Genomic DNA, 57671 nt, shown 5'->3' with positions numbered 1-57671 from the left:
CATAGGTGTTGGGCGCGCCGGGCGGCTTGCGGACCCGAGGCGATCATGCCAGTGACCCTCATGGGAGCGAGGGTCGGAACCCCCAGACGACCGCATCCAAGTCACTACCACCAACGGTTCCAGAAGCCGCGTCCTCGGGAACCGCTAATGTCCTGCGGCGGCAAGCCCACTTGGTTCGCCGATCGCGGGCTCGGCGACCCCAATGGCTGCGCGGGCGATGTCATCGTGTTGAGTCCAATAGCCGACGCGTAGACGAGGCACCCGTTCAATAGGGCGACGAAGTATGCACTGACATCCGTCGCACCCGCGAAAAAGGCGACCGCGACGATGATAAGCTCCGCGATCACAAGTGAGAGCCACTTGGCGCCGTAGTTGGCGACTGATTGTATCGTATTACCGACAATCACAGTTGCTCCGGTTGCTCCAGCCAAGGTTCCCAGCGTGGCTAGGGTGAAAAGCTCTTGCGGCATTTTGTTGCCTCCAATTTTGGATTCAAACACTTCTGCTGTAACTGCTGATGATCAACTGCAGTCATTATTACTGCGTAGACTGCCGATGCGACTAGACCCCTGAAACGATCCGGCAACGTTTGACGATAGCCGAGCCGCTCAAATGTTCCTGTAGTCGGCCACGCTGGATATCACCACACCACCTTGGGCGAAATCGGAAGCAGATCGGATACCCGCCTCGGCGGGATCGATAAAGTCGGGTGGCGCAGCTCCAGGTTCGCTGAGTTCCCAGTCGGCGTCGAAGAGCTTCGCAAAATAGCTGGCGATGCCAGAATGCTCCACGAGCAGGCTGGCTTCGCGGTTGGAAAGCAACCCGGTTGTCGACCAGTTTTGCGAGCCAAGCAACACCTTCTCATCGTCAACCACGATGAGCTTGTTGTGACAATGGACGAAATGACGGGTCGAGAGATATCGATAGTTTGTATCGAACGCTAAGTCGAAATCGTCCATCGCCTTCACGAATTTCTGTTTCTGGCCCGTATTCAAATATTTTTTCGAGACGATGATCCGCACGTCAAGATCAGGGTGATCCGCGCGTGCATCTGCGATCTCTTGCAGGAGTGCCTCGACCGCGGGCTGCCTGCCGCGGAGGTATTGCTGCTCAATGCGAACGCTGCGCCTGGCGGACCTGAGCAAGAGGCTGAGCGTCGGATGAAAATTTTCCGGTGTGATGACCGGAGTGACGCTGATCGGTGACTCCGGCGTGACGGTGATGCTGGAAAACAGTCTCGTCGGAATCGCTGGCGGCGCTGCTTCGAAGAAGATATCGCTGGCTGGCGAAGCAGCCGCAAGCACACCGGGCGGAACTGCGTCCGGCGGCTGCCCTTGCGACAGCCGCATGTCGCGGGCGACCAGATCGGAGAAGAAGGCTGCCAGTTCGCGCGATTCAACTGCCATCCCCATATCGCGATTGCCGGGTTCGAAACTCCCTATTACCACCCCGTCGCCCTCGTTGAAGGGGATGCTATTTTCCGACCAATTGCCGCTTTGAATCATCGCGATCTCGCCGTCGACCACGATTATCTTCTCGTGTGCGTTGCCAAAGTAGGCCACGGGATTCCCGGCCGAGCTGGATGGCGCCTTGACGCAGTTCGCACCGAGCGCCGCCAATTCATCCAGCACGCTCCGCTCCTCGATGGAATTTGTGTCTAGCATCAGAGATAGAGAGACGCCGCGCCGCATCGCGCGCTTCAGATGTTCTTTCATGTATTCCGCGCTAAAGTCATAGATGCCGATCACGAGTGAGCGGGTCGAGCTATCGATCAGCTTCTTCGTGACGGCGTAGGTTGAATCCGGCGAGGCATAGGCCATGATCCTGCCGGCAACAGAACGGGGAACAAAGTTCGAATCCGGCAGCCGGGGATAGGGCAGCAATGCTGGCGGCGCGGCAGCGTCGTCGGCCGCGTCGGCTTGGTCGAGGCTCTGGCGAAGCACCTGCGGCAGTGCTTCGAAGACGGTGCGTTCGGCGACCGTCTGGTCAGAAAGCGCTTCGTATGCTGCGCTTCGGCCGGGACGCCGGGTCGGCAAAGCAAGCGCATCCGCCGCTTCAGAGGCGACGACCGCAGGCGGCGCACCAGCCTCTCCCCAGCATCCCTCGAAAGAGGCAACCGTACTCTGCCCGATGCGAGTAGCCATGCCCTCCAGCTTGATGGTGATGAAGTCCGCGATCTGTGCGCCGAACTGGATAGGCCGGCCGTCGATCTTGATGTCGCCCACGACATAGCCGCGCCCAGGTGGAACTTCGTAGGTCGCGCGCACGAAATGATCGTTGCTGCCGCGCGTGAAGCGCCAGAAGTTCATTGCATTCTCGCCGTCGGGCGTCACCCAACCCACTGGGTTAAACTGATGAAGATAAAGCCCCACAGGGTTGTTCAGCGTGATATCCGCCAGCCTCCTGGCGAGGGCGTTGACCTGATCGCCGATGAACGGGTCGCTGTTGCGGTTCGGCTCGCCATAACGCGAGCACTGTATCAACGCCTGGGCGTCGGTGATGTCCTGTCCGGCCCGCCTGCGGCGAATGGTTGCGGCAGCGCCCAGCCAGATCTCCGCCCTAAGCGTATTGGAGTCCTGGATCAGATGCACGATGCCGTTGCTGGTCGAGTTGTTGAAGCGGTTCCTGGGCTCGTAGACACCGCCGACAAAGAGGTCTTCGCGCTGGACCGAGGGCGAAACAAGTTCCCGATAGAGCGACACGGCCTTTTCCGGGTCTTGGCCAGCCAAGAACTGCCAGTATTCGGGGCCTTCGCAAGTGAAATCGACACGCATGATCTTGCCGCTGGCCGGATCGCGCGCCGCGCTCCATTCGCAATATTCGTCCTGGACACTGCGCGCCGCGTCGGCCCGACGCCAGCGTTGCATATCACTCAGGGAATTGAGGCGCACCTGGCGAGGAAACGCGTTCCACGAGATCACGGCAACCTGCGCGTCCGCGGCTGGCGGATTGGTCAGCGGATTGAAGAACTGATCGCGCGGCCCGTCATTGCGGGCAGGATCTCCTTCGCGGGCGTTGTCGAGCCAGGCAGAGACCTGCTGGCTCCAGGCCTGCTTGCCGGCTGCATCGAGGTCATCGAGAAATCCAGGCGGATCGAAGCGGGGCATTAAGTCTCTCCCTGAGGTGGTTGGGGCTCGTCTGTTTCGGCAGTCCGGACAGGCTCGACACGGCCAAACTCGGTCATCCGCAAGGGAGCGGCCGTCAGCGGTATGTTGGTCCGCGGGGTGGTCAGCGCGAATTCGGCGAGTGGCCTACGGCGAAACCGCCGTCGTCGATACTCCGCTAGACGGAACCAGCCGTCGACGGTCTCGGGATCGGTCATGCCCGCCCTCAACAACGCGAAGTACCGCGCGATGCGCTCCCTGGAGGCGGCTTCGAAATCCACCGTCTCGAAGTTCGAGAGGAACTCCCGCTCCGGACTGTTGGCGCCATTGCCTTGCTGACCTGTAGTGGCACGGATCTCCTCCAGAAATTCCCGTTCCATTGCTTCTCCGGCGTTTGGGCCTTTGGCGACCGTCGGCACATGGCGAAGCAGGGCCGCCCGGCGCGCCGAAAAGACTGGATTTGGGAAATCAGTCATCGTTAGCGCCGCGACGAAGCGCCTGGTCAACAGGCTGGCCAGCACGAGGGCATCGATCAGCTGCGTATCCTCGAAAGCCGGCTCGGGCGTCAGAAAGGCAAAATGCGAGTCGCCCTCGATGCGCAGCAAGCCGTCGGACAGATGAACGTCGTAATCGGCCTGACACCGCCGATAGACCAGTCCCGGGATCACGATGTCGGCATCTGCCGGGTCGTCGGGCTCGAGGCCCAAGGTTGTGAACAGCGTATCGCGGTTGAGAAAGAACGACAGCGGTAGCTTAAGTGGAGTCTGCTCCCCAATCAGGCGGCTCGCCGTTTCCGACGTGGCTAGGTTCACCGTGGTGTCCGTCACAGCCTGGCGCAGGAAGTGGCGAACGTCGTTCCAGCTGCCGTCGGCGTCGACCGCCCGGGCGATACGCGCCGCATTCCAGCGCCGAATGCCAGGTCGCGCAACCTCGGTCTCCATGCGTTCAGCGGTTACGCGGCCAATGAATAGAGGATCGTTCCGCAGTGGATCGTCAGGCGCCAGCGCGTTTTCGTTGATGCCTGCCTGCGGCGCGTGCCAATGAATCCAGGGCGATCGCAGCTCCTTCATGACCGTCGCACCGTTCACATGGCTGTCGAAAGGGCCTTTGCCGCGTGTGGCGGCCTGTAATGCGTGGGACGACATCCCAGCCCAGAAGTAGGCACCAGCCAGCCGCTCGTAGAAATGAAACACCTTGTGCGTATCGTCCCAGCCGATGATCTGCAGAAACGCATCGTCCGCGGCGGAATCGGGTAATGTGCTTGAGGAAACGAGCAACGTGAAGTCGGCTTTTCCACGAACGATCACGAAACGGAATGCGCGCTGGAGCCGATCGGTTTGCGGTGTCCACGGAATATGTCCGCCATCTGCGACCAAAAAGACCAGCTGTCGCGGCAGCGCATCCGGTGTCCCGCCGAGTACGTCGAAGGCTGCAATCAGGCTCCGCGCCGTCAGCGGAAACGGATTGCCGGAGCGCAGCAGTCGGCCAAGAGGGTCATCTAGCTTGGCGAGTTCCTCGGCATCCATCGGCCGTGGGTCGGTATCGATCCCGCCGACTCGACGATAGAGCACATTCGCTTCGGGCGGCACTGCGTCGGCAGGCGCGGCCAGGCACGCACCACCCTTCCGGTAGGGATAGTTGCGCGTCGGGAAACGCTGTTGCTCCCGAGAGATTGTCAAGCCCAACTCCTCTCCATTCGTCAGGCGGCGTCAGCGCCGCATCGAGAATTGACCCTGCTGTCCGAGTCGGATGACCGCCGCCTCCTCTACGCCACGTTCCCGCGATGGACCGCGACAGCCACAAGATCGTTCGGCTTGATGAATCCGGCCAGGTTGATGTTCGACCCGGCTTTCATGGGCAGCGTCAGCGTGGCCTTGCCCGCGGTGTCCGGATTGAGACTGACGTTTCCCTCCGGCTTGCCCTCGACGTAGAAATCCAGCCTCGTCAGTCCGACCGTATTGATGCTCACAAGGCGAAAGCCCGGCTTGGCCGGATCGGAGGCGCCTATTGTGACGCTGATCTCTCGACGAGGTTCCTTCGAGAGGAGTTCTGCGGCACGAGCAAGCAACTCTCGATCACCTTCCATCACATCGGCGCGGGTGGGTCTGTGTATCTCGTCAGGGACGACGCCGAAGTCTTCAAGCAATGCTCCGGCGCGCGGTCCAACTCTCAGGCACTGGCGTATGGCCACGCGCATGCTGGCGTTGTTCGGTAACGGCTTCAGCCCCCATCCCGTCGGAAGGACAAGGTTCAGGAGCCAGTGCTCCCAGACATTCGCTCCGCCGGCGCCAGTGTTACTGGCGACGCCAAGGATCTTGCCTATCCGGTGGTCCTGGAAACCTGCGGCAAACATGTCGGTTGCAGAGTAGCAGTTGCCGTCAACCACCAGCACAACAGGGCCATAATAGCGCTGCCCGATCGAGTTGCAACTGACCGGGTCGGTCAGCGGGAAGGCATGAGAATACAGAGAGCCCGTCTCGACTGCCTCCTCAAGCGATGGGCGCCATTGATCAAGGGGAATCTGGGAACCGACCGGGTTGTTACGTGATAGATCGAGTGTACCCGGCGTGACGACGAACTGCATACGTTCAGGTTCGATTCTCGTCGCGGTAAGTGTCTGGAGCAGTCGCTCGGCAGCCAGGATGCTGCCGCCTCCATTGCCACGCACGTCTAGGATCAGACCATTTGGTGGAGTGCTCCCGAGCAGCCGGACGAATTCCGCAACGAAGCCGTCAGCGTCTTCAACATGAAATGTTCGGATCTGGATGTGGCCATAGGTTACGCCGCCAATGTCGATGGTCCTGGCCCGGAACGCAGCGTTCCAGGGCACCATGACGCTGATCTCCGTGCCGGTCGGATTTTCCTCCAGCGAGTCAGGCGATGCGCTAGCGAAAAAGCCCGAGACTTGCTCACCGAAATTAGCGCTTTGCAGGTTCCGCAAGGCGCCGGAATCGAAGATGAGCTGGCGCGCCTCCCGCACCGCATCCGCCGCGTTATCGAGGCCGAGCACCGCGGCCTGCCCGAGATTTCGTGACAGCAACGCCGCGGGAACGGCAGCTGCCGGCTGCGCCGCCTCCGCCGGAGGCACGATCTTGGCCGGTTGATCGAAGATGACACTCGCCGACCGCGCCATGCTGTGTCGGCTAAAATCCACCGACACATTCGCCGCGAAGGAGATATCCGCCGGAGGCGCCTGCGGAGGTTGCGGCTGAATTTGCGCAAGGGGCGCCGACACGGCCGTCTTGTCGGAGCCGCCCGACGTGGTCGGCGCATAGCGGACGAACCATTGCTGCCGCATCTGTCGCCGCTGAGACAGATTCTTCGGATCGCCGTGTCGCGGCAGAAATTCCAGGTCGACGAAATCGGCATCCGGCGGCAGAGCTGTATTCATGGGCCGGATTGTCAGAGAACTGACGCCTCGCGCGTGGCGCGCCGCGTCGTTACTTCCGGCGGTCTGCTCGGCATTCGCACGCACGGCGCGCTCGATCGCCATCCCGTTCCAGTAGAACAGTTCGCTGCCCGACCCAAATTCGGGAGCGGGGAATTGATGGCCGGTCAACACACGCGTTACAACGTACCTCCGAACTCCGTTCTCATAGAACGGAGCCACCTCGAAAGGCAGGTAGGCGATGTAATCGCGATAAGGCTGCGGAAGCTGATAATTCGTATGAAGGTCGCGTACCGAGTTGAAAACTTGAGTTAGCGTATTGTGAAACGCCAGTTCGTCCCGTTCACCGGCAGGAATATTGCTCTCCTGCATCAGCCGGCGCTGGAGCACGCGAAGTCGCTGGATCGGGCGCACCGCATGGATCGCTTCCTTTAACGGGCGATGGACATAGAAATTGTCGAGCATCTGGATTGCCTGGCCCACGATTAGAATACGATCCTGTTGCGTAAGAGTACCCTCGACGCTTTCGCGAAAGCTCCGAAGCGTCTTGTCGCCAGCCGGAAGCTGTTCGCCGGAGGCCGCGTCGGCAACAATCGGCGTTTCGGCCACCGTCTCCCAGCTGATCGGCCCGCCGGTATTCCTGGGCAGCACCAATTGGCTCTGGCGACGATTGATGCCATGGACCGACTTCGTTTTCGGCGGCTCGGCCACCTCCATCCCGGCCGGCGTGCGCAGTGCCTCTGTAGGCTGGCTTAAGCTGCGGCGACGCAGGGCCTCGGCCACCGCGGCCTCGGCGTTCAGGAACGTGCCGATCGGCTTGCCGGGATCTTCAACCAGCGTGGAGCCCGTTCCGGAAAGGATGTCCCGGACGTCGCCATGTGTCAGGTCCGGGTTCACCGACAGCATCAACGCGACGGTGCCAGCGACCTTAGGGGTCGCACCGGACGTGCCGCCGAAGCCGTTGCGGTAAGAGGAGTCCGACGCATGACCGCAGGTCAGGTCGTGGTTCAGGTCGCCTGGTGCCGAAACCACGACACGGCCGCCGTAGTTGCTGAAAAAGGCGCGTTTGTTCAAGTTGGCGTCGTATGCGGTCGCTCCGACGAGAATCGAGCCGGTTGGATCGAACGGCTCATCGGAATCGGTCCTGTCGGCCGGTCGATTGCCGTTGCCTGAAGCCACACAGACGACGCAGCCGTCGGCAATCGCAGCACGGATCGCACGATGCACGGATGGGATTTGCTCGAAATTGCCGCCGAGCGTAGTCTGAACCTCTACGATCACGACCTTGCGTCGGTTCGCTGAATTGGTGCGACGAACGAAGTCGACCGCCTCGGCCCACGGCTCTTCGAAGACGGGTGCGTTCGGGCCACTGTCCCCTTGGACCGCCCAAAGCGAAGCCTCCGGCGCATATCCGGCCATGCCAACGCCGTCTGCGCGCGCTCCGGCGATGCCGAGCACCGCAGTCCCATGCGCCGCGTGCGATCCTTGCGTCACATCGGCACCGCCATCGACCGCATTGTAGCAGCGATCGATGGAAGCCCGAAATTCCTGGTGAGATGTGCGGCAACCCCAGTCGATATCTGCGACCACAACGTTCGCGCCACGCGAATACTGCCAAGCCTGCGGCACGCGGGTGCGATGAAGATACCACTGCGATTCCAGTCCAGTTGCGGGGTCTGACGTGAGCGGTCCGTCGCCGATCTGCGGATCGGTAGGATCGGGCTCCGACAAGGCGAGCATTGGCGGCGCCGCCTTGGGCACGATAACCGCTTTGGTGACCTCCGGCAGTTGCTTGAGCGCTGTCGTCACCTCGGACGGAGGCGTACCCCCCGGAAAGCGCAGCCGCATGAAGCTGGACAGCGGCGGAAGGCGCTCCAGTGCACTTGCCTGTTCAACCGATGCAGATCCGATTGCGGTCGCGGCCCGAAGCGCATCGAGCCGCGCCTGTTCCGCCTGAACCTGCCCCTCTGTGAACACCGATCGCGCCTCAAGCAACCCATAGCGGCGCAAGACGCCGCGCAATGCCACGTCCGGCGGCGCGGCGCCGGCGCCTTCTGCGAGATAGCCCGCAATGTTGCTCGAGAGCGCAGAGCCAATTGCACTTGCGCTCGGTGCCAATTCAACTTCGACGACGAGGTCTTCTTCCGGTGTGGGCGGCTGACTTGCGGCTACACCCGACGATCCTTCGCCTGTTCCAACCGGTATGAACGGCGACCCCGTGTCCGTAGGGTCCAGCATCATAGCATCTTGCGCCTTGATCGGCTTGGGCGCCGTTTCCGAGGAATTGCGTTTTCTGGCCATCGGTTTGCGGCACCCAACCTCTAAGACATTGCTAATACTTCCGTTTTCACTTTTATCCTGACGCCAGCTTTTGGATACAATACTATCGATCAAATAAATTCAACTAGGAATTGATTTAGAGCGACACGCCGGCGTTCTGAATGGTTGGTAGTACGGAAGTTACTACGACCGCGCCCCTTGACCGGGCGATCGGAGACAACCGCCCGATGGCTAATCACAGGCTACCACCTAAAGCCCACGTCGTGCCGGCTCCTGTGTCATCTCAACTTCAACGAGCTCCGAAAGCTTGCGCCCAACGGCTTCAGTGTCGGCGCCTTCCGTCAATTCGACGCAACCCATTCGAGCTGTTTCAGCGCGCTTCGCCGTAGGATTCAGATATTGCGCAGCTTTTACTTCGGCCCACCCTTCGATCGTCGCCAGCAACTCATCCCGACGGAGTCTGGGGACATCCGGCTTAAAGTTGAACAGCAGTACATCCGGCTGGGGCAAACACACAGTCTCCTGCCGTTGCTAACTAAGCAATTTTGCCAAGTTCAGCCGGCCGGCGCCATAGTCGGGATGGAATGCAGCACCACCCATACCAGGCACAAGATCAGCCGAGTTCATCAACGCAGTTCTCACGTCATGCCCAGGCATCTTACCCTTGTTCGCGAGCACTAGCGCCGCCGCTGCCGCAACGTGCGGGCTGGCCATGGACGTTCCCTGCCAGGAGGCGTAGTTCGTGTCCCGCGACTTCGGCGCCCCCGGGATCGATGTTCCATCTGGTCTTGTCGCCGCTACGAAGCCCGTCTGACCAGGATAGGTCGGTAGCGTTGACCAGATGCCAACGCCAGGAGCGGCGATTGAGATGTGCCCCCCTCTGTTCGAAAAATCGGCGACCCTGTCATTAATTGTCGTCGCACCAACGCCGATCACACCTGGTATTGCTGCAGGGTAGGAAATTGGACTACCCAAACTGCGTTCATTTCCCATGGCTGCAACAACCGTCACACCGTCGGCCACCAACAGGTCGAACAACTGCCTTTCCTGCGGGTCAGGTTCACCCGGCCCACCGATGCTTAGATTGACGACATCAACTTTCGCGTCCAGGCACTCGCTTAGCGCACGACGATACATCACAGGATCCACATAATAGACGTACTCGTCTGGTCCTAGCAGCACCCGAAGGAGATCCGGCTCGTCATCAAAGATCTTCCAAGCCAGCAGTGCACAAGAGGCAATACCGCGTACTCCGAAAACGTTATCGAAATTTGCACAGATCGTTCCAGCGACATGAGTACCGTGTCCAATCACATCTTCGGGACCGGATGGCGCGGATACGCCTGCATAGCTATGCACATAACCAGCTATCCGACCAACCAAATCCGGATGCTGTTCGTCAATTCCAGTATCAAGAACGGCCACCTTTATTTTCATTGCATCCTGGAAACCAGGCAATCCCCGCGCTTCGCTCCAACCAATCCGCGCCAGGTTCCACATATCGCCGGCGGGAGGAATTGCCGCCGGCGTCGCACCTGTAACCTTGCTCCGGCGAGGGCGACGAACTGAGGCGTAGCGGACGGGGACGCGCGCGGCAAATGTGACATCCGGGTCGTTAGCAAGCTCGTCACGTAAGCGATTTTCGTCGCCCTCCGAGTCCAGCTCAACAATGCAAACACCCGCGTTTGCATCCTTGCTGCGTTTCTGGCTCGCGGTGGCGCCAAGCGTTGCAGCAACACGGCCCCCGCCCCCGCCGTATCTTGCTTGGGAACCGGCTATGGTTGCAGCCGAGCTAGCTAGAACCGGAACCAACCCGTCCCCTGGGCTCGCCGACGACAACGGGATAACCCGCTTGATCATGCCTCGCCGCGAAAGCCCCACCATCGCCGAAATGGCCGGGGAATCAAGCGACGCGGCAACGACACCCGGGGTCGCTCCCGGCCAGAACCGACCCATTGACGGTTGAAGACCCACGACGAGCATACCTTTGTGATACTCCGGCAATCCACGAACCGAAAACGACATGATGGTCACGTCCTCCGAACTGTTGTCGCGTGGGATAGCTGGTTTCAATCGGCGATGCTTCACCGCCCCGGATTCCAGCGCTACTTGCGGGAATTTGCGCGCCGTAGGGCGAAAACGAAATCCTGCTGAAAGAACTGCAGATCTCCATTGGCATCGACGAACATATTTGTCTGGTCGGCGACCGGCAGCGACGTGTCATGTCCAGGAGGCCCTATAGGGGTGAGCCCCTGGCCTGCTCCGTCTACACCAAAGAAGAACGGCATTTCATCTCGTACGTCATCAACTTTGGTTCGAATGGCCGCGTGGGCATGACAGCTAATGCAGGAAGAATGCTCAAAACCGCCCTCTATTATCGGATCAGAAAGGATATTTGGGCGTCCCATTGAATCGACGAAATCCGATTCGACACCGCTGAGTTCATAGTTCTGCCAAACCGTTCCATTGAGAGCAGCCGGTCGACCAACAGGATCAGGTTGTGGAAATGCTGGCGTTGGCCCGTCAACTTGTCGGAACGAGGTCCAGAACCAGTTCGGAACCTCTTTAGTAAGAATATGCAACGCGGCGAGACCCCAGAGCACACCGTTCTCGTCGCGGTGCGTGTAATAACGACCAGAGATCTCAGGCTTCTCCTCGGCCACAGCAAATTTCCTCCACGAGGCTTTCACCTCAATCGACTCAAGTGGAAATGACATCTTCTGCGCCGCGGCCAACATGGCCTGCATGAATTCTTCTTGTCCCTCGACGGAATAGAGTCCGTTGTCACGGATAAAATCGAATGTTGGCTTGTTCATTCGTGTTTCGTTGGTCGGCTCGCCGGGATCGAGCTGAATGCCGATGCCGTTCTTGCCTTTCAACAGCTCCGCGACCAAGACCGACGATTTTGGCGGATCAACAATCTTCGCAGTATTGCTGGGCGGCGTCTCCCATGTCTCAGGTTTCGTGGCTGGGTCCAAGAACACTTCGGTCCGGGCTAATTTCCACGTCTCCCAGACCACCTGCCCGGCATCGCCGATCTTCTTCGAAGGATCAGCAATTCCACGCCCTTGGGAAAGGTCGGCGGGATGATTGACTGCCAAGAAAAGATCCCAGGCGTGCTTGTGAGGCTGATTGATTGCATCTGCAGGATTGGGCCGCAGTACAGGGGCTCCACTCTGCCCTTGTAAGGACGCTGGAAAGATTGTGCTGAGGACTAAAAGTGCAGCGGCACAGCCGCTCATGCGTGCAATCAAGTTCATTTTCGTTTTCCTCCTGGATCAGGCTGGCGCTCCAGCCTCAAGCCATGCACGAACACGATCGATCTGATCCTGAGAAACAACGGGGCGCCCCGCTGGCATTCTCCTGAACGTTGCTCCGGCAACTCCAACGTCGCGCCCGAAAGGCTGGCGCGCTTCGAGCGCCTTGACAAGGTTTGACTCTACCGGGTCAAACCCATTGCCCACCTTGGACGGCGCAATCAGTGCCACGCTGCCAAATACCTTGTATGCGACAAATTCATCGCGCGTCAGCGTACGCCAGAAATTCTTATGTGCGCCAATGTCATCTGATGACACAGCGCCCTCGAGGATGCCTACTATATCCGCATATCTATCAATCATCACATAGATCCGAGAGCGCACAGCGAATAACACTTTTTCAGCGAAAACCTGCTTACGCTGCTGTGTTTTTCTAACCTAAATTCATCATGGGTAAATACGCATACTCTGATAAACTTTGTCTAGATTATTTCTTGTTGGGACAGCCTTTCTCGGGGTCAGGTTTTTAATTAGGCGGCCTTCAGAAGATTCCCTGCTGGCACGTATCTACATCATCCGGTTATGTTGCGGCAAGTTACTGCCACCGGCTCCGGGCTGGCTTGCGTGATGTTGTAGAGTTTGTCGCCTGCTTTCATCATGACGCAGCCCGCCTCAACACTGGCTTGCGCATCCGGAGGCTGTGACCTGCAGGCCTGTGTGCCGGATGCAAGCCCAACGACGATAGTTGCAGCGATGAAGATGGCCTCCGTTCTCATGCTTCCTCCTGATGCCGATTGTTACTATGCAGGCACGCGCAGCAGGTTCTTGCTGCTTTCGAGGAATGGCCGTTGAATGCCGCGACGAACCAGCAGCGAATGGCCTATGCCCAGGATCTTCCGAACACTTGCCAGTGCCGCCTCATTCACTTCTATATAGGCGACAATGTACCACTCACCGCTTTCTTCCCTCGCCATGCCCATCGGCTCGGCCCGCCATTTGAGCGCGCCGTGGTGGGGCATGAAGTAGGTTTCCTGGATGCCGCCAACGGCGCTGAGACCCTCATCGAGTGCGTATTCCATCACCGCGCAGCACAGCTGAGTCAGCGTGCCCCGCAGACCGGTCGAGCGTTTGTCGGGCACGACGAAAGTGCGTGTCCATTCGGCCCAATCGGGACGCCTGGGCACGCCCGATTTTTCGCACATGTGAGAAAAGACCTCCGAGACCATGTGCGGCTCGCTCGTTGGAATCAATCGAGCCGAGGTCACCACGCGACCGTCTTCGATACCCAGCAGATAGGTTGCCGCTTCCGTATCGAACTGGTCCAACTCGCGACCATCCGGGCTCGCAGGTCGCCAATGTTTCTGGTGCACGAAAAAGTCGTGCCGCCGGCGCAAAAACTCTTCGAATTCGTTTTCGTAAAGATGTTTGTTATGCGCGTTGACGACATGCGCAGCTATCATTGCGCGATCCCCCGATCGTTCTTCGGGGGAATAGTTGCAGTCTCGCTAAAGTACGTCACCTGTCCGATCGGACAGTTGACACGTTCAGGGATGGATTAGACGCCTGCGAACTGCTTCGACGACGGCTTGCGTGGTCGAAGCGACGCCAAAAGCCTCACGGGCCCGCGTAGCGTGCCATTTGACAGTGCGCTCCGTCACGCCAAGGATCTGGGATGTTTCCGACGAAGTCTTGCCTGCCGCAGCCCACAAAAGCACCTCCTTTTCGCGATCCGACAGCATACCTTCATCGCCGTCGTCGTCATTTGACAGAGCCTGGATCGACATGCCGGCGTATACCGCCATCGTCACCAGTTGCACCTGCTGTCGCGGAGAGAGCGTGCAGGACTTGGCAGAGGAGGCGAATGACAAGACAGACTGCCAATGATGGACGCTGAGCATTGGCACGGCAAAACCGCTCAGGATGCCGAACTCTGTCGCTTCGCTTGCAACGCGTCGCGAACCTTCCGTATCGGACCATTTGGCGGGGACGTCGGCCCAAAGGAACGGCTTCAGGGTTTTCGCCGAGTATATGCAGACGCCATCAACGGCGGCATGCTCGGCCTCGACATAACGTTGGAACCAGCCTGCGGGCCAGCCATTCAGTTCAACCATCGGCGCCAGCTTTTGCCCTCCAAGTGGCACACCACTCAGGATGAGATGCTCGAAGCCGAGATTTCTGACCGTTTCAAGAAGATCATTTAGCAACGGCCCGGTTGCCGTGTGCTTCCTGCAGCGTTCGACAAAATCAAACACGTCTGAATCAATCATGTCAGCGACCCCGCCCACACTCGCTGAAACAAGTATATCGGAAAATTAGAGGCTTGGAATGTATTCTGACAAGCCAGCGCTGGCTCGACAGCGGGCTGAGTGCGGGCCTTGCTTCGATATGGGGAGTTCCCTGCCGGCCTCAAAAATCTAGAGGTGGACGGCGGCCATAAATTCCTCGGTTGAGCGGGTTAGGACGCTTGCTGAAACTGCAACCGACTCCGCAGTTCTTGGCGCACCTCTGTGCGATGCAAGGCCAAGGCTCTCGCCGCGCCGTGGAGGACGAGGCCACAAAGGCCAAGGCCTTCCCGTATTATCTCGTATGGTTCCGCCTCCACTCACATCAATGCGTGCTTTGCACCAGAAACCGACATTTCCGGCGAGGCTCCTGAACTGACAACATTGCCCTTCGCCCACAATGCGTGGATGCCAGAGTTGGCCGACTGTCGACCGTCGGGGCTCCTAGCTGATCTTCAATCCATTGCTCGGCGCGCCTGTTCAAGGCTTCGCGGACCTCGGCGCCGAAGCCACCTTCGGCCACGGCGACAGGCTCGCGAGCGATCGCCTGGCGGTCGAGCCAGGTCGCACCCAATGCGCCAACTTGTTCATTCACACCAAGATCGGAGCGCACTGCCAGCACTGCCCGGCGTTGACCGCGAGCATCATCGAATTTGCGCAACTCGACAATCGATCCCGGTGCGCTGTCGCCAGTGGCTTCCAGATCGGGAAGCTTGATGTGATGGGTGCGCCCGTCGCTGCCATCGACCACGGCATAGGTGTTTAGTCCCGGCATCTGCTGGATAGGATCGAGCGTGAATCGTTTTGGCTCTTTTGTCCAGATTTTGCAGATGAACTCTTATGGCGTGAGGCCCTTCAGGATCTTTAGCCTGCGTCCGAAATTGTAGGCGCTGATGAAGTCGGCGAGATGGGCTTCGAGCTGCTGGTGGCTGTCGTAGTGGAAGCGTCGGACGGTGGCTTCCTTGATGGTACGGTTCATCCTTTCGACCTGTCCGTTGGTCCAGGATGCTTCACCTTGGTCGTGCGATGCTCGATGCCGTCTTCCCGGCAGGTGCGCCCGAAGATGTGCTCCATGGCCGTGCGGTCCTGCTCGCGGTTTGTGAACTGGATGTCGGTGAGGGACGTGTGGATTTTGTAGGGAACCGCCGGGATGAGGTGGCGCAAGAGCTCGGCTGCGATCATCTTGGTGGCCCACTTTTGCAGTTCGACATAGGCGAACTTGCTCGTCTGATCGATGGCCACGAAGAGCTACAGCTTGCCTTCAGCCGTCTGCACCTCGGCGATGTCGATGTGGAAGTAGCCGATCGGATAGGTCTTGAACTTCTTCTTGGCTGGTTTGTCGCCTTCGACTTCAGGCAGGCGGGAAATGCCGTGGCGCTGCAGGCAACGATGCAATGAAGAGCGGGGCAGGGTCGGAATCGTTGGCTGCAGCGCGTAGAGGCAATCGTCGAGAGGCAGCAGCGTGTGCCGCCGGAAGGCGACGATCACCGCCTGCTCCTCGATCTGGGGACCGTCGAGGATGGGTTTGTCGGCCCCGTTGGTACATCGGCGACCGACGTCCGCCCTTCCACTGATGACCGTCTTCTGGTTGATCCCGTAGCGCTTCGCCAGCGCTCTCAGGCTCTCTTGACTATTTTGTATTGCTCGACGGACTGCCTCTGTCGTCGTGGTGCTGTCGTGTAGAACCTGGCCCATAGTGCCTCCTTCCATTCGAAAGAAAACAATGCACCATCAAAGCTCGGGATCAAACACATAGGCTGCGCCACTCAACTCGTCGTCAAGCCCGCGTTCGATCAGACGGCCGATGATGGGCGCGTTAAGACTTTCCGCCGCCAGAACGCAACTCGTTGATCCGCGCTCGACGCTTGAGCACCCAGCGCACGGTTCATGCGCTTGATGATGTCGCCACGCTCGCCGAGTTCGCGCAGTGTGACCTCGGCTTTGTCCTCAATCACCCATTGGCCAGGCCCGATCTGATCGGCCAGACCAAAGGTTTCGAGCTTGCGCAGACGGCCGATCTTCAGCGCGTGATAGTCGTCCGGTCGGCTATGAGGACGGGGGGCTAGATCGATGACACCGGTCTCGCGGCTGTCGCGAAGCAGTTGGCGATCGAGTTGCGTCCAACGTTCGGACTGGATCTGTCTTTCGAGCGAGCGGCGGATGTCGAGATCGCTGCGCGGCCCCAGTTCCTGGGTGATCCGGTCGCGAGCCCGGTCGCGCATTCCTTCCTTGATGTAGTCGCGCGAGATGATGACCAGGTACTGGCCGTCGTCGCGCACACCGCGTACGATCAGATGGACATGCGGATGCTCGGTGTTCCAGTGATCGACGGCGACCCAGTCGAGCCGTGTTGCGAGATCCTTCTCCATCTGCCCGGCCAGATCTCGGGTGAAGGATTTCAGGTCCGGCATTTCAAGGGCGTCGTCTGGCGAGACGATAAAGCGGAAGTGATGCCGGTCGTACTGGGTCGTGAGGCGAAGGCCTCTCCATCGGTATTCTCGGTCCCCGACCCGAACAGCCGCGCCCTATCCCCGTCCCGGGTCACGCCGTTGCGCCGCAGATACATGAGATGTGCACCAAGCGGGGTAGCGCGCACGGAATGACGAACGACGCGGGCCTTGATAACGGCGCCGCGCGAACGCGAGGTAATGAAGCGATTGGCCTGGATGCTGGCGCGCTGACCGTGACCAAACCGAGAGCGATTGCCGTGAAAATCCGGCCCGAGCGCGAATGCCGCCCCCTGCTTTTTTCGCCGCCGCCAATGCCTGTGCGATAAACGGCCGGACCTGCTGGGCACGGGTCGAGCGAATGCGACCGGGCCGAATGCGAAACTCGCGCTCATCGTCCATGGCGCGATCTTGCAATGTGGGAAAGAGAACGCAGATACAACGGCTTGGGCGTTCCGCACACATTGCGCTGCTGTCTTGCAATGTGCCAACGCACCAGAAAATCCAGCAATAACAACCACAAAACCGAGGCGCAATGTGCGCCCTTTTATCTTGCCATCTCAATCGGTTGTGTTTTGCGATACTTTGTAACCATCGTCGTCCATCCTTACATCTACGATAATATGCGAATCTATTCTCTGCGCTACGATTCCGCTTTTGACCGTTGAGTTCCGATACGCCGTGCAATCTTCCGCGCTCTGCGACGGTGTGGTTCGGCTGCATGGTTGCAGCGCTCGAACCGTCGTGGCGCATTTTTCCATCGGAGTGACGGAGCAGCGTCACAGGCAATCCGGCGCGGTTCGGCCGACTGTTCGTCAGCGCGGCCGCAGGCAAGATAACGTGCGTTTCGTCGCTCCTGGTCTGCATCGGTTCTCATCCGCCGGGGCGGATCTCGTTGTGTCAGATGGCGTCTGTTAGCGTGAGGGCGCCATGCGTTTCAACCGCCGTCGCGCCGCTCATCGATGCGCTCCGAGCAGGCGCCGATCCTTGATGTGGGCGCGTTGCGCGGCGTCGGCCTCGCCCGCAGCCGGATCGCCGACATAGAACGTGCCGTCGCTCAGATCGCATGCATGATCACCGCCAGCTTGCGCGCCACCGCGACACAAGCCTTGCGGTGGCAGGAGCGTTTGGCGACCTCCTGGCCCCAAGTCTTGACCTTGTCCCTACCCTTGAAGCGCGTCATCAAACCTGACGCCGCCTCGTAGAGCGCGTGCCGCACGTCCGCGTCACAGGCCTTGGAGATCCATCCCTGAATGTCGATCGTTGAGCTGGACTGCCAGCGCCGCGACGTCAGCCCGAAGTAGGCCGCGACGTCGCGCGAGCGGCGAAAGCGCGACGGATCGTCGATAGCCGTCATGAAGGAAAGTGCCGTCACCGGGCCGCCGCCGAGGATCGCCATGAAGCGTCGACACAGCTCGCTGCGCGCCACCATTTCACAACGAGATCGTGCAGCCGGCATCGCCGCGCGTGCCGACAGCATGGCGTCCATCAGTTTGGCCGACAGCGGATCGTCGGCCACAGCTTGGCGAACCGTCTGCTCGAAAGCGCGCGTCCGACCTTGCCAAGGGGATGCCGAATGCCTTCAGCGAGTGCCCGATGGCGTTCTCCAGGTCGAAAAACTTGGCCTTCAGATTGCGCCGGCTCATCAGCAGAAGCTTCGTCCGGTAGCAGCTCTCTGACTTGATGTAGGCTTGGCGGAACTAGCCGGTGCACATGATGTGGGCGATGCCGAGTCCATCAGCCCTGTCAGTCTTGTTGCGCTGCGCCGACATCGCACCGCGCACGTGCTGCGTCTCCAGGCAGATCGCCGGCAGGCCGAGTTTCTTCAGTTCCGGATGCAGACCGGCGACAGTGATCCTGCCTCGTGGCCAACGCGGCGCAGGCTCGGCAGAAACGGCTTCAGCACCGCAAACAGCGCATCGAGATCCGTGACCGCCGTCGTCACAGTTGCACCACGCCATGATCGTCGACGACGCATAGCGCTCTCTCATCCATCGCCACGTCCAGTCCACAAAAGAGCTCCATCGTTCGCCTCCCGCGTTGCTTCACAGGAGCAGATTTGCCGCCAAGTCGCCGGCGACAGGCGGGAAGGCCGCTAGGCGTTGCGGTCTATTTAGGGTCGGTTTGATATTCACGACTGGGATCATGCCAGAGAATCGGTTGAGGGTGTCTCGTCCTGGCATGACGTCGTCGGCTCTCGAGAGACGCGACCACAATGTCGCGCAGCACAAAGAATAATGGATCAAATCCGCCATAACCGCCGCGCTTCTCCCCGGTGGAGTGCGAGCGCTGCCGCAGGCGCGATGACGATCTTGAGCGGGAGCGGCGCTTCGTCTCCTACGTCACCGTGACCGGCAAGGACAGCGACACTTCGTAGCTACCCCCGCTGTTGCCATCGAAATCAAACTCATAAAGCGTGAGTGGTCCGATAGCGGTCGCGCGCTGGCCCAGGAAGAATGAAAAGGCCCCCGGTACAGCCATGAACAAATGAATCCTTTGCCCCGGCGCAGTGTCACGGAGAGCCTTAATCTTGGCGACCAGAGACTCGGCCAGCTCGAATGCGTGACGGCCGCAGCTGACGGCGCGGGCCCCAGGCGTCGTCGCGATCCGCGCGTCAAGCGTCGCGCGCGCTGCGGGCAGCGACACGGCCGCGTATCTGGACACCGCGGCGGCTACGTCATGAGTGAGACTCACGGTGACGATTATCCCGCCTCCCTCCGGCTTGCCGTCGTGCTCACTGAAGGCCCATCCCGGCCAGGCGTTATCGAGAGGCTGGTCATCAGGAGCCCAGATCGCGCGGCCCGTCGTGCGTTGCTCCAGCTCGATGAGGCGCCCCGATTTGATGTTGAGGACCGAACCTGCCGCGAATGAAAGCGTCAGATGGGCGTCGAGGACAAGCCTGATCCGTTCGCTCTCGCGCGCAGCTTCAAGAAGAAAGGTCTTCAGCGCCGGATACAGCGTCCCCTGCCAGTCCGAGTCCGGCCGTATCTGGCGATCGGCAAAACCCGGCACAAGGTTGAGCACTTTGGAGCAGCGGTCTTCCAGACGGTCGGTTGCATGCTCGAATGACTTGACGCCGTAAACCCGCGGACGCCCCTCGCCGGGCTCGCCGATCAGGCTTTCTTTCTCGCAGTGGCCACGGAAATTCGCGCGCGTGAATTCCAGGCGGCCCTGCGCAGCCCACTGATAGACCACTTCATCATAGATGAAGGCGCTCTCGTTCAGGGGGCTACGTTTCAGCCCCACTGCCCGGAAATGCAAGTCGAGAAGCTCGCGCAGCCCGTCCAGCGATTCCGACGTTTCCGAAAAAGCGAGAGTCCGCGCGAGGATGCGCAGTTCGTCGTCCGTGACACCGAGGTGTTCTCGCCAAAGCTTGCGCACCCGACCCATGCCGCTGTTGTCGGTGGCGGTTCCGAAAAGCATGCCGACACGAAGGGTGTGCGACCGCTCGTTGACGAGCGCGCGCAGCGGGTCGGCGCGATCAATACGCCAGTTGCTAGCGAGCCGGAAGCGCGTGCCCATGCCATCAGGCGCGTGGTCGCGCTGCGCCTTGATGGCGCGCTGCAAATGAGACCGCGCCGTCGCACCGAGAAATGCCGGATCAACCAAGCTGGCATGGCCGTAGCTGTCGGGGCTGACGTGCCATTTGCATTGTACATGTTCCCGGCGTAGCGGGTGCCCTTCCTGATCGAGAAGAGCCGGGTCGTACTCGACCCACATGTCATCAAACCCGTTCGCGCCGCTTTCGAAGCCGACCTTTACGACGGGGCCGTGGGGATCGAGAAGCAGCGCCGCCTTCTGCCAGAAAAGGCGGGCTTGATAGGCCGCTCCATCGCGGGCGACGATAACAGCTTGGGTCAAGACTGGTCCTCCGTAAAAGCTGCGGTCACGTCGTCTTGCCGTCGCGGAAGCGCGGCGTGGCCTTCATGGCCTGCATGATCTCAAGGGCTCGCTCGAACCGGACAGGCCGGTCGGGATAGGCATCGAGTATGAGTGTGGGCAGCAGGCGCTGCGTCAGGTCGGAGAATGTGTAACCAACGGTGTCTTTTTCGCCGCCGGTCAGCTTCACGATCTGATCGATCTGCGCCTTGTTGAAACCCAGCTCTGTCAACGGGTCTTCGATGACGGCGCGGCGCTGCTTGTCGCCGGGCCTGTCGAAATCGAAAATCTCCGCAGCGCGCCGCTGCACGGCCGGGTCAATGGCCGACAAACGGTTGGTGCAAAGAACGACGGCCACCGGCAACTGCTTCTCGGCAAGCCGGTCCACGCCGCGGATAAACGCGTTAACGCCCGCCCGGTCCTCGTGGTGCATCTGGGCGCTTTCACGGCTCTGCGTAACGGCATCGGCCTCATCGACCAGAAAGATGATCCCGCCCGATGCCTTCCCGGACGAACGCTTGAGTTTTTCCGCCGCAAGGAGCGTGGCATCGAAAGCCGCCGACAGCAGCTTCGTCATTTCGCCCACTTTGCCGCTGCCCCTCGTTGCAAGGGACAAGGGGTAGAGCGTGACGCCGATCTTCTCCTGTCGTGCGACCGCGTCGCCGACGGTTTCAGAGAGCGCTGTTTTTCCCGTTCCCACGTCGCCGGCCAGAATGACAAGTGGCGGGCGCCGCTCCAGATAGTCGAGCGCGACGGACGCGCCCTTATGGTGCTTTTCGGCCCACTCGCGCGGCCCGGCAGGATTGACGAGAACGCCGAGAACCTTGGCGAGGCGCGTCTTCGCTTCATCTATGCCGACAAGCCGGGCAAGCCGCCGCGCGGCCCCCATGTCGGGGAAATCGAGACGGCGGTCGAAAAGGTCGTCAATTGAAATGGCGTCGCTCATATCTTCCTCACTGTGCTGCGGCCGAGGCCACGACCGCCGGCAATGTAGTTGAGATCGTCGGTCCAATAACCCGATTCGAGCGGCGGCTCAGTGCCCGACGACCGCTGAAAGGGGCAGGCGTTCTCGATCGCCTGACGTTCGGCGGCGGTCTTGTTCGACCAGTTGCTGTTGTGGACGAGGAAGGACGTGAAGGTGCCGCCGGCGACGTCAAGACGCGGTCTGATCTTGCCCGGATCATCGTCGGAGACAAGGATGCCGCCAGCCAGTGCGCGATAGCGCACGGCGGCCTCGGTCCACTTGCCGTCACGCTTGAAGCCGTATGTCACGGACTCGACGACGTCGTGCCGGAGATACTCGACGATCTCCTTCTCGTAGTTGTCGATCAAGGCCGTCGACGGCACGCCGTTATACAGCGACTGGAACCGCAGCAGGTCGGTGGCAACCTTCGATGCGATCCGCCGGGCATGGGCGATCGTGAAGGCTTCGGTATCGGTGATGGAATAGGAGCTCATACTGCCTCACACATTGAACGTCGGGCCAAAAATCTTCTGCCAGTAGCGCACGGTCTCGCCCTTGGTGATCGCGCGCAGCGCCGAGTCGATCGCGTCACCCGCATCAAGAGCGGCTTCGACGATCTTCTCCTTGTTCTGCTGAGTGTAGAGGGCGCTGACGTTGTTCTTGTTGTTGACAGGGTCCCAGATTCGGACGGGCGCGCCCGTCGCCGCGCAAATTGCCGGGTTGTAGTAATCGGAGAAGGCGATGGCCGTTTCGAAGTCGCCGTTGGCTATGAAGGCGAAGACCTTCCCCAGCGCCGACGGATAGTCGTTCAACGCAAGGCCGCGGTCGGCGAGATAGGCGACGATCAGCTCGATCATGAAGGACTTGAACCGGAAATTTTCGTCCTGCTGCTTGATAAGCTGGCTCCAAAACTTCACGAACCGCACGACCTGCGCGAAATGCTTGTCGTTGGCGGATTTGCGTTTGCGGATGAATTCGAGGTGCATCGGCACGCTCGTCATCAGCTTTTCGCCCGTGTCCTGCGAAACAAGGTCGCCGCGCCACTGCGGATCGCCCGCATAGAGAATGGGGACGATGTCAACTTCGTTGCCGGTGGTGATGAAATGGACCCCGACGGAATAGGTCTTGCGCTTGATCTGCTCGGGTCTGAAGTTCGGGAACGCCGTTTCAAGCTTCTTTGCCAGCCAGTCGATCAGGTCTGAGATTTTGTCCGGGGCCGAGTCGGAAGAAACGTAGCAGCCCACGTCGATATCGCTGATCGACTTCAGCGCCGTGCCCTTGGCGAGGCTTCCGGACAGCATCATCTTGCGCAGTGCAAAGTCAGGGTGGTCTGCCAGATAAGTCTCCAGGCGGTCCCGCAACCGGTTCGCCTGAGCGCGCAAATCCGCCGCATCATCGCGCTTAAGGTTCACCCGTTCGTCGGCAAAACGAACCAGGTCCGCGTGACTTACGTGGTCGCGGCTCATGCTACGCACTCCTCTTAATTGACGATTCTTTATGCTTGGGTTAAGTTACTATACGGATCGTGTTTGGCTGTCAATATAGTTTCTATCCCCATCGGCGAGGCTTGCAATGAATAATGAAGTGACCGGCATCCGGTGGGGCGTCGAACAAAGGCTGGAATTCATAGAATTCCGCCTGTTCTGGGAGGGCGGCGTCCGCCGGAAGGACATCATCGATATGTTCGGCGTGTCGGTGCCGCAGGCGTCCAAGGACTTGACGCTCTATCAAGAACGGGCGCCGGGAAATGTGGACTACGACAAGAGCGCCAAGCGCTATGTCGCGTCGCTCAATTTCAAGCCGAAGTTTTTGCAACCCGATTCGGATGCTTATCTGTCGCGCCTGCGCTCGCTTGCGGAGGGATTGGCGAAGCCAGCGGAATCATGGATCGGCTACCGCCCAGATACGGACATAGCCCTCACTCCGCACCGGGAGGTCGAGCCCATTGGGTTGCGCGCTGTGCTCGATGCCATGCGCGGGGGAAAATCGATAGAGGTACTTTACCAATCCATGAGCGACATCCGGACCGATCCGGTATGGCGGCGGATGTCTCCCCATGCCTTCGGTTATGACGGGTTTCGTTGGCACGCGCGTGCCTACTGCCATATCGATGAAAAATTCAAAGACTTCCTGCTGCCGCGCATTCTTGACGTGCGGTCCCCCGGACCAAGCGGAGCGAGTGGGCAAGACGACGTTCTGTGGCAAGAGCACGTTACAGTGGAGATCACGCCGCATCCGCAGCTGACCGAAAGCCAGAAGGCTGTGGTCGCGAAAGACTACGGCATGCAAGGTGGCAAAGCCGGCCTGTCGGTTCGCTTAGCGATGTTGTTTTACGTCTTAAAAAGACTTGGCTTGCTTCGTGATCCGGAGAATGAGAAGCCACGCGCCCAGCATATTGTTTTGCTCAACAAGGATTATGTGATGGCGGCCCAAAAGCGTGCGGAGTTTTACGATGTCGGTATCACCAGCGCTCCTCTCTCATAGTCAGGGCGGCCCTCGACCTCGGCCCGGATCACGCTCGGATCACTTGTTTCTCAGAGGCTCCCAACTCGGCCCTCCGCCACGAGGCCCGAAGGACCGAGCTACCAAAAAAGCAATTTTAGATCCCACACGTCCTGTGCCGGTGTTCCTGTACGCGGAAGCACCTCACGTTTCGCGATAGTCCCCATCTGACCTGCGAATAGCGCAAAGGTTCCAGGGTACGCCTGCCCGTTCGATCATAACCTGGAATGCTCCACTGGGTCTGCCGTTGATCGACCCTACTCTCGAGCGACATGGCCGTCGAAAGTGCGTCAATCGAGCTGCAAGTCTTGACCAGGAAGGCGGCGGACGACCTCGGCAAATACCAGCTCTGGGCGTCGCTGGCCCTCGAGCCACTCAGCAAGGCGTTCTTGGCTGGCAAGCAACCCAGCCTGGCTATCGATCCAACCCATTGGCAGTCGAGCTCTTCGCCACTGCTGGCATCCGCGTCTGGACGGATTTAGCGCGTCTGGACAGAATTAGGTTCGTCGATCGAGAACGGTCACATTCGGCAGGCCATCACCCGCCAGGATGTCACCAAGTTCTCCGAGCAGGAGGTTGGTGTGGCCCTCGATGAGGCCTTTCTTTTCCAGACGCCAACCGCCATCGCGCAGCTTCTCCGCAATCGGGCGATCGATGAGCACGTAGTCGACGGCGATGTCGGCCGGGACCAAGGTGGCGTTGAGTAGACGGTCGTTGCGTCTGAGGTTGGTGGCGTCGATCACCACGCTGTTCCCTGCGGCGAGTGCAAGTCTTGCACGTTGCCGCACCGTGTTGAACACGGACTCCTGGCCTCCGGTCATATTGTGGCTGCCATAGAGCTCTTCGCGGATCGCATCGGCGGATATCACCAGCTCGGTCGAGTAGTTGGCCGCGGCATAGGAGCTCTTGCCCGCCCCGGACGGACCGACCAGCAGGACGAGGCGTTGACCGCAGCGCGGCCAATCCCAACCGACGCCGCCGGCGAAGCCCTCGGTATCCCCAAGCATCATCTGCCAGCTCCTGGATGCCCTGACGATGAGCGAAGCGTCGCCGGGCTCCATATGTGCCATCGATGTCCTCAGCGTCTTGAGGTCTCGGAGAAGGTTCGCTTCGAGCGGCGGGATCTCATCCTTCAGATGATAGAAGACGTCATTGATCTCAAGCTCGAGGGGATGGTGGTACGTTCGCTCCGTGTTGTTCTGGAAGGTCTTGGTGACGGGCAGGATCGAGGTGAGCTTGCCGAAGTACCTTTCCACGAACGCCTGGCGGATCTGTTCAATCGCGGGGAAGATGGTCGCGACGTGTGCCCGCCATACCCGTCGTGCCAAGAGCTCCCTGGAGCCCAGGAGCGCCAGAGTGTGCATGTGCGGGGCTCCGTCCATCAGGTCGACGAGCCCGTTCGACCAAGAGGGCGTTCCAAGCTTGAGTTCCAGTGCGCTGAGGAGCTGACGCGGGTCGATCTGGTCCCCTATAGGGTGTTCAGTGAGTTGAAGCGCAATCCCAGGGTCCCAGCATGCGACTTCCGCGACAGTCGCTACGGCTGCCCGCTCCGCGAGACGACCGGACCGTCCGAGCCGCGACTCGACGAAGAGGTGCATATCCGCTCGGGAGACAACGTCTCGCCATTTCACCTCGGATGAACCAAAAACCGCTTCGACCTCATCGAGAGGGAGAGCCAGCGGTGTAAGCACCCCCAGGCTGGGGGCCGAGATCCTTCCGGACCGGGTTCGCTCATTGCGGAAGGTGCGGAAGAAGAGGCTCCACTGGTTCCACTGCTCGACACCCAGCTCGTCGATGAGGAACACGGCGTTAGCAAGGGCGGCCGACTCGATGAAGTCATTGGTGGATCGGATGCTTCCGGGTGGCGCCCCAGCAGCTGCGGCCAAGGCGTGAGCAGGCGATCGGGCGCCGCTCGCGTTCCGGGCGTCTACCAGGATTGCACGAAGCCCTCGCCCCTGCTCCAAAGCGGATACGAGGGCTAGGATCAGGCCGGTTGGCCGTCGTGTTGGGAAGGAGAGCCCGATCAAGCCGCCGTCGTCGGAAGCCAGCCGGTCGACGGCACGTCCTAGAAACGCTGATGGTCCTGGTAGATCCCACCAGTCCACGCTGCCCCAGTCGATGGTCACTACGAACCTCCGGCCCCGAGCAACGATCTGGCGAGCGCGTTCAAACGGTACGGCCGGCTGTCCTCGTCGCGAGCCGACCCTGCTCCCTGTGCCTCGAGCAGACCCATCATCACTCCGAAATCGACGACCTGCTGCCCCGCGAGGTTGGCACCAAGCTCCGCAACCGGTCCCTCACCTATCTCATAGGCGGTGATATCGCCCTCCGTGTATACCGCTACGGCCTTGAATATGTCGTACATCGCCCCTGCCAGGCCCAGTTCGCCCGGCAACGCTGGATCGCGGCGACGTCGAACTGCCGTATTCTCGAGCCTCGTCGCTAGGGATTTGGCGTTCACAGTTCCTCCCGTGGTGAACAATTGCTGCATCAGCCGGTTGAATCCGCCGGTTGCGGCCTGCAACGAAGCCCTGAAGTGCATCGGATCGAGATGCTCCTGATGCAGGAAATGGTCCGCTAGAGTTGTGGACCAGGTCTGCAAGGGCACGATCTTCACCTCCTTGGACAGTGCTTTGCTGCTCGGGTCGCGGACCCAATCCAGGGCGTGTTCCGGTTGCCCCACGAAGATCAATCGAACCTTCCCCTCGCGGACCGATCTGGCGCGGAGTGCCCCCTCGACCCACGCGGCGTTCCATGGACTGGCGTCATGAACGACGAGAAGCGCAGCGGGCTCTCCGGGCAACGGCCCCTTGAGGTCCTTGAGCATGGCATCCATCGACTGGAACGACCGGGCCGTGACGTGCCCGGTACCGCGCTTGTCCTCCCGGGAGCTCGAGGCGGAGGAGAGGGCGCCTGTGACCATCCCGATGTCGGAGAGCGCATTGCCGAAGATCAGTGTGGCAGGAGCCCTGTCCCGCAGCATGTCGTGCTCCTGACCCAAGGTGAGCGGACTGATCCCGCCCTCCTGTATGCGCATGGCCGCATTTGCTTTAAGCTTTCGGCGCATCGACCGCGGGTCGAAGACCGGTGGGGCATTGCGATCCATGAATTCGCCGAGCTTGGCCGCGATCTTGTCGTCGTTGCCAAGGAGCCGGAGGATCGTCGGCGAACGAAGCGCCCAGCGATCGGGCTGCACGCGACGCAGCACTCCCAATCCCTCCATCTCGTCAAGCAGATCCTCTGCCACCGAGAGGCGATTGGCCTCCCCGAAGGCCGCTGGCCACCAGGACGCGGCGGCGTCGCGGACCTCCACTGCGGTCATGCCTTCACCCACTCGGCCGTCCGCGGCATCGCGCAGGGCTCGCTCGGCGACGATGTTCGCGATGAGGGAGTACCGGTCCTCGATCTTGCTGATCGTGAAATCGAAGGTCTCGCCGATCTCCTTCGCTATCGTCTCGTTTTCCAGCGCCAGGCGAACGTGGTCCGACGTGATCCCGGTTATGGGCCGTCGCTTCTTCAACGTTTCCTTGACCAGTTCCCGAACCAGGCCCTCGCAGAATTTCTGCACCAGGACCGGGTAGTAGTTGCAGTAGCTGAGGATGCGCCAGACGTCCTCACGGTTCTCGAACTCATAACCCATGCCCGCGAGTGGGCGCTTGACCAATGCCTCGGCATCCCCGAGCTCGTCGTCCATGAGCGGCCCGATACGCTGGGGATCGGATGCGATATGCTTGAGGGGCGGGTTCTCGGTGTGCACGAGCCGCGTCACGTTGTGCAGACCCGCGAGCACGAACTTGAACCGTCGGTTCGTATCGTCCATTAGCCTTTGCAGACGAATGAACTGGACAAAATCCTTGGTTGCATCGGCCTGGATAAACCTATCGGACTCGTCCAGGAGCACCAGCACCCGCCGCTTGCTGTCCCCCGCCAGCCAGCGCCGTATCGTCTCGCTGAACCGATCGCTCTGCTCGACCGGTTTCGAGAAGATCGGCTTCAGCTCGCGGGACATCGATTCCCATATCTGCTCTTCGCCAGCATTGGTCCCGATGTCGTTGATGTTCACGTACGCCACCGCTGTGCCGGCTCCGGGGTCATCCTCCTGGGATTGCAGATGACGTAGGAGCGCGGTCTTGCCCAGGCGTCGCCCGCCGTAGACGATGCAACTGCCATGGGGCTCAAGAAGCTTTCTGCGCTCCTCGGCGCGCCCGAAGAACATCTCTCTCGGCACGGCCTGATTGCCATAGTCGCGGTAAGGATCCGCGAAGGAGAAGGGCTGAGCCAATTCGAACAAGGTCAGTCCGCGCGATTCGGGCTCGGAGAGCGTGAAATAGACGATGGACTCGTCGATCGCGAGCAACCGCCTTGATTTCTCGAGACTGGACAGGTGCTGCTGCCGCCGGCGCTCGGACGGAACCACATCGATCACGACGAAGACTAGCCGGAGGGCTCCTGCATCGGCCTCGATGCCGGCAACCTCGCTATCGGTGGGCATCTTGGGGCCGATGCAGAAGCGATACTCTCCCCCCGTAAGACTGCCGAAGTCTGGAAGAAGTACCGAGGCGCTGTCCGGCAACAGGTCCACGTGCATGTCCATGGTGTAGAACTTGCGATTGCCGCGCGGATTCGGTGACCGCAGCACGACATTCAGTCCAAAGCCTTCGAGCAACCGCACGAGGCGGCCTGCGACGTCTGCTTCTTGTCGCAACGAGGCGACCGCTCGCTTGAGCTCGTTCCACTCCTCCAGCACGTTCACCACATCAGCGCGACGATCCGCAGCGATCCGTCCGAAGTTCAGACCGGCGAACTCGCCGCCCCCTTCGATCACTGAAAGTATGCGATCCTGCTCGGTGCGAGACATCTCCGCCAACGCATCGGGCACCTTCGGGAAGTACGCTCTGTATCGAGGGTTGGGCGAGGTGGTCTCAGGCAGCCCGCGACCGTTCTCGAGGAACTCTACGTATTCGGTCGCCGTCAAGAGATCGTCGCGTTGCACCAATCCACGCACCGTATCCAGATCACCAGCAGCGGCCGTCCTCCTGGACTCCAACACCCCCAGTCTAGCCAGCAGCTGTTCGCGGGGACGGGTGAGAAGGACGTCGACCTTGCTCCTGACGTCCGCGACTAACCCGTACGCCGCCCTGAAGTCGAGTATCTGCTCGTCCTCCTCCGTTGCTTCCGTTCGTGCCTCCAAGGGCACGATCTCGGGCAATGCCCTGGGTTCGATTCGATCCAGCAGGGAGAGAAGCGACTGCGCTTCGTCGATGGAACCGACACCTCCCATTCGTTGGACGCGGTCGACCATCAACCTTGCGTCACGAAGATCCGCCTCGAGCGAATCCCTCTTCGTCTCCTCATCTGCAAGGCGAAGTTCGGACAGGCCTTCGGGATCGAAGTCGGCAACCCCGAACGATACCGCCATTTCGATCATCATCGACGCTGCGATGTGCGATCCGACAGCCAGTCGCTTCCGGATCGCGGTATCGAAGGCAGCCCCATCGGCGGCGCCATGGATTTGGTCCGAGCCCGCTCCGACGAGCGCGCTCGTGACCGTTTCTGGCGCGTACGGCGCCGGATACCAACCGCGGCCGAAGTTGAGCGCCGATACCCATAGGAGCTGCCCATGCAGAGCAACCAGATGATCGACTGGGCTAGGGGTAGATTCCCCGCCGTTCAGCGTTTTTTTGAAGCTGTCGAAGGCTTCTCGTGCGAACTTGACGGCGGATGCCTCCAGCGCGGTGGCCGCTGGAAACTGCGCGAGCGCGCCATCCAGGGTATCGACCGCGTCGGTGATGCCGGACCTCGCCTTCTGAATATTGGCCCTCATGCCTTTCATCACTGGCGCAGCGTCGGCGGAATCGACGTATTCCGCGCAGAGTTGCGCCAGCGACTGGATGAGACCGACGAGCTTCTCTCTTGCGATGCCATCGATGCCTGTGAGCTTGTATGTTGCGACCCGCTTCTCCGTCTCCTCGAGGAGGTGGATGACAGAGCTACGGTCGTTGTACTGGGCAGCGAACTTTCGGGCGGCGTCCAACGCCGACTGCCCGCCTCGTTCGACCCGCTCCCCAAGGTTGCCTAAGGCGCCATCACGGTTGGTAAGGGCACCACGAAGCTTGTTCCCCAACTGGAACTTGTAGCGCTTGGCCCCGAATTCCTCCAAGGCATGCTTGATCTTGTCAGCAAGGATGCGCGTGTACTCGTCGTCCTGTGCATCCTCGCGCGCCAGCCGAAGCAGGGAAGGAGTGAGCGAGATCCCGGATCTGAGCGGAGCTGCCAAGGCCTCCCTCAGCCCATGGACTGCTTTCCCAAGGCCCGGCCCCACCTGACGCAGGGATTCAAGGGCGGCCTTGGCGTCGGACTCGCCATGGAAGATCGCGAATGGTGCGAGCGAAGCCAGTCCCATGATCCGCCTTGCCGTGGTCGTTGATTGCTCGTCATCGAGGCTCTCGAACACCAGCGCGGCCTCGGTCATCAGGTCGTGGACCACGGAGCTGCCCTGGTGGGCAGCGTGGTTGAAGCGGCCCGCGAAGGCAGCAAGCTTCAATTCCGGCAGGGAAACGGCGAAATCCTGGTGCAGGCCAGCTCGACGCGCCGCCTCGGACAAGTGGAATGCAAGCCCGAACCTCTGTGTGACGACGAATTCCTCGAATCGCTCTTCGAGCTTCGCCACCATCGGATCCGGACCGGACGCCAATGCATCTTCGATCTCGTCCGGCTCGGTTGCGAACCGATCGAGGACGAGATCGGCATCCTGGACGGGCGGGAATTCATCCAGCTCATAGGAGGAATCCCAATCGCGCTTCGAAGAGATTTCGCCGACATCGTCCAGCGGTGTCGAGAAGGTCTCGTCGGCTTCCGTCGCGTCCGCTGAGAGAGAAGGCGGCTCGTCCAACGCGGGCGGTTCGGCTGCATCACCCGAAGCCTCGAACTGCCTGTCCCCGGGGGGCGGCGGGACCGGCGCCAATCGCTGCAGCACCTCGATCGCGGAGGCGATCACGCTGCGACCTGCTTCGATCGCTTGTATCCTCAGAGCGGAGGCTTCGTCCAGTCGAGTCATCAACATCTGCCGGAGGATGCGTTGCGCCTTGTCGATCTTCTCCCGCGCAAGGCTCCCAATTTCCTCCGCCGACGCAAGCGTCTCTTCGATCGAGGCCGCTGCTTCGAGATCGATCGTCGCGCTGAAGGATCCGGTCGGAACGCTACCGAAATCCTCGTTCTCGACCCCGGCATCGACTAGAACTGCCTTGGCGTGTTCGAGTATCGCTTGGGACCGTTCCAACAAGGCTTGAGCGGACACAGCCTTCTTTTTGGACGCATCGTATCGAACAAGCGCCTGCCGCGCGGCTTCGAGCTGCTCCTCGATCTTGGCTAGGACGCCTTCGTCAGGCCCCGCGTCGAGGTCCGCAAATCGTAGGATGCTGCCCATGGCGCTGCGCCAAGCGGCTTCACCGTCGATCGACGTCGTCTCATCGGGTGCGTCGGACGCCATGTCAATTTCCGTTCCCATGTCCAGGGCAGGTGCTGAATGGCCAACTGCATTGGTGCCAATCATGGGGACACGCTCCGTTTGGGTTTGACGGGCCGTGTTGATGGATGGCCCTTCGGGTTCGGCGAACTCGGCTTGAGTGGGTTGCACCTCACCCACGCCAGTCGGCTTGGGTGGGAAGCGCCGAATGTCGCCAGACCATTCGTAGTCGGAACGAAAAAGGTGCTCGGCGGCGTCGGTCGCGAACTCGCGAACGTCCCCGAGCCGCCCATCGTTCTTGATCGTGCCGATGATCGCTGCGTCGAACGGGTGCTCATAGGCGCCAAGCACGACTTGAGCCTTGGCGAGTCGGACCGCGTTGCCCTTCAACAGGATATCGAGGAAATTCCAGAAGGTGTCGGGTCTGGAGAGGGACGCATCGGACCGGACCGTGGATTTCGCCGCCGTGATCGCTTGGCGCCAGAGAGGGTTGAAGGGGCTCCACTGCTTAGCCTTGTTCGAAGCCATGCTTCGTTTGGCGATCTGACAGATCGCGGCGGCGAATCGTGGATACCTCAGTCCATTTAACAGGATCGGCACGAAGTCGTTCTGGTCGGGCCGGAGGTCCGGCCAGCCATCGAAGCCGGTCAATGTCGCCAGTTCCAATCGAGACTGATGAATGGCCCTGAGCTGTGCATTCGGAATCTGCACAAACTCGGAGAGCCATTCCTCGGTCACGAAGTCCGGGAGACGGATGACTCCCGCAAGTTCCGACCAAGTAGGCGCTTCTTCATCGCCGTCGTCGTTTCGCCGCTCCCTATCCACCTTCGGCGCTTGATGAAACATGTGCACAGCGGTCTCAGACCCATCGCTGTGCTTGAAGATGGGCGCGCCGGCGTCCCTAGGCCATAGCGGAGCATTGAGGACCGTCACCCCCGGTTTACTAGCAAGTATGCCGTCCCAGGCCTGCTTGTCGGATGCCCCACCGCCAGCACCGGCATCATCCGGCGCGCCGTCGTCGGCATACGTGCCGTCGTCGACCGCTGGTCCTTGCCCGACTTCGGCGGCCTCGTCGTCCTCCTCCGGAGTCAGATCAAGGGCGAAGCGCGTCATGTAATCTCGCGCCTTGGACTCGAACGATAGTGGGGCGGGCAAGGACGTGGCGGACGCGGTATGCCCATAGCCGTACCTGAGGCTGGCGACGAGGTGGGCAATGCGATCCGGATCGTCCCCCTCCCGTGTGCTGGCGACGGTGATCTCGATCGGGTTCGGGAGCCGGTAGCTCACGTCAAAGATCGGTATCTCGACCGGCGCAAAGAGCTTCTCCATGGGTTGAGGAGCGTCCTTGAACGCCTTGGCCACGTGAACCAGTGAGACCAGACGCCGATAGACGCTCAGTCCTCTTGGCAGCGACATCTGGAAATATCCCGCTGTCGCCCAGTAATGAGCGCCAGTGCGCGACGACGAGAGCTTGACCGTCCTCGCGACTATGGTGGGGCAGTACCGGCGGAGCATCTCACCGGTCTCGGCTCCCGTGTCGGTGGTAACTGCGACATAGTCAGCGGTCTTGCGCTCCGCGATCCGAGCCGCATTGCCCAAGCGCACGCGAACCAATCTGGCGCCGGGCCATCGACGAGAGGCGTCCAGGCGTTCCGAACCAAGAGTGATCTCGCCGGAGATTTGACCGTCCCTAAGCCAGGGCCACAGGGAGGCTGCCCCAGTGCTGTCGATCATGACGAGGGGACGGTCGCCAACTTCAACGCAATCGTCCAAGATCTCGCGCACGAACGCCTGGAAACTGGCGCGTTCGGTCGCAAGGCCGCTCCCCAATGACGCCTTGATCGAAGGGCTTGCGATCCGCTTCAAGGCTTTGAACAGCGGCTCCCATCTCGCGGACCACTTCATCTCGCCGTCGTACCAGCCCACCCGTGCCGTGGTCCGACCGTTCTGGCAATCGACCCGGGTCGCGATGCAGAGCTTGCCGCCCTTGCCTGCCAGTCGGGTGCGCGCCTGAGTGAGGACGGATATCCCGATCAACGATGTTGGCTCGTCCGTGCTGTCCCGGAACGCATCGGCGACCACGTTCGCGACATCGGAGACCAGTCCTGCATGACCGAATATCAGATCGTACGTCGCCGCTTGTATCCGGTGGAGGTAGTTCGCGAATCCTCTATGACCCGACGCCCTAGGTCGCAGATATTGCACGTTCGCGTTGGCCTCCGCGGCGAGTGCGTACCGACCGGCCGGCTTGTTGACTGGATCGTCTGGTCGTCCATCATACCAGTCGGTCGCCTGCACCAGCGCGTGACAGCCGCCATCGATCTGGTTAAGCAGCTCGGCAAGAGGTCGCCATGCGGCGACACGAGCCTCGAAGCGTTGACCATTCTTCGCTTCGGACAGCGGAAGGGTCGCGCGTGATCCGTGCACATCGCTGGGCAGCGGACGAGTGCTCACCTCGATACTTGTCCCGAATAGGGTTCGCAGGACAGATTCGAGCAGGCGGCGCTCGTTCTCGCTACGAGCAATCGCCACCACCGATGGCTTCCTCTCACCGAAAGCTCTGGACACCCGTTGGGCGTTGGCGGTTCTGACCTCCAGCAGCTTCTCGCGGGCCTTGGACGCGGCCGTGGCGCTTATGATCGGACCATTCTCGCCAAGATCCAGGGAGTCCCACGCGGCTCGGATGGATGCATCGTCCGCAAGATCGTTTCGCCCTACTGCAACGGCGATGTCGGACAGCAGCGCCTCGGTCTCCAATGCCTTGTGGAGTTCTTCGGCCCGCTTCGGCACCTGCTTGGTCGTGGTTGTTTCCTCGAACGGTATCGCGACGAATCCGAGGCCGTCCATAATCTGCCGCACGACATCGAAGAGATCGGTCTGATCTCTCGTGGAAACGCCCGCGCCGATGGGATGGGAACCGAAACGCGGCGAGTAAGGGATGCCGAAGAAGTGGGAAGAACTGGCACCCCTCTCCACCTGCTCGGCCATGCTGCTGCCGATGTCGGCGCCCATGCCGAGCAGGTGCCCGAGGAATTCAGGCGAGATCGGGTCTTGAACCTGCTGCGATCGCACCGGCGCTGGTACTTCCAAGCACACTTTCGCACCGTTCTGGGCCATGAGCGTAAGGCTCACGTTGCTCTGACCGATGAGGACTCGACCGGTTGGAATCTCCTGCATCCAGCGCCGACGGGACGCGCGCACTGTGGCGATCGGCTTTTCGGAGAACGGAACGGTCTCGACCGTGATCGTGGCCACCATCGAATAGAGTGCTTCGTCGTGCCGCCTCGGCCAGGTGACGAAGTCGATCTGATTGGACGAACTGCGACCCCGAACAATCCGCCGAACCGGCCCCATGCCCTCGAAGAGTACTTTGCCTTCGAGTCCACGCGCGAAGGTGTGGATGATGGCATCCCGCGCCTCCACGAAACTGTCGGACGTCAAAGCTCCTCCAAGAACGACCGAGCGGCGTTGCCCGGAAAAGGCGTTCGAGGCCAAGACATCGATCGCGTCCACGAGCTGCTCGGGCGCACCGACTCTTGTAGCCCATGGGCGCAATGCCGACCCTACCCAGAGTGTGAGCGCCCTTCCCAGTCTTTCCTTGAGATCGCCGCTGCTCGGCACATCCATCAATGCTCTCGGCTGGTCTGACCAAGGCGCACCGAGGTCGCGCTCCAGGACCAATGCTTCTGGCACCTGCGACGCGATCGACGCCCGCAGGGAAGCGTATGGCAACGCGTGCCCCCCTTCCTTCTCGGAAGCATCACCCGCCTGACCGAGCTCCCTCATCAATGCCGCAGCGCGCGTTGTCCACGTGACGCGTTCAGCCTCCACGGGATCGCCGGCCTCGCCGTCGAACTGCAGCGCAGAGACGACGGTTTCCCTTCCTCCAGACCGACTGCCTTTCACGCCGCGGTACAGGATGTCTGGCAGTCGGTCACTCATCTAGTGGTCCATCCGAGAATGCTACGCCCGCGCAGCGACACAGCGGATCGTAGAAGGGCGAGTAGAGAGCCCCATAGATTTCGGCATCGACGGCGTCATCGTCGTGAATACGATTGCGCAGGATGTCCCGCATCGCCACCAACATGCTGCTCCGGAAGTTGTCCTGAGCACCTGCCGCGGAGCGAGGTGCCCATGCAGCGTCCACGAAGATCGCCCGTGCGGCTGCTCCATTGCGCATCGCTCTGCCGATGGTCTGGAGCACGTCGACCATTATGTCCGCCGTGAAGGGTATCGCGAGCTCGCCTAGTCGGCTGGCCTGCAGTGGGAACCGCAACAGGCGTCGTGTGACTGATGAAAGCTCGCGACGCGCGTGGCGCCAAGCGGTCGCCAAGTCCTCGTATCCTTCCTCGTCGCGGAAATGCCGCATGTCGAATGCCAATGACTGCTGACCGGCAATGCCCGCGACGAGGTCCAGGCTCTCCGATGCCGGATGCGGACGAATTAGGAACACTAGGGTCCCGAGCAATGCATCGCGGACCCTAGGCCCCGATTCGAAGACGATGTTCACCCCTCTTGCCAGCGCCTTCATCGGGAAGAGGAGGACGTCCCAATTGTCCCGAGCGCTCAGGCGCTCGACCTGTGCGGCACTGATCCAATCCCCATCGTTCTGATCGGGCGGCCTGTTCGCCACGCCGATCACGCGCCCCGCCAGGTCTGGCCTTATCCTCTTGATATGGGCCTTGACCTTCATCACCTGCTCATAGCTGTTCACCACCATGCCGACCTTGCGGCCAGGATCGAAGTCGGTCACCATTTGCATCGCCAATGGGTGTTCGCCGAGGAAGTAGTGCTCGACCATCTTCTTGAGCACTCTGTCTTGCTCGGTGGTCGACGAGCCGCTGAACCGCAGCATCCGGCTTGGGTTCGATGTGTCTGGTATCGGCGCGAACACGTACTTAGACTGCCGCGACCCCACGTCCCGCCCGGTGCGACGCAGGACGATGTCAGGCCCGACGGGGATATGGAAAGTTGGACTCTCCGCCAAGTACGATGTTGCACTCGCAAGCAGGACATTGGGGCCCCTTACACGGCCTTGATGCCTCAACAACCTGCCAAGACGATACAGCAGCACCCTGGGAGCGCCGCGGAACGACACGTATTGTAAGCGAACCTTGGACCGGAGGCCTTCGTCCTCATAGCGGAACCGGACTCCGGAGAGCCGACCGATCAGCGCCTCCGGAACCAGCCGCCCGAGGTCCTCCGAAATACCTTGCTGGAACAGCGGCTCCTTGTGAACGCCCTCGGCCACCATGGCCTGCTGAGCAGGGATTAGCGCAAGAAACTGCATGACGACGGTGGTCACGCCGACGAGAAAACGGAAGAGCTCGACGACCTCGTCACGCCCCAGATGAGCGCCAGGTTCGACGAGTTTGAAGAATTCGCTGCGCACCTGCTCCAAGTACTGATCGCGCTGCGCAGCCAGCGGCTCCGAGATCCAGTCGCGCGTCAGCCCCGCTATGGCCGTTGCGGTCGCCGACACCTCGCCCTTGCTCCTGCCGAGGTCGATGGCGATGCGCTCGGGATCGAAGCCGTATCCGTCGACGTCCTGGTCCTCGTCCGTGCGGCGCATTAGGGCCGCGCGGATGCAGCCGTCCCAGAACGCCCGGATGGCGTTGAAGCGCCTTTCTTCGCTCTCGCGTTGGAGGCCCGACAGGATGGAGATGTCCTCTGGGCTGAAGATGGCCGTGAGGATGTTGTTGCCGGTGACGAAGGTATCCTCGAACCGCGATAGCGGCGTCTCCACTCCGCTTCGGAGCCTCAGGTTCTGAAGGTGCCCGACCAGGCTGTGATTCAAGCTGCGGAAGTCGGACGCTGCTCGACCGTACTGCTGGATGCTGCCTGCCGCTACATCGGTTCGCCCGGTCGACAGCGGAACGAAGAGATCTCGATTGAGCGCGTGCTCGTAACTGGACTCGCTGCCGGTCAGATCGAGCGACGCCACGGCCTTGCGGTCGAGGACGGCTTGCGCTCCGTCCGCCTCATCAACCATGACCAGATCGGAATTCATGGCCACCGCTTCGAAATGTCGAATCCGATCATCGCTGAAGTGCGGGCTGATCCGGGTGTCCATCGACAGTACATGGCCCAACCAGATGTTGTGATCGGTAAGTTCCCTCGGCGCTCTTAGGCGGCCGCAGTGCGCCGACAGTGGACAGAGATGGGCCGTTTCAGTTGGTCGCAGCGAGCCATCCGCCTTGGTCGAGCGCTGAAGCACGGACGTGCACGGGGGCGACAGGTGAGGAAACTCGCGTTCTGGTTGAGCATCCTGTTCGAAGCCGCCCAAGGCGCAGTTCAGTGCCAACAATTCCGCGCCCTCCGCCGTTGCGCCGAACCCTTTGGTCTCGGTTGCGCCAATGCGATCGGCAAGTTTTCGAGCGTGGTCTATGCGGGTCTGCGGCGATTGGCCCATCAGCAAACCGACATCAGCGCCGTAGTTGCGCAGGTCGCCAAGCAGGTTCAACGATGTCTCAATAGATGGCAGCAGGACGACGACGCGGTAGTCCCGTGCGCTCAGCCACATGAGCAACAGCACGATCAACGTGGTTTTGCCAGTGCCAGGGAGACCGATCAGGTGCCGCAGCCCGTCTAGCCGAATGGTGTCCTTCGCGACCAGGCGACCAGTGGCCCTATCGGGTGAGAGCATCTCCACCTTCAGAGCGCCATTCGCCTCGCGCATCCGGGCCGCCCAGTTGCCGGGCGGTCGCCCCGGCCGCCGCCGATCCATCTCGTCGAGTTCCTCGGCGACGAGGATCAGTTCAGATACCGGTACTTCGATGGCACCACGCGGCTCCCTGGTGAAATCGAAACGCGGCGGAGCATCTGGAAGGAAGCTTTCGAGATCAACGGAGATCCTCTCGCTCGATCCTGAGGGACCCACCTCGACTATCATAGATCGAGTCGGATCGGCCGAAGCGAGCGACCATGATCTAAACGCCAAAGGGTTCTTGAGCGCCGCCATCATCGCGACCAGTTCTGGGTCGTCGTCCGGGACTCGCCTGCGAAATGGGAACCGAGGATCTGATGCATCGATCCTGTACGGCGGCTCCCTGTAATCCGGCAGGTGGCGGTGGTCCTCCTCCCAGCTAAGCGCCGAGTAGACCAGCTGACGCAGCTGGATCTCCGATGCAGCCACGACGCCGAGCAGACGAAGGGTCGTGGCCGCTTCCGCGAAGCCCTTAAGCGTTGCGCTGTCCAGCACCGAGCCGAAGCCCGACATCAATGCTGGGGCATCGCGAAGATGCTTCGCCCCAAGGATGGTGTCCATGGCCGCGCACAACCATTGCGCCCCCAGGGCTCCCACAAAGTCCTTCGGCTGCGCCCTCATGCCGAGAATTCCGCGATGACGGAGGCAACCGTCATGAACTCCAAGTCTTCTGCACCTACGTATGATGCTCGGAGATCGTCGATGTAGCGGGGGTTCAGCCGCACCTTGTAGTCTGGGACGACGATGATCTTCCGACCAAAGATAGTGAGACGCCCAACGCCTCTTGACAATCGAGCGCCGAGGACGAGCGGGCTCGCATAGTTTTTCACGTCTAGACCAACCTCCAGCCCGTCGAGCCCGACATCCGCAGCATCGGACATGGGGTAGAGGGAAACGGATCGGCCTTGGCCAGCAAGGTGGTCATGCAACGCCACCTCGTCGAGCCCGGGTCCCACCCAGAAGGCCAGAACGGCACCCTTGGCGAGCCGAAACAACGAAGGGTCAGCGATGCCGTAGCCCACGATCGTTTCCCCACGGATGGCGCACCGACGCACTCTGCATCGTCCATTGGGGAACGCGGGATCGCTGGTCGGCCAGAGCAGAGACCCGCAACGTCCGCACAGCCGGGCGGAGCCATTTGCCATCGCAGTCTGAGGAATTGGCCGGTAAAGGGAAGCGATCGCGCGCGCGCCATGCAGGTGACCGTTCGTGATAAACCTGTGCAGGGCGTCCAGACTGCAAACCGGCTGCCGCACCACGAATTCCCTGATGGAGGTGTAAGCCCGATTCCGCTGAGCAGCCGGGTAGCTCTGGACCGCGACCCTCAACTGCTCATGATGGATGTCCTCGATGGCATCGATCTCGCTTCCGCCCAGCCGCGCCAGTTCCCTGCAGTCGGCGGTCGGAACGCCCGAGGCGTCGTCCACCAACTCCACGTCGCTGTACTTGAAGTCTCCGGCGAAGCTGGGGATGCCCCAAAACCCCATCGCCCGCGACGCGGCCCCCATCACCAGGTGGATGCTCGACCCCAAGTCATCGACTCCTTCGGTTAGGCAATGCCGCGACAGACGGGCCAGCGCCCTTCGAGCGATCGGTGGCATCGAAGCCCCTTGGTGAACGATCTCGCCTTCCTGGGCGATGCGGTCGTAGATCTCGCAGAGCCCACGCGCCAACAAGACCGCCGTGACTACAGGTTCGGAGTCCTCGATCAACGCGACGACCCCAAGGTCGATCCGAATAGGCACTCTGCAAGCAGCAACACTTCTCCTCCTTCTGTCAGGCTACCGCGTCATTATTCGCCTGATCCACAAGTCTTTCGAACTTTGACCGGATACTCACAGGAAACAAGGGGCTGTTCTTGATGGTCAATGCAGTTTTCGGTCTACCCCAACTACAAGCCCGGAGCACACACATCCAGGGACAGGAACAACGTGTGGGTTGATACTGCTCGCGGGGCAAGATGGCAGGGCGGACGTGGGCCGCCCTGCGTTAAGGATGTCCCGCGCTCCGCTACCAGCCTTTCACGCGGTCCTCCTCCGGAGGAATAGATCATCGGTGGCTGGACGTCGAATGTTTCGTACCATGCATCGAAGTTACGCACGATCCACGTCCGCTGCACCGCGGGCGCAAGCGGATCCGTCAGCAGGGCATGCTGAAGGACCGGGGCGCAATAGTTCCCGCTCCAGTTTTGGGCAAAACCCAAGAAGAACCGCTGGTTTCCCGACAGGTCGTCCAACACATGCGCGTCCTGTCCTGAAAGCGCAACGCCCGGGACTGGAACGCACCTCGACATCGCATCAATGTAGTTCAGGGCGCATTCTAGCATCGGCCTGTCGAAGTGTGGCCCGATCATCATCGGCCTGATGACGACTTCCGGGTATGACCCCGGGCAAGCGGCCGCCGCTGCGGGGGAGCGGCCGGTAATTAACGCGCTTGCGAAGCCAAGGCTGAATGAAATTCCGGCCGGTTCGAGAATCGCCACTGCTTGATCGCCTGATGCTTGGCGAGAGGCAAAAGATGTCCCATGTTTGATCTCCACGAGACGCAGAATGTTTGCTGAGGGTAGACCTTAGGACCATGCAAGCGCCTGACTATTGGCCAAAGGTGCCAGGCCAATGTCGGCTTTTGTAAGCGCGCTATTCTAGCTACTTGCGCATGTCCGCTTTTGGGAGTGGGTCGCCGGGCGCTGAACGACCAAGATTGGGCGCAAAGCTGCCTTGGTCAAGTGAGGCTCTCAGCAGAGCAGCCTCCAGTGATCCACAACACAGCCCAACTAATTTTAAGCCAACTGTGCACCGTGCGGCATTCATCGCCGCCGCAGCGCGATACCGCCCTGTTGCCGACCTTCACAAGCAGACCTTCCTTGGCCTCGATGTCGGTTCCCCCCTCGCCGCCAACAACATCGCGCATTGGCCGGCATCAATCATCTCCTGTGCGGCGCGGCACAGCCGACAGGTCTTGCCTTGTCCGGAACCGAAAGTGGGGCTTCGATCGACGCCGGCACGCCCCGCACATCCAATGGTCCGATCATATCTCGCCACCTGCAGGGCGTCTCGATTTGAGGGCGAAGAATCCACGGTATGCGCCGCGCCAAGGTCAGCCGCGCAGGATGAGATCGACCGCTTGAAGCAGGGCGTTTGCGGAAAGCGACACGCCTACCCCGTGCCTAAGCCGAGGAGCTGCGCCACAAACGCCTTGCGCTTGGCGGAGATCTCCTCGCGCTCATCGACGAGTTCGGCCAGCATAGTATCGATCTCATCGGTGATTGCTGCCTCCGACCAGCCCGCCACTATGAGGGTCGCCAGAAAACGCCACACTTCAGGAGCGTCCAAGGTCTCGACGATGTGGCTGAACAGACCTTCCGGTGATATTCTTTCCGTCCGCCAGCGAAAGCGCAGCTCTAAGGTATCGAGATCCGCTGGACCTTTGCCATTTCGATGCGCGTTGCCGATTGACTCGACGAACTTTGCGAACGCATCCGTCCCATCGAGATTGTGATGAACCGGAATTCGGTTGGCTGTGCACCATTGCCCGCGGCCTGAAACAGATCTGGCAGCACCTCTTCAACGATCGTGCGCGAAGTCCAAGGCGCCATTCCCCGGCGGATCTTGATTTAGTCGACCCTGCGGACCACAGGTTGGAGCGTCTGGGCATCGCCGCCTCTCGCGCGCTCGACGACGATGCGGACGCTGGCACCGTCGCGGTTGGCTACCACTTATTCGATCATTGCGGTGAGGCCGGCCTTCAACGTTGCAAGCAACTGGTAGAGGACACCGGAAAAGTTCCATTGCCCGCCCGTCAATGCTCCGCCATCGCGCTGGTTCGCCATGCAAACGTCATATCGCGACGCCCTCGAACCCAATCCCTAAGCCGAATTATACCGGCGCGATCCGATTGAAATGGCGACTGACGCGTATGGCTTTTTGAACGCCGTCGAGTACAACTCTCGCTATGGGGATCTCGCTCTATCGACAGTTCCGGAAAACCTTAAAGGGGACGCCGCTGACCGGGCGCTATATGCCCTACAATTGGTCGAACTTGCCCAATCCGATTGGCGTCCAATGGATGGCGTATTCGTGGATGCTCGACGAATTTGGGCGTGAGCTCGCCAATACCATCAATAGATTTACCAACGACGTCCATAGCCTGACAGCTTGGTCAAGGGTGATCCAGTCGCTAACGCAGAAGAAACAATTTGACGCGACCCATGAATTCATCGACACACTCGCCACCAACGCCTTGAACTCTCCCTATGTAGTCAAGGGGCGCTTCGGCTTCGCCGCCGCCCATCTGTGCCATCAGGCGAATATGCTCAAGCGGCCCGCCACCTGGAGCGACGACCTGCCGCTCGACTACGACATCTATCCCCACGTGGCTGACAAGTATGGCAAGTCTTGGGGATGCTACAAAGGACTTAAGCGCGCGCTTGACGCCATTGGCGCAAGTGCCTTCCGCGGTGGCACCGACGATTTCCGCAATGCCTACAATCATCGTTTCTCGCCGCGGTTTGTGGTTGGAATGACGCAACTCGTAACGCGGATCGTCAACGAGAAGACGGGCCAGGTCCGTTACGGGTTCGGCGGACGTGAGCCGCTCGACCTTGCCAAGATTGTGACCTTGCTGGAGCGAGAACAGATGCTGTTCTACGTCGCGTTCGCTAGCTTCCAAGAACTCGTACGCGAACACGAAGCGGCAATCCGAGAACAAGCCCAATGCTAGTCAGCGAATGTTCCGTGGCGCAGGGGGAGTGCGCCGATCTGAGGGGTGCATTCAATATCTGCGTCTAGAAACTGCCGTCCGGTGCGGGCAACAATTCTGTCTGAAATCAGATCCTGGACAGAGTCGTTCTTCTATTGCCGGCAACAAAGCGCAATGCGGGACAGAAAGATTGGTTGGAATGATGGATTGGCTCCGGAGGGGCCGGCGGTCTCTTGTCGCCGTCGTCAGCGCATTGGATTCATCGGCCATGACGAGTGGTGAATCTAGGCTGGCTGGTTTTCTGTCTTGATTGCTATCACCCCTTTTTCTCCCACAACTGACGGAACGTGCCTTGCTTCGTCAAGCTCCCTTTGGATATAAGCCACACAAGGTCGACCTTGGGAGGAATGTAACGTGCGAAAAGTTGAGACGGCGCTCAAGCTGCTTTCGATGACTTCAGGCAACGGTCCCGACTTTGCCGGACATTGGAAAAACGAGCTTGGTTCGAAGATGTTTCTTGCCGTTGTGGGGAACAAAGTGTCCGGTTCATATACGACCGCGAAAAGCGGGAGCGGGAAGTCCTTGACCGGAGACGTGGCCGGATTTGTAAATGGCGATCTAATCTCGTTTGTCGTCGCCTGGCCGGTAGCAGCGATAACTGCTTGGGTAGGGCAACTGACTACCGCTGCAGATGGTTCAGACGTTCTCGACACTCTTTGGCAGATGACGCAAAACGTTGCCGATGCCGAGGAACCCGACGATATGTGGGCTTCAGTCAACGCAGGTGCGGATCAATTCGTTCGGGAATAGCCGCTGGCAGATTCGGCTGTTGCTCTCGCTCGAAGGTTCGGCGATGGTGGACCTGTGATCTGACGAAGGCTAGAATAGCCGGTCTTACCTGTCCCGGATGTATAAGTTCGTCAGACCATTTGGCGCACCGATTTTGACCGCAGCTTGCCAATTGCGAGGATTTCCGCAACTTGGCAACAAGGATGGCGTCTGGCTGACCTTGTTCCTCGACCACCTGGCCCGATCCGGATCTAGCCGCCGACAGCGGTGCCCTGGGCGCGCCTGGGTATCAGGACGGTGATCTCAGCGGAGAATCGTATGACGAGGCTGCTGCATCAGACGACCGAGGGGCTGAGCGAAGTGGCCGTGCCTGACTTCACCTTGGCGCAAGTGCGTGAACATCTCCGCCGGTCCCGGCCGCGATCCTAAGTTCCTCCCTGACGACGTGCTGCTGTCGCTTACACGTCCCACATTGGCGGCGATCTATTGCCGAATTCCCGGAAGCGAGCGCTGGGCCGGCTGTCGGCGAATATGAGCTGGTCGATCGGTATTGGCGAAGGGCGACGATAGAGAAACGCACCCAGGCGTTCCATGCCAGCGACGGATATGCTTTGCTCCGTCTCGCTGGCACGCTACTTGATGGGAGTGCGATCTATCCGTGGACGGCCAGCGTTGCTGCCAGACTGGCCGTTGCAGACGCGACTCGCGATCGGCTCATCACCGCCGGCGTGCTGCGTCCCGCGCAGAGTCGGCCGCCTACCTGTTGTTGGAGCTCATGCCGAAAGGGCAGCGGACGTCCTGCTGGGCGACCACGCCGCAGCGCCGGTTCCCGTTCGCCATCAAATTAGGCGCTTGCTGTGCCGTGCCGCACCACGGCGACGCTTGGTCGAGACGATCACTCGCATGAGCGAGTGCACAGATAGTTCGGACCGTCTGAGGTCGCCGAACTTGCGGGATGGATGCCGATCGAGGAGTCTGTGGAGTTTCTCGAAGGCTTGGTCGACGGCGAGTCAGAAGCGGTTGAAAAGGCGGCTCTGGTCGCGTTGCGACAGCAACAGGCCGACGCCGAGACCGCAGAGCTCATCGCCGCTTTGCCGGACCAGCCGCAACCGCGGCAGTGGGCTTGGCTACATGCCCTAATTCGGCGTGGCGACCCCGCTCACCTCGCAGACCCCAAGGATCCGCGTTCGATCCATGCTTTGCTTGACCATCTTGGGCAATATTTCCGGGAGGAAGCGAATTCGCTGCTCAAGAAATGATCGAAGGAACTGGCGGACGCGGCTCGAGAAAAACTCCCCACCGGTAGATCGCACGCATGCACGGCCCCGATACATACCAGGCGAGGTGGGGACTGGCGAAGGACTATCCCGTGGTCGCCCTGAACTATTCGGCCGCCTGATAAGCGCTGGCAAAATCGTTAGGTTTGGGAAGGAAGGCTGCTCCGGCCAAGAAAACCTACCTCAACGCGTAAAGCGAAAGCCTGATCTCAATTTTGCGAAGCGCTCGCCGGGACCGGCCGCAACGCGGTCAGGATCAAGAACCTAGCGTGCGACCAAACGACACCAAGCGCTACCCGTTGTCCAGCGTGGAAGATGATTGCCTTCGTGGTTTCTCCGAGGCGCCAGCGCCCAGTAAACCTTCCTTTCTGGCCTTGGCAAATGCCCGGTCACCTTCCAGAAATCCGACCAGCATAAAGGGGATCAGTTCAGCCACGGTTTCGGACTCGCCATAGGTCTGACGGTAAAGTGCGGCATAGTCATTAAGTGCTTGGCTCAAGTCGGCGCCAACGGTGATGGTGATCTTCGAAGGTGTCCGGTCCGGAAGTTTTCCGAGTTTCAAATTAGCCATCAAGTCCTCCTGTTCACCCGGTATATGGCCGCAACACGAGGTCCTTGTGCACGACGACGCGCAACGGCCAACCAGGGCGGACGGTGATCGTGGGTTGGACGTTCAGGTTCTTTTCCGTGATCCGTTGGCCGGCTTGACTGACGTTCTGCTGGGCGGATTCACGAATTGCCTTGACCAAGTCGCTTTCATTTTCCCCAAAGCTCAACTCGGTACCAACCCCCAGCAATGTGGCCACCGCGACTCCCTTGATCAGCTGCCAAGTATGGAAATCCACCTTGTCCTCAAGCCCGGCATAGCCGGCCGCGTCGGTCACGGGCAGATTGTCGATTTCGGTAGAGGAGCCGTCCGGCATAACGATGCGTTGCCACACCAACAGAGCGCGCCTTTGCCCAAAGGCTACAACGCTATCGTAGGTGCCGATCAGCCGTGAGCCCTGCGGGATGAGCAGGATGCTGCCGGTGACGCTGTCGTGCACATTCTCGGTGATCTGGGCGACGACAAGGCCGGGCAGATCGGAATTGATGCCGGTGATCAGGCTTGCAGCGATCACGCTACCGGCCATGATCTGATAGGGCGAAGCCGGCGTCTGCAGTGCATGCGGGTTGTAGATCCCGCCGGTGTTCCGTTGGTCGATGAAATCGAGCTTGCGCTGTTGATTGTTCTGGTCGCCCTCGGCCGGCGCGACGGAAGCTCGCTGGCCTTCGGCATCTGGCTGCGGAGACGCCGTCTCGAAAGGCGAACGTCCGCCCTGCCCATTGCCAAAAGCTTCCGCCTGCTGGGGCCGGTTTTCGATGCGGAAGAGGACTTGCGACTCGCGCGCCTCAATCGCTTGTTGTGCAAGCCGCTGCGCCTCGGCGGAAACGTCTTGCCCAGGTGCGATGCCAAGCTGGCGCTGGTGCTCGAGAATAGGACGGCCGAGATCCCCGGGCAGCGGCGGTCCAAGCACCGGAGCCTTCGGCTTGCTCCCGGAATAGTCCTTGGGCAGCGATTCAAGTCCCTCGGCGGTCGGCTTGCGGTCCGTGCTGTAGAGCTCTTCGGCCTGCTGTTTCAGGCGCACTGCGGGTCCCCGCAGCGCCATCATCGTGACGCCAAAAACAGCGCCGGAACCAACAGCAGCGATCGCGACGATTATGCCGCGCCTGAACCGCACCGCTCGGCGGGGCGAGGCTCGCAGCTGCAGCTGTTCGGGATTGAGCTTCGGCGGAGCATTCGGATGGGAAGTATCGGTCATGAGCCTCCCCTCACCTGCCAAAACGCGAAAACAGCGAAACCCGCCGCGGCGGTTTCCGACCGTCGGTTCTCGTAATGCGCACCACCTGCTGCTGTTTGGTGCCCAGCCTTAGCTCGGCCGCAGCAAAGAGGCGATCGACGATGTAGTAGTTGCCGCGCATGCGATAGTTGACGAGCTGGTTGTCCCCGTCGGCTCCGACGATGAAGAGCGGCGGCGCCTCACCTTGGTCTATACGGCGCGGGAATTCGATATAGACCCTGCTGCCATCATCAAAGGCGCGCGTCGGTCTCCATGGTGGCGTGTCGCCGGCGATCGAATAGCGGAAGCGGATGTTTTCGAGTGCTACGTTCGAGGCCGCGGGCATTTCAGCCTCGGCCTGGGCGTTGCGCCGCCGAAGCGCCACGAGTTGGTCTTCGCTGTAAATCCAGGAGAGCGCCGCCATGGCAGTTTTCTCAGTGCTTTGAAGCTGCAGGTGATAGGATCGCCTGTCCGTCGTGATGACCAGATTGGTGGCAAGCCCGGGCGCGAATGGCTTCACCAGCACATGAGTGCGCTGGTCATCGCCTGAGCCACTAACGGTGTCGCCGATCACCCAACGGACCGTATCGCCGGCTGAGACCGAGGTCAGCTTCTCGCCCCGCTGCAATGAGATATCGGTGACGCGCTCCGGCGCGGCGTAGAGCTGGTAGAGCGCGCCGTCGGCAAAGGGGTAAACCTGCACCGCATTGACATAGCCAAACTTGGTGGGTTGTTGCGTCGCCGCCTTGTTGGCATCGGCGACCTGTTCTTCCGGCGAGCGCTTATCTGGGCCGGGCTTGCCGGGTGCGGGCATCAACTGACCAGGCAACGGTAACGGTTTCGGCACTTCCACGACCTTGATCGGCTTCTCCGGCGCCTTCTCGATCGCGGCTGGTTCGAAGTCCTCGTGGTCATAGGAAATCTGAGGCGGCGGCACTGGCTTCGAGGCACAGGCCGAAAGAACCGCAGCAGACGCCGACAGGATCAAGGCAGCACGAAGCAATGGGGCTCTATTTGTCATTGGCGGGCTCCTTAGGGGAAAAGGGGGTTGGCGCGGCGCTGTCGAGCTCGCGCGACCAGTCGATGGCGTTGATGAAGACGCCGAGAGGGTTCTTGCGCAGCTGGTCAGTGTTCGTCGGCGAGCGGATCACTATGGTGAGGATACCTGTCCAGCGCGTCGTGCTCGAAAGGCTACCACGCTCAAAAATCTGCTCGGTCCATTTGACCTGGAATGAACTGTCGGAAGCCCTGACGACGCTGGTCACCTGCACCGACACGCTGCGCGTGCCGATCTGACTGAACGGGTCGTTCGCCTTGGCATGCTCGTTGAGGAAAAGCGCCGCGCGGTCGGTGGCGAAGTCATAGGCCGACAGCCAGTTCTGCCGCACCAGCACCGGATCGGTGGAGATGGAGCGGACATTCTGGATGAAGCGGCCGAGATGCCAGGCGATCTGGGCATCGTCAGGCTGGTAGTCCTGAATTGCCGGCGCGACGGCGCGCGCCTCACCAAAACGGTCGACCTCAACGACGTAAGGCACAAAGCGGCCCTGCGCCGACTGCCATAGAAGCCCGCCGGAAAGCCCCGCGGCCAAGGCCAGGCAGCCAAAGGCCATAAGGCGCCAGTTCCTCGCCTGCACGCGCGCTGTGCCGATACGTTCGTCCCAGAGCTGACCGGCCTTTTGATAAGGTGTTTCAGGCTCGGACGTCTTTCCGTAACGCTGAACGGGTCGCTTGAAGAGCATCTAATCTTCCTTGTCGTTGAGAGAGGGGTTGGCGCCGCTTCCGCCCCGATCGCCATCGCGCACCACCTGCGTGGCAGCATGGCGATGGGCGCGCGCGGCCTGTTCGGAGCGCAGACGCCTTGCCCATGGAGGCGCCGGGGTTGGATCCGCAGCGGGCGAACTTCCGCTCATCGAGCTGAACGGCGTGCCACCGGTCGCTGTCCAGCCGGCATCGCGGCCGGCGTCGGCGCTGCGTCGGAAAGGCTCTGAAGCAGATCGCATTCCCTGCATCGCGGCGCCGCCAGCGGCACTCGCAACCCCCTGCAGCCCAGCAGCTACCCCGGACAGCCCGGACTCGGGCGATGTCGCGCGCCCCGTTTGCCAGGCGACGGTGGCAGCGGACCCCATGGCGGCGCCGGCACGGACTGCGGCGAGGCCGCCGCCTGTTGCCATGCGCGCGCCGGCAAACGCAGCGCCTCCGGCAACGAGCGTTGATCCAGCTGCGGCCGCCGTTGTTCCAAGTGCCGCGCCGGCGCCAAGCTGCGGCGCGCCGGAAACGAGACCCGAGGCAATCCCGGGGCCGAAAATGCCGAGCCCAAGCAGCGCCAGCGCACCCAGCACCTGAGACATGGCCGCCGCCAGGTCCGGCTCCTGGCCCTGCAGGGCGGAAGCGAACTCGCCAAAGAGCGTGGAGCCGATGCCGACGATGACGGCAAGCACCATCACCTTGATGCCCGACGAAATCACATTGCCGAGCACGCGCTCGGCCAGAAACGCCGAACGGTTCCAGAGCGCGAAGGGCACCAGGACGAAGCCGGCCAGCGTGGTGAGCTTGAACTCGAGGATGGTGATGAAGAGCTGGATGGAAAGAATGAAGAAGGCGATGAGGACCAGGAACCAGGCCAGAAGCAGCACGAAGATGGTGAGCGCGTTACCGAAGATCTCGGGGAAGCCTACTAGCTGGCTCGCTTGATTGAGGAGCGGCCAGGCGCCCTCGAAGCCGGCCGCGGCAATGCGGCCTGGCCGCAGGAGACTGTCGGCGGACAGGTTGCCGGCCGATGCGTTGATGCCGAGACCGGCAAAGGAGCGGTAAATTATGTCGGCGAGGTTCTTGAAATTGTTCAGGACGAAGGCGAAGGCGCCGACATAGAGCACTTTGCGAACAAGCCGGCCGAGAATGTTGGGCTCGCCGCCGAACGCCCAGACCAAGCCCGCGAGCGTGATGTCAATGCCGATCAGAATGGTGGTGAGAAAGGCGACGTCGCCCGAAAGCAGACCGAACCCACTGTCAATGTAGCGGGTAAAGGTCTCCATGAAGCGATCGATGACTCCGAGGTCGTTCATGTCGCCGCCTTCCTCGTTGTCTTGAAGAACTGCCGCTCAGTTGCCGGGATAAGCCGTGCCGGTGCCCAGGAAACGCTTCGTCGTCTCGCGAGCGGCTTCCTCAGACTGCGCCTTGCGCGCCGCATCCTCGGCCTCGGCCCGGAACTGGGTCGCAAGCAGCGTCTGGATCTGCATCTGCTGCTTGGTCGAAAGCGCGATCAGCTGATTGGTAGCCTGGCTTGCCTCGAGGGCACCTGCCGCGCCCTGACTGCGATTGACGAGATCGGTAAGCAGGTCGCCATCGGCCTGCACGTTCTCGACGATCTGCGACTGCGCGCTCATGGTCTGGCGGAACGCCTGCATGGCGCTCTGCCAGCGCTCGCGCGCGGCGCTCGCCACATCGCTGACCTTGATGGTGGCGTCGTAGCTTTCCGGATATTGCTGGCGCCACTGGTCCTGCAGCTTGTCGAGATCGAAGCTCAGGCCGCTCGCCTGGGTCATCAGACCGTCAATCCGTTGGAGCGAGCCGGTAAGCTGGCCCACGGAAGAGAAATCCAGGCGCTGAAGGTTGCGCGCCATGTTCTGCAGCATGGTCGCCTGGTTCTGAAGCGACTGGATTTGGTTGTTGATCTGCTCCAATGCGCGTGCTGCCGACAGCACATTCTGCGTATAGTTGGACGGGTCAAACACGATGAGCGCATAGGCCGGCTGGACGTAGTCAGCCATCGGTTTGGCAATCAGGGAAACGGTGACCAGGCTAGTAAAAAGGCGGCGTCCGATCATGACGATTGCTCCTTGTTAGGTTGAGGAAATTGCTGGAGAAGCTCGGCAGCCCAATCCAGGCCGCGCGCACTGAAGAAACGGGCGGCAAAGCTGCCCTGCCCTTCTTCGGAAAGAATATTGTCGATCAGGGTCTGCGCGGCCGGGTCGGAGGCGCCGCAAAGCGCAAGAGCGATCGGGCCTAGCCCGAGCTCGAAGAGGCGATTGCCGCGGCGCGACTGCAGATAGTAGTGGCGCTTCGGCGTGGCGCGGGCGACCAATTCGATCTGTCGCTCATTAAGACCGAAGCGCTCATAGGCTGCCCGTGCCTGCGGCTCCACCGCACGATCATTGGGGAGAAAAATGCGCTGCGGGCAGCTCTCGATGATTGCGGGTGCGATAGAAGAGCCGGCGATGTCGGCAAGCGACTGCGTCGCGAAGATGACGGAGACGTTTTTCTTACGCAGCACCTTAAGCCATTCGCGGATGCGGGCGGCAAAGAGCGGGTTGTCGAGATAGACCCAGGCCTCGTCGAGCATGAGCAGCGTCGGCCGCCCGTCAAACCGGTCCTCAAGACGATGGAACAGATAGGTGAGCACAGGCAGCACAGCGCCTTGGCTGTGCATCAGCTCCTGGGTTTCGAAACACTGCACATCCGAGATGGCCAGCCGGTCGTCATCGGCATCGAGCAGTCGGCCGAATGGTCCGTCGAGCGTGTAGGGCATCAATGCCGATTTGAGCGCATTGGACTGAAGCAGGACCGACAGGCCAGTCAGCGTGCGTTCCTGCGCCGGCGCGGTGGCGAGGCTGGTGAGCGCCGACCAGATTGCCTCCTTCACCTCCGGGGTGACGGTGACATTCTCGTGGGCAATGAGGCCGGCGATCCATTCGGCCGCCCAGCTCTGTGTGGCCGGGTCGTCGATGTGGCGCAGCGGCTGGAAAGCAAGCGCACCATTCGCACCCAACGCATGGTGGTCGCCGCCCATGGCAAGCGCGGCGGCGCGGGCCGAATTGCCTTTGTCGAAGACATAGATTTGCGCGCCAGCGTAGCGCCGGAACTGCAAAGCGATCAGGGCAAGCAGAACCGACTTGCCGGCACCGGTCGGCCCGACAATCAGCATGTGGCCGACATCGCCGATATGGGTCGAAAGCCGAAACGGCGTCGAGCCGCTGGTTTCGGCGAAAAGAAGCGGCGGAGCGTGATCGCCGGTGACCTCGGCAAGGTGCTCGTTCTCCGCTGGACCTGCCCACACGGACGACAGCGGCACGAGATGGGCAAGGTTAAGCGTGTGAACGAGCGGCTGGCGAACGTTGGCGTAGACATGACCCGGCAATGAACCAAGCCACGCTTCGACGGCATTGATGCTTTCGCGAATGGTGGTGAAGCCGAGCCCGTTGACGATCCGCTCGACGGAGCGAAGCTTTTCCGCGGCGGCTTTACGGTTCTGATCCCACACCGTCACCGTTGTGGTGAGATAGCCGAAGCCGACATGATCGCCGCCCAATGCCTGCAGTGCTGCATCGGCATCGAGCGCCTTGTTGTCGGCGTCGCTGTCGACGAGAGGCACCGGTTCGTTGGTCACCACCTCGCGCAGAATAGCCGCGATCGATTTGCGCTTGGCAAACCACTGCCGGCGGAGCCGAGTCAGCGTCTTCGTGGCTTCCGCCTTGTCGAGTGGAATGAAGCGCGTCACCCAGCGATAGGCGAAATCCTGGTTATTGAGCGCATCAAGGATTCCTGGCCGGGTGACGTTCGGAAAGCCGAGAACTGTGAGCGTGCGCAGATGCTGCTCGCCCAGCATCGGCTCTAGGCCGCCGGTCAGCGGCGCGTCAACCAGGACGCCGTCGAGATACATTGGCGTTTCCGGCACGGCGACCGGATGACGGCGTGTCGAGATCGTGCCGTGCAGGTAAGTCAGGGTCTCGGCATCGTCGAGCGCGCGCACCTCGGGCACGAAGCCCGAAAGAAGATCGAGAACGCGGTCAGTCTCGTCTCGGAACCGGGCAAGCTCCTGGCGCCAGTCTCTTTCCCCTCCCAAGTCATGCGAGTCGACGAGAGCACTTTCCGCGCGCGCTTGGCCATCGGGCCCGGGCATGAAGACCAAGGTCAGATGATAGATGCTCTCGAAATGCGCGACCTTGCCCTCGAAGGCCGCGCGCCGTTCCTCATCGATCAGCCATGAGGCAGCATCGGGAAGGGCCGAGCTCGCATAGCCCAGCGCTTCGATGCGCTCGGCCTCGAAGAATAATGCCCAGCCAGAGCCGAGCCTTCTCAGCGCATTGTTTGCCCGCGCGCATATGCCGATGAGTTCGGCCTCCGTCGCGCTTTCAAGGTCGGGGCCACGAAACCGCAATGTCCGTTGGAAGCTGCCATCCTTGTTGAGCACGATGCCGGGCGCGACGAGTGCTGCCCAGGGCAGATGGTCGGCAAGCCGGTCGGCTTTGCCGCGGTATTCGGAAAGCTTCAGCATGCAAGCCAGCCCTTTTGACGAAGATGACGGACAAGCACGCTGGCAAAATCCGGATCACGCCGTGCGGCAAAGACCGCGAGCGTGTGGCCGGCGATCCAGAGGATCAGACCGGCAATCCACTGCTGCAGGCCTAGGCCGATGGCGGCGGCCACCGTGCCATTGAGGATCGCCACCGCCCGCGGCGCGCCGCCGAGCAGGATCGGCTCGGTGAGCGCCCGATGGACCAGAACCTCGAAGCCTTCGATATGCTGCTCTCCGGTGCTCATCAGACGACTGCCCCGCCGCCAAAGGAGAAGAAGGAAAGAAAGAAGCTCGAGGCCGCGAAGGCGATCGACAGGCCGAAGACGATCTGGATCAGCCGGCGGAAACCGCCCGCCGTGTCGCCGAACGCAAGGGTAAGGCCAGTGGTTATGATGATGATCACGGCAACGATCTTGGCCACCGGCCCCTGCACCGATTCCAGGATCTGCTGAAGCGGCTGTTCCCACGGCATGCCGGAGCCGGCAGCGTGAGCCTGGGCCGTGAGAAGAAGCGCGACGGCGGCGGACGAAAGAAAGCAAATTTTCTTGCGCATGAGATGACCTTTCAAAGCTGCTGGAGTTGCGGAAGAGTGAGCTGGCCAACGGCGTAGTCGCCACTGCCGTCGAGACCCGTGACCTCGGCGATCGCGTCAACGCGGCGCGCGGGTCCTCTTCCGGCAATAAAGATGACCAAGTCGACGGCATCGGCGATCAGCCGGCGGGGAACGGTGACAACGGCTTCCTGAGCGAGCTGCTCAATACGATAGAGTGCGGAGCGTGCCGAATTGGCGTGAACGGTGGCAATGCCGCCGGGATGTCCGGTGTTCCATGCCTTCAGCAAATCGAGCGCTTCCGCGCCTCTGACTTCGCCGACGATGATGCGGTCGGGCCTCAGCCGTAAGGTCGAGCGTACGAGATCGGCGAGTGTGATGGAGCCCCGCCTCGTCCTCATGGCAACGCAGTCCTTGGCCGCGCATTGCAGCTCGCGGGTGTCCTCAATCAGGATCACCCGCTCATCGCATTCGGCGACTTCTGCCAGTAGAGCATTGGTAAGTGTCGTTTTGCCCGACGATGTGCCGCCGGCGACCAGGATGTTGCGCCGCTCGCGCACTGCCTTCCTCAGGGCATCAGCCTGCAGCGGGAGCATGACGCGATCGGCGACGTAGTTGGCCAGCGTGTAGAGTTTTGCCGCCGGTTTGCGGATGGCGAAGCATGGCGCCAGCACGACCGGCGGTAGCAGACCCTCGAAACGCTCGCCTGAGGGTAGTTCGGCACTGACGATTGGGTTGTCCGCATGCGCCTCGGCGCGCACGTGAGAGGCAACGAGGCGGACGATGCGTTCGGCCTCGGAAGGATGCATATGCACGCCGGTATCGACCCGGCCTTCTCCCAACCGGTCGAGCCGCAGCGCGCCGTCGGGGTTGACCATCACCTCGATGACGGTCGGATCGGCAAGGGCCTCGGTGATCGCGTGGCCCATGGCTGTGCGCAGCATGGCGCGGCGGCGGTGGTCGGCTGCGGGATGAGAGCTCATCCTTCGCCTCCATTGCCATTGCCGTTGCCAAGCGAGCGCTTCCCGGAGGCGATCTGGCGACCGACCTGCTCGACGAATTTGTCAAAGCGCTCTTGGGCAATCGCCTGTGTCGCCCGATCCGGGACCGGCGTGTGGGAATGAAGCGTAATCGAAAAGCGTATGAAGAGTGCGAGGCTCTCCAGGATCACCTCGACATCGGTTCGGATATGGTCGAGGTCGCGAGAAAGACGGTCGAGACGCCTGCCATAACGATTGTCGAGTTCGTTCTCGCCACGCCGCTCGATGAAGGCCTCGACTGCTTTCGCAACGATCGCCGATTTTGTGGTCGACGGGTTGCGGCTCAGCGTTTCCAGCTTCTCGCTTAACGCGGGTTCGAGCAGAAACTGGTGGCGAATGCGATGGGGCTTCATGGGGCTCGTTCCGACTGGCCGGCGCTGATGCGCCGGCGGCGGCAACGAACATCGCCGATATCTGAAAAATCGCTTATGGGCGTTATCTACGCTGAGATACGCCTGAGCTGCGAAAGCGCTTAGAAGCCGGGGATGATGTCCTTGTCGTCGCCCCTTCCCTCGTTGATACCGTAGGCGCTGGCTGCGGTGGAAACCCGGTCCATGACGCGCTTGTCTGCGAGTGCCTCGGCGTCATCGTCGGCCAGATTGAAGAGGTCGTCTTGATCAGGCTCCTGAGAGACGACGACGTGGTCTTCAGGCAGGCCGGGATGACGCTGCTGTTGCACGCCGCCGTCTTCTTCGATTGCCGCGCCGGCGTTTTCGTCATCTGCAGCGAGACGGCGGTCAACACTGCGGACTAGTCCGCTCCAATCGTCGGGGCGCGACGCAGGACAGTCCGCGTACAGACCGTCGCGCAACACCGGCGCCGGCAGCACCCGTTCGGTGAAATTCTGGTCCTCGTAGTAGCGGAGCTTGTTCGCACGGATCGGCGGCAATCCTGATATCAGCACCAGCTCGTCCGAAGGCGGCAATTGCATCACCTCGCCTGGTGTCAACAGCGGTCGCGCAGTTTCCTGGCGGCTCACCATGACGTGCGAAAGCCAGGGTGCCAGCCGATGGCCGGCATAGTTGCGCATGGATCTGAGTTCCGTCGCTGTACCGAGCGCGTCCGAGATGCGTTTGGCCGTGCGCTCGTCATTGGAAGAAAAGGCAATCCGCACATGGCAATTGTCGAGAATGGCGTTGTTCTCGCCATAGGCCTTGGAGATCTGGTTCAAGGATTGAGCGATCAGATAGGCGCGGATGCCGTAGCCTGCCATGAAGGCAAGCGCGGTCTCGAAGAAATCGAGGCGTCCGAGCGCCGGGAATTCGTCGAGCATCATGAGGAGTTGATGCCTGCGGCTCTTCTTCGGGTCACCCTCCAGGCGCTCAGTCAGCCTGCGGCCGATTTGATTGAGCACCAGTCTCACCAGCGGCTTGGTGCGCGAGATGTCCGACGGCGGCACGACCAGATAGAGCGACATCGGCCGCTCGGCATCCATCAGGTCCGCAATGCGCCAGTCGCAGGCCGATGTTGCCGCGGCCACGGTCGGATCACGATAGAGACCGAGAAACGACATGGCGGTCGAGAGAACGCCTGAGCGCTCGTTCTCTGATTTGTTAAGCACCTCGCGAGCCGCCGAGGCCACGACGGGATGGACCCGAGGTTTGTCCGCCGTGCCGAGGTGGTTGGTGGTCATCATCCGCAGCAGTGTCGTGGCAAACGAGCGTTGCGGATCCGACAGGAAAGTGGCGACGCGGGCGAGCGTCTTCTCTTCTTCGGCGTAGAGCACGTGCAAGATGGCCCCGACCAAGAGTGAATGACTAGTCTTCTCCCAATGATTCCGCCGCTCCAGCGCGCCTTCCGGATCGACGAGAATGTCGGCGATGTTCTGAACGTCGCGGACCTCATCTGAGCCCCTGCGCACTTCCAGCAGCGGGTTGTACCGCGCCGACCTTGGATCAGTCGGGTTGAACAAAAGGGAGTACGAGAACATCGACCGCCAGCCGGAGGTCAGCTGCCAGTTCTCGCCCTTGATGTCGTGAATGACGGCCGAGCCGGTCCAGGAAAGAAGAGTTGGAACGACCAATCCGACGCCCTTGCCCGAACGTGTCGGCGCAAAGGCCATGACGTGTTCCGGCCCGTCATGGCGCAGATAGTGATCCTTCAGCTTGCCAAGGAAAACACCGGCTGGTCGAAACAGCCCTGCCTTCTCGATCTCGCAAGACACGGCCCATCGCGACGAGCCATAAGTGGTGACTAGGCCGCGCTGCCGCGCACGCCAGAGGGAGCCAGCGATGGCGGCCGCGCAGCCCATGAAGCCTGTGGTGGCCGCAAGCATCCCGGCCGTGTCGAAGACCTCGGGCGCGTATGCGTCGAAATGGAACCACCACTCGAACAGTTGCCACGGCTTGTAGATCGGCCATCCGGCTGCGACAAACCATGGGGGTCCGAGTTGCGGCTGATAATCTAAAGTTTGGGCGCACCATTGAGTCGCTGTCCATACGCCGAGAATGACGATGGCGAACACAACGACTATCTGACCGACAAGGAGCTTCGTCGGTGTCATGGGCGCAGCCTCCGAGTTTTGTTAAACGGAAGCAGGATGGCGTGACGTTTCAGAATATTGAAGATACCCAATATACGCGCCCGTGCGATGCAGTGAACGTTGCAGGCTTAGAAGATTGGGGGCGCCAAGAAATGTCATCGCGAAGGCACGAGCGAATGACTTGTATGGGGCCGTGTATGGACGGCTCTCCGTTGGCAAGGGATTCTTTGAGCGTTGCCGTTGCTGGTTGGTGCGGCCATGTATCCGACCTGTAGGTGCGGCCTATCATGTGCCGCTGGCCATAATGCCATTCGCGCGTCTCAGGTCCCGATCGTAAGCTCGCACTCAAGGTGCACGGCCCCAGTGGGTTTTCCTGATCCGGCGGTATCAACCGGCTTTGTGCATTAGCTCCTGTCCGCCCTTTCCAACCTCGTCAGCGATCGCTC

Annotated in this window: 38 protein-coding genes and 4 pseudogenes; 5 read left to right on the top strand and 37 right to left on the bottom strand. The window is 61.0% G+C overall.

Annotated features, from left to right (window positions below):
* Positions 1–104: 104 nt before the first annotated feature.
* The 19 genes and pseudogenes from NKI31_RS20280 to NKI31_RS20190 form a co-directional block, all read right to left on the bottom strand.
* Positions 105–470, bottom strand: coding sequence for a hypothetical protein (locus NKI31_RS20280; protein ID WP_023806603.1), 366 nt, complete (start codon positions 468–470; stop codon positions 105–107).
* Positions 471–608: 138 nt separating this feature from the next.
* A complete protein-coding gene (locus NKI31_RS20275; RefSeq protein ID WP_352652408.1) occupies positions 609–3107 on the bottom strand; it encodes a phospholipase D-like domain-containing protein in 2499 nt (832 codons plus the stop codon).
* Positions 3107–4789 carry a hypothetical protein gene (locus NKI31_RS20270; RefSeq protein ID WP_155921538.1) on the bottom strand — a complete coding sequence of 561 codons (1683 nt, stop codon included), beginning with the start codon at positions 4787–4789 and terminating at the stop codon, positions 3107–3109. Before NKI31_RS20270 ends, NKI31_RS20275 begins: the two co-directional genes overlap by 1 nt.
* Positions 4790–4869: 80 nt before the next feature.
* Positions 4870–8793: a S8 family serine peptidase gene (locus NKI31_RS20265; protein WP_023820762.1), complete on the bottom strand. Its 3924-nt coding sequence runs from the start codon at positions 8791–8793 to the stop codon at positions 4870–4872.
* Positions 8794–9021: 228 nt separating this feature from the next.
* Entirely contained in the window at positions 9022–9282 is a 261-nt protein-coding gene (locus tag NKI31_RS20260; protein ID WP_352652407.1) for a hypothetical protein, read from the bottom strand.
* Positions 9283–9303: 21 nt separating this feature from the next.
* Positions 9304–10860: a S8 family peptidase gene (locus NKI31_RS20255; protein WP_352652406.1), complete on the bottom strand. Its 1557-nt coding sequence runs from the start codon at positions 10858–10860 to the stop codon at positions 9304–9306.
* Positions 10861–10877: 17 nt separating this feature from the next.
* Positions 10878–12032, bottom strand: coding sequence for a hypothetical protein (locus tag NKI31_RS20250; protein ID WP_031197827.1), 1155 nt, complete (start codon positions 12030–12032; stop codon positions 10878–10880).
* A gap of 18 nt (positions 12033–12050) precedes the next feature.
* A complete protein-coding gene (locus NKI31_RS20245) occupies positions 12051–12392 on the bottom strand; it encodes a hypothetical protein (protein WP_050588946.1) in 342 nt (113 codons plus the stop codon).
* Positions 12393–12601: 209 nt separating this feature from the next.
* Positions 12602–12805, bottom strand: coding sequence for a hypothetical protein (locus NKI31_RS20240; RefSeq protein ID WP_023806595.1), 204 nt, complete (start codon positions 12803–12805; stop codon positions 12602–12604).
* 24 nt (positions 12806–12829) lie between these two features.
* Positions 12830–13489, bottom strand: a complete 660-nt coding sequence (locus NKI31_RS20235) for an acyl-homoserine-lactone synthase (RefSeq protein ID WP_023806594.1) — start codon at positions 13487–13489, stop codon at positions 12830–12832.
* Between the two features lie 84 nt (positions 13490–13573).
* Positions 13574–14296, bottom strand: a complete 723-nt coding sequence (locus NKI31_RS20230) for a LuxR family transcriptional regulator (RefSeq protein ID WP_023806593.1) — start codon at positions 14294–14296, stop codon at positions 13574–13576.
* A gap of 406 nt (positions 14297–14702) precedes the next feature.
* Positions 14703–15068: pseudogene (locus NKI31_RS20225) on the bottom strand (DUF3363 domain-containing protein); the annotation flags it as partial.
* A pseudogene (locus NKI31_RS20220) lies at positions 15069–16006 on the bottom strand (IS481 family transposase); the annotation flags it as partial.
* 57 nt (positions 16007–16063) lie between these two features.
* Positions 16064–17160: pseudogene (locus NKI31_RS20215) on the bottom strand (DUF3363 domain-containing protein); the annotation flags it as partial.
* Positions 17161–17714: 554 nt separating this feature from the next.
* Positions 17715–18783 (bottom strand): annotated as a pseudogene (locus tag NKI31_RS20210) (IS110 family RNA-guided transposase).
* Between the two features lie 312 nt (positions 18784–19095).
* Positions 19096–20619 (bottom strand): SAVED domain-containing protein, encoded by a 1524-nt coding sequence (locus NKI31_RS20205; RefSeq protein ID WP_023806714.1) that lies wholly within the window; start codon positions 20617–20619, stop codon positions 19096–19098.
* A gap of 25 nt (positions 20620–20644) precedes the next feature.
* The gene (locus NKI31_RS20200; RefSeq protein ID WP_023806713.1) at positions 20645–21583 is read right to left on the bottom strand and encodes an AAA family ATPase; all 939 of its coding nucleotides are present in this window, start codon (positions 21581–21583) and stop codon (positions 20645–20647) included.
* The gene (locus NKI31_RS20195; RefSeq protein ID WP_023806712.1) at positions 21580–22095 is read right to left on the bottom strand and encodes an HORMA-1 domain-containing protein; all 516 of its coding nucleotides are present in this window, start codon (positions 22093–22095) and stop codon (positions 21580–21582) included. Before NKI31_RS20195 ends, NKI31_RS20200 begins: the two co-directional genes overlap by 4 nt.
* Positions 22096–22101: 6 nt before the next feature.
* Positions 22102–23067 (bottom strand): CBASS oligonucleotide cyclase, encoded by a 966-nt coding sequence (locus NKI31_RS20190; protein WP_023806711.1) that lies wholly within the window; start codon positions 23065–23067, stop codon positions 22102–22104.
* 106 nt (positions 23068–23173) lie between these two features.
* Here NKI31_RS20190 and NKI31_RS20185 point away from each other — a divergent pair, with 106 nt between their 5' ends.
* Positions 23174–24085: a BrxR family helix-turn-helix transcriptional regulator gene (locus NKI31_RS20185; RefSeq protein WP_023806710.1), complete on the top strand. Its 912-nt coding sequence runs from the start codon at positions 23174–23176 to the stop codon at positions 24083–24085.
* 515 nt (positions 24086–24600) lie between these two features.
* Here the strand turns inward: NKI31_RS20185 and NKI31_RS20180 are convergent.
* The 6 genes from NKI31_RS20180 to NKI31_RS20155 form a co-directional block, all read right to left on the bottom strand.
* Positions 24601–26229 (bottom strand): AAA family ATPase, encoded by a 1629-nt coding sequence (locus NKI31_RS20180; protein ID WP_352652405.1) that lies wholly within the window; start codon positions 26227–26229, stop codon positions 24601–24603.
* Positions 26229–35510, bottom strand: coding sequence for an RNaseH domain-containing protein (locus NKI31_RS20175; RefSeq protein ID WP_352652404.1), 9282 nt, complete (start codon positions 35508–35510; stop codon positions 26229–26231). Before NKI31_RS20175 ends, NKI31_RS20180 begins: the two co-directional genes overlap by 1 nt.
* Entirely contained in the window at positions 35503–38895 is a 3393-nt protein-coding gene (locus tag NKI31_RS20170) for a hypothetical protein (RefSeq protein WP_352652403.1), read from the bottom strand. The genes NKI31_RS20175 and NKI31_RS20170 overlap by 8 nt, the downstream gene beginning before the upstream one ends.
* Entirely contained in the window at positions 38892–39986 is a 1095-nt protein-coding gene (locus NKI31_RS20165) for a restriction endonuclease-related protein (RefSeq protein ID WP_352652402.1), read from the bottom strand. Before NKI31_RS20165 ends, NKI31_RS20170 begins: the two co-directional genes overlap by 4 nt.
* Before the next feature lie 179 nt (positions 39987–40165).
* A complete protein-coding gene (locus NKI31_RS20160) occupies positions 40166–40567 on the bottom strand; it encodes a M13-type metalloendopeptidase (protein ID WP_352652415.1) in 402 nt (133 codons plus the stop codon).
* An 862-nt stretch (positions 40568–41429) separates the two neighbouring features.
* Entirely contained in the window at positions 41430–41606 is a 177-nt protein-coding gene (locus NKI31_RS20155) for a hypothetical protein (protein WP_155921535.1), read from the bottom strand.
* 619 nt (positions 41607–42225) lie between these two features.
* Here NKI31_RS20155 and NKI31_RS20150 point away from each other — a divergent pair.
* From NKI31_RS20150 to NKI31_RS20135, 4 genes are all read left to right on the top strand, one after another.
* On the top strand, positions 42226–42993 hold the full coding sequence (locus NKI31_RS20150; RefSeq protein WP_023822559.1) for a hypothetical protein: 768 nt from the start codon (positions 42226–42228) through the stop codon (positions 42991–42993).
* 393 nt (positions 42994–43386) lie between these two features.
* Positions 43387–43782: an avidin/streptavidin family protein gene (locus tag NKI31_RS20145; RefSeq protein ID WP_023711810.1), complete on the top strand. Its 396-nt coding sequence runs from the start codon at positions 43387–43389 to the stop codon at positions 43780–43782.
* Positions 43783–44720: 938 nt separating this feature from the next.
* Positions 44721–45020 (top strand): hypothetical protein, encoded by a 300-nt coding sequence (locus tag NKI31_RS20140; RefSeq protein ID WP_352652401.1) that lies wholly within the window; start codon positions 44721–44723, stop codon positions 45018–45020.
* 56 nt (positions 45021–45076) lie between these two features.
* Positions 45077–45160 carry a MucR family transcriptional regulator gene (locus tag NKI31_RS20135; RefSeq protein ID WP_081731033.1) on the top strand — a complete coding sequence of 28 codons (84 nt, stop codon included), beginning with the start codon at positions 45077–45079 and terminating at the stop codon, positions 45158–45160.
* A gap of 170 nt (positions 45161–45330) precedes the next feature.
* On the opposite strand, the gene NKI31_RS20130 is transcribed toward NKI31_RS20135, so the two are convergent.
* The 12 genes from NKI31_RS20130 to NKI31_RS20075 form a co-directional block, all read right to left on the bottom strand.
* Positions 45331–45609 carry a DUF2274 domain-containing protein gene (locus NKI31_RS20130; protein ID WP_023692449.1) on the bottom strand — a complete coding sequence of 93 codons (279 nt, stop codon included), beginning with the start codon at positions 45607–45609 and terminating at the stop codon, positions 45331–45333.
* A gap of 13 nt (positions 45610–45622) precedes the next feature.
* Positions 45623–46840, bottom strand: a complete 1218-nt coding sequence (locus NKI31_RS20125; RefSeq protein WP_352652400.1) for a TraB/TrbI/VirB10 family type IV secretion system protein — start codon at positions 46838–46840, stop codon at positions 45623–45625.
* A 10-nt stretch (positions 46841–46850) separates the two neighbouring features.
* Complete coding sequence (gene trbG, locus NKI31_RS20120; protein ID WP_031198762.1) at positions 46851–47879, bottom strand: P-type conjugative transfer protein TrbG; 1029 nt, start codon at positions 47877–47879, stop codon at positions 46851–46853.
* Positions 47869–48600 carry a conjugal transfer protein TrbF gene (gene trbF, locus NKI31_RS20115; protein WP_023711815.1) on the bottom strand — a complete coding sequence of 244 codons (732 nt, stop codon included), beginning with the start codon at positions 48598–48600 and terminating at the stop codon, positions 47869–47871. Before trbF ends, trbG begins: the two co-directional genes overlap by 11 nt.
* Positions 48601–49923: a P-type conjugative transfer protein TrbL gene (gene trbL / locus NKI31_RS20110; RefSeq protein ID WP_023806695.1), complete on the bottom strand. Its 1323-nt coding sequence runs from the start codon at positions 49921–49923 to the stop codon at positions 48601–48603. It lies immediately after the preceding gene.
* A 36-nt stretch (positions 49924–49959) separates the two neighbouring features.
* A complete protein-coding gene (trbJ, locus tag NKI31_RS20105) occupies positions 49960–50685 on the bottom strand; it encodes a P-type conjugative transfer protein TrbJ (RefSeq protein WP_023669263.1) in 726 nt (241 codons plus the stop codon).
* Positions 50682–53132, bottom strand: coding sequence for a conjugal transfer protein TrbE (gene trbE, locus NKI31_RS20100; protein ID WP_352652399.1), 2451 nt, complete (start codon positions 53130–53132; stop codon positions 50682–50684). Before trbE ends, trbJ begins: the two co-directional genes overlap by 4 nt.
* A complete protein-coding gene (locus NKI31_RS20095; protein WP_023689361.1) occupies positions 53126–53398 on the bottom strand; it encodes a VirB3 family type IV secretion system protein in 273 nt (90 codons plus the stop codon). The genes trbE and NKI31_RS20095 overlap by 7 nt, the downstream gene beginning before the upstream one ends.
* On the bottom strand, positions 53398–53706 hold the full coding sequence (locus NKI31_RS20090; RefSeq protein WP_023711818.1) for a TrbC/VirB2 family type IV secretion system protein: 309 nt from the start codon (positions 53704–53706) through the stop codon (positions 53398–53400). Before NKI31_RS20090 ends, NKI31_RS20095 begins: the two co-directional genes overlap by 1 nt.
* A gap of 11 nt (positions 53707–53717) precedes the next feature.
* Entirely contained in the window at positions 53718–54686 is a 969-nt protein-coding gene (gene trbB / locus NKI31_RS20085; protein ID WP_023711819.1) for a P-type conjugative transfer ATPase TrbB, read from the bottom strand.
* Positions 54683–55096, bottom strand: coding sequence for a hypothetical protein (locus NKI31_RS20080; protein ID WP_023711820.1), 414 nt, complete (start codon positions 55094–55096; stop codon positions 54683–54685). The genes trbB and NKI31_RS20080 overlap by 4 nt, the downstream gene beginning before the upstream one ends.
* Before the next feature lie 119 nt (positions 55097–55215).
* Positions 55216–57246: a conjugal transfer protein TraG gene (locus NKI31_RS20075; protein ID WP_023711821.1), complete on the bottom strand. Its 2031-nt coding sequence runs from the start codon at positions 57244–57246 to the stop codon at positions 55216–55218.
* Positions 57247–57671 lie beyond the last annotated feature (425 nt).

It is taken from the genome of Mesorhizobium sp. M0659, assembly GCF_040320605.1.
GTDB lineage: Bacteria > Pseudomonadota > Alphaproteobacteria > Rhizobiales > Rhizobiaceae > Mesorhizobium.
The sequence above is the reverse complement of the archived record's forward strand: the minus strand, read 5'-3'. Positions and strand labels throughout refer to the sequence as shown.

Coding starts and splice junctions, on each gene's coding strand:
- NKI31_RS20125 (WP_352652400.1), bottom strand. CDS start 46,840: ATGACCGATACTTCCCATCCGAATGCTCCGCCGAAGCTCAATCCCGAA.
- trbJ (WP_023669263.1), bottom strand. CDS start 50,685: ATGATCGGACGCCGCCTTTTTACTAGCCTGGTCACCGTTTCCCTGATT.
- NKI31_RS20135 (WP_081731033.1), top strand. CDS start 45,077: ATGCACGGCCCCGATACATACCAGGCGAGGTGGGGACTGGCGAAGGAC.
- trbG (WP_031198762.1), bottom strand. CDS start 47,879: ATGACAAATAGAGCCCCATTGCTTCGTGCTGCCTTGATCCTGTCGGCG.
- trbB (WP_023711819.1), bottom strand. CDS start 54,686: ATGAGCTCTCATCCCGCAGCCGACCACCGCCGCCGCGCCATGCTGCGC.
- trbL (WP_023806695.1), bottom strand. CDS start 49,923: ATGAACGACCTCGGAGTCATCGATCGCTTCATGGAGACCTTTACCCGC.
- NKI31_RS20265 (WP_023820762.1), bottom strand. CDS start 8,793: ATGGCCAGAAAACGCAATTCCTCGGAAACGGCGCCCAAGCCGATCAAG.
- NKI31_RS20240 (WP_023806595.1), bottom strand. CDS start 12,805: ATGAGAACGGAGGCCATCTTCATCGCTGCAACTATCGTCGTTGGGCTT.
- NKI31_RS20160 (WP_352652415.1), bottom strand. CDS start 40,567: ATGTCGAGGTGCGTTCCAGTCCCGGGCGTTGCGCTTTCAGGACAGGAC.
- NKI31_RS20080 (WP_023711820.1), bottom strand. CDS start 55,096: ATGAAGCCCCATCGCATTCGCCACCAGTTTCTGCTCGAACCCGCGTTA.
- NKI31_RS20250 (WP_031197827.1), bottom strand. CDS start 12,032: ATGAACTTGATTGCACGCATGAGCGGCTGTGCCGCTGCACTTTTAGTC.
- NKI31_RS20280 (WP_023806603.1), bottom strand. CDS start 470: ATGCCGCAAGAGCTTTTCACCCTAGCCACGCTGGGAACCTTGGCTGGA.
- NKI31_RS20175 (WP_352652404.1), bottom strand. CDS start 35,510: ATGAGTGACCGACTGCCAGACATCCTGTACCGCGGCGTGAAAGGCAGT.
- NKI31_RS20090 (WP_023711818.1), bottom strand. CDS start 53,706: ATGCGCAAGAAAATTTGCTTTCTTTCGTCCGCCGCCGTCGCGCTTCTT.
- NKI31_RS20230 (WP_023806593.1), bottom strand. CDS start 14,296: ATGATTGATTCAGACGTGTTTGATTTTGTCGAACGCTGCAGGAAGCAC.
- NKI31_RS20170 (WP_352652403.1), bottom strand. CDS start 38,895: ATGAGGGCGCAGCCGAAGGACTTTGTGGGAGCCCTGGGGGCGCAATGG.
- NKI31_RS20200 (WP_023806713.1), bottom strand. CDS start 21,583: ATGAGCGACGCCATTTCAATTGACGACCTTTTCGACCGCCGTCTCGAT.
- trbE (WP_352652399.1), bottom strand. CDS start 53,132: ATGCTGAAGCTTTCCGAATACCGCGGCAAAGCCGACCGGCTTGCCGAC.
- NKI31_RS20185 (WP_023806710.1), top strand. CDS start 23,174: ATGAATAATGAAGTGACCGGCATCCGGTGGGGCGTCGAACAAAGGCTG.
- NKI31_RS20190 (WP_023806711.1), bottom strand. CDS start 23,067: ATGAGCCGCGACCACGTAAGTCACGCGGACCTGGTTCGTTTTGCCGAC.
- NKI31_RS20150 (WP_023822559.1), top strand. CDS start 42,226: ATGGGGATCTCGCTCTATCGACAGTTCCGGAAAACCTTAAAGGGGACG.
- NKI31_RS20245 (WP_050588946.1), bottom strand. CDS start 12,392: ATGATTGATAGATATGCGGATATAGTAGGCATCCTCGAGGGCGCTGTG.
- NKI31_RS20140 (WP_352652401.1), top strand. CDS start 44,721: ATGCCGATCGAGGAGTCTGTGGAGTTTCTCGAAGGCTTGGTCGACGGC.
- trbF (WP_023711815.1), bottom strand. CDS start 48,600: ATGCTCTTCAAGCGACCCGTTCAGCGTTACGGAAAGACGTCCGAGCCT.
- NKI31_RS20075 (WP_023711821.1), bottom strand. CDS start 57,246: ATGACACCGACGAAGCTCCTTGTCGGTCAGATAGTCGTTGTGTTCGCC.
- NKI31_RS20275 (WP_352652408.1), bottom strand. CDS start 3,107: ATGCCCCGCTTCGATCCGCCTGGATTTCTCGATGACCTCGATGCAGCC.
- NKI31_RS20130 (WP_023692449.1), bottom strand. CDS start 45,609: ATGGCTAATTTGAAACTCGGAAAACTTCCGGACCGGACACCTTCGAAG.
- NKI31_RS20095 (WP_023689361.1), bottom strand. CDS start 53,398: ATGAGCACCGGAGAGCAGCATATCGAAGGCTTCGAGGTTCTGGTCCAT.
- NKI31_RS20195 (WP_023806712.1), bottom strand. CDS start 22,095: ATGAGCTCCTATTCCATCACCGATACCGAAGCCTTCACGATCGCCCAT.
- NKI31_RS20235 (WP_023806594.1), bottom strand. CDS start 13,489: ATGATAGCTGCGCATGTCGTCAACGCGCATAACAAACATCTTTACGAA.